Here is a 57,671-nt window from a genome sequence, read left to right on the forward strand (position 1 = left end):
AAAAAAGCTCGGCGTCCAGCATGTCGTCGACGCGTCGAAGGAAAGATTGCGCGAAGTCATGCCGGCGCTCGGCATGACCGAGGGTTTTGATGTCGGCCTGGAAATGTCGGGTGCGGCACCTGCCTTCCGCGACATGATCGACACCATGAACAATGGCGGCAAGATCGCCATCCTCGGCATTGCGCCGACCGGTTTCGAGATCGACTGGAACAAGGTCATCTTCAAGATGCTGCATCTGAAGGGCATCTACGGCCGCGAGATGTTCGAGACCTGGTACAAGATGATCGCCCTGGTGCAGGGTCCGCTCGACGTCTCGGGGCTGATCACCCACCGGATCGGGATCGACGACTATATTTCGGGATTCGAGGCGATGAAGAGCGGCAATTCCGGCAAGGTGGTGATGGATTGGTAGGGGCCGATAAGAGGCGTTGCGATCCTTCGCGCCCCCCTCTGTCCTGCCGGACATCTCCCCCTCAAGGGGGGAGATTGGATGTGACCTCGGCTTTCGCCAATCACCAATGTTGAAAGAAGGCGTAGCCGGCGAAGCTGCCAATCTCCCCCCTTGAGGGGGAGATGGCCGGCAGGCCAGAGGGGGGCGCTGTCCCGCCAACATGCCGGTATTTTCGTTCTGCAGACCTACTTTCCGCCCAGCGCCGCTTCCAGCGCGGCCGCTCCGTTGACAATCGCCGCGCGCTCGCCGGTGCTCAGCCTCGCCAATAATTCCCGTTCGAAAGCCTTCGCCAGCGGCACCATCTCGACATAGGCGGCAAGGCCGGCTCGGGTCAGTGTCAAATGCTCGACCCGCCGATCCTTTTCATCCGGGGTTCGGATGAGCCAGCGCCGCCGTTCGAGCTCCGCCACGGCGCGCGAAACCTTGGTCTTGTGCATGGCCGACTGTTCGCCAAGTTCCGTCGCGGTCATCGTGCCGTGCTGGCCGAGCCCGGCCAGCGTGCGCCATTCCGGGCGCGTGAGGCCGTGACGGTCCTTGTAGACCCTCGAGAATTCGCGGCTGACCGCATCGGCGAGACGGTAGAGCCGGTAGGGCAGGAAGCTTTCCAGTTCCAGGACGTCCATGGCTTCATATCCCGGCAGACGCAGTGGTTGATAGTTACATTTTCGATGGTTACAAATGAAACCAATTTTGGTCAATCCCAGCGCGCCGCGCGTCCTCTTTGACGCGCAAAGGACGCTCTGGCGGCGTTAATCGAGGAGGATACGATGGCCTTTTCCTATATGCCGGGCTTCGGCAACGACTTCGAAACCGAGACGCTGCCGGGCTCGCTGCCGCAGGGGCGGAACTCGCCGCAGCGGCCGGCCTATGGCCTCTACGCCGAGCAACTCTCAGGCTCGCCCTTCACCGCGCCGCGCGGCACCAATGAACGCTCCTGGCTTTACCGTATCCGGCCGAGCGTCAAGCATACAGGCCGCTTCAAGGCGGCGAGCTATCCGCTGTGGAAGACCGCCCCAAATGTCGGCGACCATGAACTGGCGCTCGGCCAGTATCGCTGGAACCCGGTGCCGATGCCGAGCGAGCCGATCGATTTCATCGCCGGCATGCGCTCGATCACAACTGCCGGCGACGTGCTCGGGCAGATCGGCATGGCGGCTCATGTCTATGTCGCAAACACATCGATGACCGACGACCATTTCTTCAACGCTGACGGTGAGTTGCTGGTCGTGCCGCAGGTTGGTGCCTTGCGCTTCGTCACCGAAATGGGCGTCATCGAACTCAGGCCAGGCGAGATCGCGGTCTTGCCGCGCGGCCTCGTCTTCAAGGTCGAGCTGGTCGACAACGAGGTGCGCGGCTATGTCTGCGAGAATTACGGCGCCAAGCTGACGCTACCGGACCGCGGCCCGATCGGCGCCAATTGCCTGGCCAATCCGCGCGATTTCAAGACGCCCTGCGCCTGGTTCGAGGACAAGGAAACGCCGTGCCGGCTGATCGTCAAATGGTGCGGCAATTTCCATGTCACCGAGATCGGCCATTCGCCGCTCGACGTGGTCGCGTGGCACGGCAACTACGCGCCCTACAAATATGATCTTGCGACGTTTTCCCCGGTCGGCGCGCTCCTGTTCGACCACCCCGACCCGTCGATCTTCACCGTGCTGACGGCGCCGAGCGGCGAGGAGGGTACCGCCAATATCGACTTCGTCATCTTTCCGCCGCGCTGGCTGGTGGCCGAAAACACGTTCCGGCCGCCCTGGTACCATCGCAACATCATGAGCGAGTTCATGGGCCTGATCCACGGCCAGTACGACGCCAAGGAAGAGGGTTTTGTCCCCGGCGGCATCAGCCTGCACAATCTGATGCTGGCCCACGGGCCTGACGCGCCTGGCTTCGAAAAGGCCTCGCGCGCTGAGCTGAAACCGGTCAAGCTCGACAACACCATGGCTTTCATGTTCGAGACCCGATTCCCGCAGATGCTGACCCGCTACGGCGCCGAACTCGAAACCAGGCAGGACAATTACATCGACTGCTGGGCCGATCTGAAGAAGCGCTTTAACGGCACGCCCGAGGGCGATTGGTCTTGAGCGTTGATCGGGTGCGCGACCGTCTGGTGCTTCTCGGTTCCAAGGGCGGACCGGCGCTCCGGCCGGGTGGGCCATGGCCGAGCTCGTCGCTGCTTGAGCTCGGTGGGCGAACCATTGTCGTCGATTGCGGACTGGGCGTGACGCGCGGGCTAGTCGATGCGGGTATCAACCTGAAGACGCTCGACCTGATCTTCATCACGCATCTGCATTCCGATCATGTGCTGGAACTCGGGCCGCTGATCCACACCGCCTGGACGGCGGGCCTGGCGAACCAGGTCAGTGTATACGGGCCATCTGGCACCGCCGACTACTGGCGACATTTCTGCCAGGCGATGGAATTCGACATCGACATCCGCATCGTCGATGAAGGCCGCCCGGACATTCGTGAGCTGGTGTCGGTGGCCGAATTCGGCGAGGGCGCGGTGCTTGAAGAGAGCGGCCTTAAGGTTACGGCGCTGCGTGTCGACCATCCGCCGGTGACCGATTGCTTTGCGCTGCGCTTCGAGCATGACGGGAAAAGCGTTGTGTTCTCATCCGACACGGCATTCTTCCCGCCACTGGCCGATTTCGCCAGGGGGGCCGACATCCTCGTCCATGAAGCCATGCTGGAACAAGGCATTGAGCGGCTGGTGGTGAGGACCGCCAACGGCGCGCGGCTGAGGGAACATCTGCTTGCCAGTCACTCGTTCGCCGAGGAGGCCGGACGTATCGCCAGCGATGCGGGTGTCAAAAGACTGGTGCTCAATCACCTCATTCCGGCCGACGATCCCGAGATCGGCGAAGCCGATTGGATCGCCGCTGTCAGGAAAACATGGTCCGGTGACTTGACGATTGCCCGCGACGGCCTTGTTGTGGGGCTGGAGCATGATCCCGAAAAGTGGGAACCGGTTTTCGGAAAAGATCATGCGTGAAACAAAGACGGCGCCAAAGCCGCAGTAGGAGAGGAAACCGCATGAAGCTTGCCACATTGAAGGACGGGACGCGCGACGGGAAACTTGTCGTCGTCTCGCGCGACCTGACGCGCTTTACCGATGCCTCGTTTCTGGTGCGCACGCTGCAGGCCGCGCTCGACGACTGGGGCCGCATCGCGCCGCACCTCGCTGCCATGGCGGAATCGCTGGAGAACAATGCGGTGCCGTCGGCTCGCTTCCACGAGCATGATGCCCATTCGCCGCTGCCGCGCGCCTATCAATGGGCCGACGGCTCCGCCTATGTGAACCATGTCGAGCTGGTGCGGAAGGCGCGCGGCGCCGAGATGCCGGCAAGCTTCTGGACCGACCCGCTGATCTATCAGGGCGGCTCGGACGCATTCGTTCCGCCGCGCGACCCGATCCGCATGACCGACGAGGAGTTTGGCATCGACATGGAGGCGGAGGTCGCCGTCGTCGTCGACGACGTGCCGATGGGGGCAAGCCTGGATGAGGCGAGGGACGCGATCCGGCTCATCATGCTGGTCAACGACGTCACGTTGCGTGGCCTCACCGGGCCGGAACTCGCCAAGGGTTTTGGCTTCTTCCAGTCGAAACCGTCCTCGGCCTTCTCTCCTGTCGCGGTGACGCCGGACGAGTTGGGTGACGCCTGGGATGGCGGCAAGGTCAGCCTGCCACTGCTCGCCGATCTCAACGGCAAGCCGTTTGGCCGGGCGAACGCCGGCATCGACATGACCTTCGATTTTCCGGCACTGATTGTGCATGCCGCCAAGACACGGCCGCTGGCTGCAGGCACAATCATTGGCTCGGGCACCGTTTCCAACAAGCTTGACGGCGGGCCGGGCAAGCCTGTCTCGGCCGGTGGCGCCGGCTATTCCTGCATCGCCGAGCTGCGTATGATCGAGACCATCGAGGCCGGTGAACCAAAAACGCCGTTCCTGCGCTTTGGCGACACGGTGCGCATCGAGATGAAGGGCAGGACCGGACATTCGATCTTCGGCGCCATCGAGCAGAAGGTCGAGAAATACGAGGGGTAGGAGATGACAGGCACGTCTTTCTACATGCTGTGCGGTGTCTGGGCCCTTGTCATGCTGGCGATCTTCATCCAGGCGATCCGGCTGAGCTACCGCATCGAGGCGCGTTCGCCCGGCCTGACCAACCGCAGCGGCTTTCCGCGCAATGCGATGATGTTCCACACCGTCACCAACACCAACGTCGCCCGCGATGAGGAAACGCAAGCCATGCGGCGGCGCATGAACCGGCTGCTGCTGATCGTTCTGGCCGGGTTCGTGGTCATGTGGGCAGGCTTGTATCTGGTGCGGTCAGGAGGAGCGTGACTGACAGATGCCCTACACTGCTCAATACCTTTGGTTTTCAGGACTTTGCAGCGTCGCAACCGGCTGGCTTCTGACTTCCGCAATCCGGCTCTGCCGGCAGGTCGAGGATCGATCTGAAAGACTGCGCAACTTCAGTAGCGTGGCGCGTCGGGCGAGGCTTGTTCATGTCGCTTTGAACCGAGACGTCGCAAGCGACGCTAAAACGAAAGCGCTGCGGCGCGGCATGAACGTTCGTCTTCTGGGTATAGCTGCCTTAGCCGTCATTGTGAATTTGGTTGTCTGGGCTGGTTGGGTAGGCGCATAGCATGGATATTCTCACCCACTTCAGCCGCATGGCTGGCAACAATCTCTGGTCGAACGACCGGCTCTATCGCGCCGTGCTTTCGCTCCGACCCGGTGAATTCGAGGCCGAACGCACCAGCTTCTTCCCCTCGATCAAGGCGACGCTCAACCACATACTGGCGGTCGATCATCTCTATCTCGATTTTATCGAGGAGGGTGGCGTCGGCGCTGCCGCCCATGACGATTTCGTGCCCTTCGACCAACCGCAGGCGCTGTTTGCCGCCCAGACCGTATCGGACCGACGGCTGATCGCCTTTTGCGATCATTTGTCGGCCGACGATCTCGACCGCCGCGTCATCACCGACCGGCGCGAGGACGGCATGATCCCCGAGCGCATCGGCGATATCCTCGCCCACGTCTTCCTGCACGACATCCATCATCGCGGGCAGGTGCACGCAATGCTGTCCGGCACCTCGGTCGCGCCGCCGCAACTCGACGAGTTCCTGCTCGACTACGATTTGAAGCTGCGGCAGGCGGAGGTCGAGCGGCTGGACCTGGAATGATCAGACCAACGCAACGTCATAGGCTGAAAAATGCCCATCCGCGGTGACCAACGTCAGGCCTTCAATTTGAGCCTGTGCAATGAGCAGACGGTCGAAAGGATCGCGGTGATGAAGCGGCAAATGCTCAAGCCTCGCCGCGTGTAGTTCATTTACACTGAGGATTGGAATCCCGTTCGATCGCAAGATGTCCACGATGTTGCCGGCGAACGTGATTTTGCCGAGCGATTTCTTGATGGCGATCTCTGCTACGGAGATGGCGCTGACAATCACATCTTCACCCGCAACAAAGATGTCGCGATGGTGATCTGAAAGACGTGAATCCGCGCTGAGGACCCAAAGCAGAATATGGGTATCGACCAGATATTTGCGGCTCATTTAATATATTCGTCCCATTCGGGACCGAGTTCATCAAAATCGTCCGATATCTGAATTTGGCCTTTCATGGCCCCAAACAGTCCTTTGCTCCCGCCAACCCGTGCGGGAGCGCTCAAGGTTGCGACGACCTCTCCATGCCGTGTCAGATGGATTTCTTCGCCAGCCTGTGCACGTTTCACCAACTCGGAAAGCTGGGCCTTCGCTTTTGCCATCGGAATATTCATCGTCAACCTCTTATGACCAGAATTTAGGTCATAATTGATCGAGCCGCAAGTCGACTGTGTCTGCCTACTCCGCCGCCTGCACCTTCAGCACGCCACGCTTGATCTGGTCCTGCTCGATCGATTCGAACAAAGCGCGGAAATTGCCTTCGCCAAAGCCTTCGTCGCCCTTCCTCTGGATGAATTCGAAGAAGATCGGCCCGATCACGGTTTTCGAAAAAATCTGCAGCAGGATCTTGGTCGTGCCGCCGTCGACGACGCCTTCGCCGTCGATCAGGATGCCATGCTTCTTCATCCGCTCGACCGGCTCGTCATGGCCGTTCACCCTGTCATGGGACATGTCGTAATAGGTCTCGGGCGGGCCTGGCATGAACTTCAGCCCGTTGGCGGCGAGCCTGTCGGTGGCGGCGTAGATCTGGTCGGTGCCGACGGCGATGTGCTGGATGCCTTCGCCATTGTACTTCTTCAGATATTCGGCGATCTGGCTGGTCTCGTCCTTGGATTCGTTGAGCGGGATGCGGATCTTGCCGCAGGGCGAGGTGATCGCCCGGCTGACCAGCCCGGTGATCTTGCCGTCGATATCGAAGAAATGGATCTGCTTGAAACCGAACAGGTTGCGGTAGAAATCCCACCATTTGTCCATCTGACCGCGATAGACATTGTGGGTGAGGTGGTCGAGATAGTAGAAGCCGACGCCTTCAGGTTTCGGATCGCGTGCGCCCAGCCACTCAAATTCGGCATCATAGGCCGAGCCCTTCTCGCCATAGACCTCGATGAAATAGAGCAGCGAGCCACCGATACCGACGATCGCCGGCACGTCGAGCGCCTTGTCGGTGCCCTCATGGGGGGTGGCGCCCTTGGCGACGGCGTGGTCGAAGGCATGCTTGGCATCGACCACGCGCCACGCCATCGAGGCAGCGCAGGGCCCATGCTTGTCGACGAACTTCATCGCATGCGAGCCCGGCTCGGCATTGACGACATAGTTGATGTCGCCCTGCCGCCAGACGGTAATATTCTTTGTGCGGTGCTTCGCCACCGCGATATAACCCATGCGGGTGAACAGCTCGGCGAGCTTCTCCGGCTGGGGATGTGCGAACTCGACGAATTCGAAGCCGTCGGTGCCGGCGGGGTTGGCCTTGCTGATCTTTGCGGGCGGCGCGTCGTGTGGGAAGGGACCCATGGCATTCCTCCAAAAGCTGACGTGGCCGCGAAGGGCCATCTCGACGCAATGATAGCGCGGGGCGGGTGCATGGTGCTTGCATTCAAACGCTTGAAATGATCAATCTATGCGTGAGTTGTGCATGCACGGAGAAGAATCCATGGATGAGACGCGCATTGATCAGTTTGACCGCAAGATAATGTCGCTTTTGCAAGGCGATGCGCGGCTCACCAACAACGATCTGTCGGAGCGGGTGAACCTGTCGGCGTCGCAATGCTCGCGCCGCCGCCAGCGGCTCGAGGAGGACGGCTATATCAAGGGCTATCGCGCGGTGCTCGACCGCGACAAACTCGGCTTCTCGCTGGTCAACGTCATCTCGGTGACCTTGGCCACCCATAACCGCGACAATGCGCGGCGCTTCGGCGAGCTGGTGGCGCGGCTGCCCGAGGTTCAGGAGGCGCACGCGCTGACCGGCGAGATGGATTACATCCTGAAGGTGGTGACGCCCGATCTCAGATCACTCTCGAAGTTCGTCAACGGCGTGCTCTTGCCGCATGAGTCCGTGCAGCATGTAAAGACAGCGATCGTGCTGGAGACGCTCAAGGAGACCGGCGCGCTGCCGATTTGAGAGTTCGACAGGCTGACAATTTCGTGGCAATGTTCGCCAAATGTTCCGCAAAAGGTGATTCGCCATGTGGATTGGAAGCGAGCTATTTCAGAACGGTGATCTGAGCACGACCCTGCATCACCAGCTTCGAGGACTTAGACAGCGGGTAGAAGCGCAGTTTCGACCCGGTCTGGGTATTTCGGACGAGCAACTAGCTTCTGAAATTGCAGCTCAGGCGCGATTCCAACCGCTTATGGTCGACTTTGACAGTCTCAAGAAAGATGTGGCCTCGGAGCGACTTACGATCCGCGACTACGGACGTGAGATCGAAGTTGATGGAGTGCGTGTTCTCCGGCGATCCAGCCCTCTTTTATCTGAAGCCAAATCGCTACTGGTCGATGGTGCCCTACGCCGTGATTGAACGTGGGACAATCGCTATTGGGGTAACAGGCGCAAACGATCCTGCACGGATCAAGCAAGAACTTGAGAACCAGGTTGATTTGTTAAAAAAGTATCTCGGCGCTCAAAATGAGCAAATAGAGCAGCACAATCAGCAACTCGCTGCTCAAGTTATTCCGTTGATAGCAGCCTGCCGTCAATCTGCCGAAAAGTTGGACGCTCTTCGAAAGGCGCTATAGGTACACCCTTCAGCCCTTGGACTGCTGGATCAGCCCATACAGATTGGTGCAGCGCGCGCCGGAGCGGCAATAGGCGAAGACCGGGCCATCGAGCTCGTCGAGCGCCACGGCCTGATCCTCGACATTCTCGGCCGTGATCTGGCCGCTGATCACCGGGATGAAGCGGAAGGCGAGCCCGGCGGCTTCGACCGCCGCCTTGACGCTGTCGGCCGAAGGCTGGCCGGGCTGCTCCTCATCAGGCCGATTGCAGATGACGCTCTTGAAGCCGGCTTCCTTGATGGCGGCGACGTCGTCGGGCTGGATCTGGCCCGAGACCGAATAGTCCTCGCTGATCTCGCGGTATTCCATGGCTGTGTCCTCGCAATCTGGTTTAGCGGCAGTCTTGCCACTCCCCGGCATGGGCGGCAATCCGCATCGGGGGAATTCTCTGCCAAATAGGCATTGCGAGCCGGAAAATCCAACCGGGACGATGATGCCCCGGTTGGATGGATGCGCTCGACTCAACTGCCGAGGATCGCGCCTTTGATCTGGGCAATGTTGTTGTGCATCATGTCGATATAGGTCGAGGCCGGGCCGTCGGGCTGCGAAAGCGCATCGGAATAGAGCGTGCCGCCTACCTTGATGCCGGTCTCGCTGGCGATCTGCTCGATCAGGCGCGGATTGGTGATGTTCTCGACGAAGATCGCCGCTGCCTTGTCCTGCTTTACCTGCTTGACCAGCTTGGCGACTTCGGCTGCCGAAGGCTCGGAGTCGGTCGACACGCCTTGCGGGGCAAGGAAGGTCAGGCCGTATGCGTGCTCGAAATAGCCAAAGGCGTCATGCGAGGTGATGACCACGCGCTTCTCCTGCGGGATTGACTGGATCGCCGCCTTCACTTCGCCTTCGACCGCGTCGAGCTTCCCGGTATAGGCGGCGGCATTGGCCTTATAGCTGTCGCAGCCTTGGGCATCGGCGGCGCAGAAAGCATCGGCGATGTTCTTCACATAGATCTTGGCGTTGGCGATCGACTGGAAAGCATGCGGATCGGTGACCGTCTTGCCGCTGCCGGTATCGGCGCCTTCGGCGGCATCGGCATCGGCGAATTCGGGTTTGAAATCGATCGGCGTCACGTCCTTGGTCAGCACGGCGATCGTCGCCTTGGTGGCGCTGGCGTCGACCAGGCGCTGCAGAAAGCCTTCGAAATGCAGGCCGTTGACCAGAACCACATCGGCGCCGGCCATCGCAACGGCATCGGCCGGGCTCGGCTCATAGACATGCGCATCGCCATCCGGCCCGACGATGGTGGTGATGTTGACCCGGTCGCCGCCGACATTTTGGCGAAATTGGCGATGACGGTGAAGCTGGCGACCACTTTCAGCGGCTCGGCAAAGGCCGACGATGCGCCAAAGGCGCTTAATGTTATAACGCTCATCGCCAGGGCGGCTCGGATCGATTTCAGCATTGGGCAGGTCTCCTTCAGGGGTTGGGGATCAGGCGGTTCTATGCCGGTGATGGATGATGCGGGCGCGCAGGATGCCGCGCGTGCCGAACAGGATCGAGGCAAAATAGACGACGCCGGCGGACAGGATGATGGCCGGGCCGGACGGCAGCGACGCATGATAGGACAAAAGCAGCCCGGCGATGCAGGAGGCAAAGCCGATCAGCACGGCCAGCACGCACATCGGCTCGACGCGCGCTGTCCAGAAGCGGGCTGCGGCCGCAGGCAGCATCATCAGCCCGACGGAAAGCAGCGTGCCGAGCGCCTGGAAGCCGCCGACGAGGTTGAGCACGACGAGGCCAAGGAAGATGAAATGCACCGGGCTGCCCAGCCGGCTGACCGAACGCAGGAACAGCGGATCGAGACATTCGGCGACCAGCGCCCGCCAGAAGATGGCAAGGCTGACCAGCGTGACGACGACAATGCCGCCGATCAGCGTCAGCGCCTCATTGTTGAGCGCCAGCACGGTACCGAACAGCACATGCATGAGATCGACGCTGGAGCCGCGGATCGAGACCATCAGCACGCCGATGGCGAGCGAGATCAGATAGAAGGCCGCCATCGAGGCGTCCTCGCGCTGGATGGTGAAGCGCGAAACGGCACCCGCGCCGAGCGCCACGATGATGCCGGCGATCAGGCCGCCAATGGTCATCGGCAGGATTTCCAGCCCATAGAGCAGGAAGCCGGCGGCGGCGCCCGGCAGGATGGCATGGGCCATCGCGTCGCCCGACAGGCTCATCCGCCTCAGCATCAGGAAGACGCCGACCGGGCAGGCGCCGAGCGACAACATCAACGAGCCTATCAACGCCCTCTGCATGAAGCCGAAATCGGCGAAGGGAGCAATGAAGAGGCCGTAGAGCATGTCCATCACGCCGCCCTCGGTCCAGCACCGTGATGGTGATCGTGGCCATGCACGTGATCATGATCATGATGGTCGTGGTCATGGCTGTCGGGCTCGCACCATGGCGCGTTCTCCTCCCAGGCTTCATGGAAGCGCCGGGCGCGCAGCAGGTTTTCAGGCTTCAGCGTTTCCCTGGTCTCCCCCCAGGCGACAGGCTGACGGGCAAGCAGCAACGTTTCGGGGAAATTCCGCCGCACCAGGTCGAGATCGTGGACGACGACCATGACGGTGCGTTCCTCGCCATGCCAGCGCTTGATCAAGGCAATGAGGTCGCCAACCGTCTTTGAATCGACCGCGTTGAATGGCTCGTCGAGCAGGATGAGGTCGGCGTCCTGCAAAAGCACGCGGGCAAACAGCGTACGCTGCAACTGGCCGCCGGACAGCGTGTCGATCGGGCGCTTCTCGAAGCCGCCGAGACCGACGGCCATCAGCGCCTGGCTGACCGAATCGCGATCTTCCCTGGTATGGCGGCCGAGCAGCCCGCGCCGTGGCCACAGGCCGAGCGAGACCGGATCGACGACCCGGGCCGGAAAGGAGCGGTCGAGCTCCGACTGCTGCGGCAGATAGGCGGCGCGCACGCCGGGCGCCCGGATGACGGCGCCGGCCATCGGCTTGAGAACGCCGACGATCCCCTTCATCAACGTCGACTTGCCCGAGCCATTGGCACCGACGACAGCGGTCAGCGAACCCTTGCGGATCGTGCCGTTAAGATGATGGATTGCCGGATGGCTGTTATAGCCCAGCGTCAGGTCGCGGAAGGTCAGGCAGGCATTTGTCATCAGACGATCCGTGGGCGGAAATCGGCGAAACTAAAGAGGTCGAGTCGATATGTGATGTTATTACATAAATCAACAAGCCAATCCGGCGGAATTGCGACGCAGCGGTCAACTCGTTGTGTACGCGCCTGGTTCGGGGCGGAGGGCTGTTGGCTCAAAAGCTTTCACCCCGGGCTACCTTGCCCCAAGCCGGCGGCGACTCTAAAGAGGCGCGACCGACAAAAGGAAGGAAACGCCCAATGAGCATTCGTCGCATCGATGTTGGCCCGCGCATGAGCCAGATCGTCATCCACGGCAACATTGTCTACCTGGCCGGCCAGGTCGGCGAGCCCAGCGGCAATGTTGCCTCGCAGACTCGCGACATTCTGGCGGCCATCGATGAATTTCTGGCCAAGGCCGGCACAGACAAGACCAAGATCCTGCAGGCGATCATCTGGCTGGCCGACATGAGCACATTCTCCGAGATGAACGCGGAATGGGACAAGTGGGTGCCGCAGGGCCACACCCCGGCCCGCGCCACCGGCGAGGCCAAGCTTGCCGGGCCGGAGTATCTGGTGGAGATCATCGTCACCGCGGCGATCTGAGGCGAGGGTGAAGCTGCCAATCTCCCCCACGAGGGGGGAGATCGGACGGCACGCCGGCTTTCGCCAATCTCAAACCCCTGCAACTCACCCCTGAGAGGGCGTGAACCGCGCGACCAGCATATGGCTCCCGGCCGCATAGGTGAAACGGACATGGGTGACCGGGTGCTCGGCGCTCCATGTCCGCCGCTCGACCACCAGGCACGGGGCCCCGGCTGCGATGTCGAGTGCCGCCGCAATGTGTTTGTCGGCGGCGACAGCGCGGATGCGGTGTTCGGCGGCACTCCACGGCACGCGGCCGATCAGCCACGGGCCGGGCGCGATGCCGAGAAATTCCTCGTCGGCCGCTTCGGTCACGGCGGCCAGGTTGATCAGCCGCTGTTCGTGGGCGAACGGTCGCTTGCCGGCGAAATGCCGGCATTCCAACACCAGCACCGGCCCGGCGGCGTTGAGTTCCAGCAATGTGCGATCCTCGACGTTGCTGCGGCGCTTGTGCCGAGCCACGCGCTCGTAGCGATAAAGCAGGCCGAGCGCCTCGACCTCGATCCTGATGTCATGGATCTCCAGCACCGCGGCTTGCGACTGCGGCCGGCGGACAAAGCTGCCCGAACGGCGGCGGCGCTCGATCAGCCCGGCCTTGGCGAGCTGCGACAGCGCCTTGTTCACCGTCATCCGCGAGCAATTGTATTCGGCCGTCAATTCATGCTCGAACGGAATGCGATGGCCGGGAGCCCAGGCGCCGGACAGGATTTTTTCGCTGATGTCGGACAGGATGCGCCGGTGCAGCGAGACAGCCTCGCTGCCTTCCACATCCCCACCATTCGCATCCAATGTCTCGATCATGCTCATGCCGAGAGCGCCGTCATCACTTTGCGGAAGCGCTGGGCAATGGCATCGCGCCTTGCGTGCCTGCCGCCGCTGACCAGTTTTGCGCCATGCACCCAGACGCAGTCGACCTTGGTGCCGTTGGCGAATATCCAGGCATCGAGGATAGCGTCGCCGCTCTTGCCGGCCAGCGAGGGATGATCTGCATCGAGCGAGATGAAATCGGCAGGCGCACCGGCGGCTATCCGCGACGGGCCGGCGCCAAGAGCGGCGCTGCCGCCGTCGAGTGCCGCATCGAACAGCGCGCGGCCGGTCGAGCCGCCCGCCACAGCGAGCACGTTGCGGGCACGGTGGGCGAGGCGCTGCGAATATTCGAGCTGCCGCAATTCGTCCGGCAGGCCGATCAGTACGTTGGAATCGGAGCCGACGCCGAAACGGCCGCCATGTTCTCTGAACAAAGGCGCGGCGAAGGTGCCGTCGCCGAGATTGGCCTCGGTGATCGGGCAGAGACCGGCGACAGCGCCGCTCTGGGCCATCGCAATTGTCTCGGCTTCCGTCATGTGGGTGGCGTGGATCAGGCACCAGCGCTTGTCGATCCCGGCATTGGCGAGCAACCATTCCACCGGACGCGCGCCCGACCAGGCAAGGCAGTCCTCGACCTCTTTCACTTGCTCGGCGACGTGAATGTGGATCGGTCCGTCGGGTGCCATGGCGGCAACCCCGGCAAGTTCATCCGGCGTCGCGGCGCGCAGACTGTGCGGCGCAACGCCGACGACGGGCTGATTCAACGCGCGAACACATTCCCGGCTTTTCTCAAGCAGCAGCGAGAACCGGTTCACATCATTGATGAATCGCCGCTGGCCTTCATTGGGAGCAGCACCGCCGAAGGAGGAGTGCGCATAAAACACCGGCAGAAGCGTCAAACCGATACCGGTGTCGGCGGCCGCGGCAGCGATGCGCTCGGCCATCTCGGCGATGTTGGCGTAAGGTTTTCCGTCGCGGTCGTGGTGGAGATAGTGGAATTCGCCGACGCGTGAAAAACCGGCCTCCAGCATCTCGACATAAAGCTGCGCTGCGACCGCCTCGACCTGGTCCGGCGTCATCGACAGCGCGAAACGGTACATCACCTCGCGCCAGCTCCAGAAACTGTCGGCCGATGGGCCGCGCAATTCCGCAAGGCCGGCCATGCCGCGCTGGAAGGCATGGCTGTGCAGGTTCGGCATTCCCGGCAACAGAATGGCGTGATGCTCGTCGCCGGGGCTGGGCGATGCGCCCGGCTCGACCGTCGCGATGCGGCCGTCGGCAGCAACGATCCGCACCTTGTCATGCCAGCCGTCGGCCAGAAGCGCCTGTTCCGCAAAGATCGCCGTCACGTCTTTCTCCGAATCTCTGATCGCTCGCGATGATAGCGCTTGCACCGCGCCTCAATATGTATATACATAATCGTCATCAATTGAAACGGAAAAAGATGATGGCGGCAGCGAACAAAAGCCGGGCAGGGGGTCTTCGTCTTTGGCGGAATGCGCGCCTGGCGACCATGGCCGAGAATGCGGCTGGATTGGGCATCGTCGAGAAGGGCGCGATCGTCGCGCGCGAGGGCCTGATCGCCTATGCAGGCCCGGAAACCGAGATGCCGTCGTCTCTCGCTCAAGGCGCAGAGCCCATCGATTGCGAAGGCCGCTGGATCACGCCCGGCCTGATCGACTGCCACACCCATCTCGTCCATGCCGGCAACCGCGCCAACGAATTCGAGATGCGGCTGGCAGGAGCCACCTATGAAGAGGTCGCCAGGGCCGGCGGCGGCATCGTTTCCTCGGTAAAGGCATTGCGCGCCGCCAGCGAGGACGACCTGGTAACCCAGTCATTGCCGCGTCTCGATGCGCTGATTGCCGAAGGCGTCACCACTGTCGAGATCAAGTCGGGTTACGGCCTCGACCTCGACAACGAGAAGAAGTCTCTGCGCGCCGCCAGGCGGTTAAGCGAAGAGCGGCCGGTGACGGTCAGGACGAGTTTCCTCGGTGCCCATGCGCTACCGCCGGAAGCCAAAGGCGACAAGGACGCCTTTGTCGATCTGGTCGCAAACGAAATTCTTCCGGCGGTCGCCGCCGAGGGTTTGGCCGATGCCGTCGATGGGTTCTGCGAGGGCATCGCCTTTTCGCCGGAACAGATTTCGCGGGTCTTCGATGCGGCCAAGGCGGCTGGACTGCCGGTAAAGCTCCACGCCGACCAATTGTCCAATCTGCACGGGGCCGAGCTTGCCGCGCGCTATGGTGCACTGTCGGCCGACCATCTCGAATACACCGACGAGGCCGGCGCCGCGGCAATGGCTAAGGCTGGCACCGTGGCGACGATCCTGCCCGGCGCCTATTATTTCATTCGCGAGACCAAGAAGCCGCCGATCGGCCTGTTCCGGCAGCATGGCGTCAGGATGGCTGTCGCCACCGACAACAATCCCGGCACCTCGCCGCTGACCTCGCTGCTGCTGACCATGAACATGGCGGCGACCTTGTTTGGGCTGACCGTCGACGAATGCCTGGCCGGTGTCACCCGCGAGGCTGCCCGCGCGCTCGGCCTGCTCGGACAGACCGGCACGCTTGAGGCTGGCAAATCGGCCGACCTCGCGATCTGGGACATCGAGCGCCCAGCCGAACTCGTCTACCGCATGGGCTTCAACCCGCTGCACGCCCGCATCTGGAGGGGACAATGACCGAACTCGACCTGAAGCCGGGCAACGCGACCTTGGCCGACTGGCGCGCCATTTATCGCGGCGCCGTGCCGAAACTCGACAATTCGTGCTGGCCCAAGATCAAGGCGAGCGCCGAGGCCGTGGCGCGCATCGTCGCCAAGGGCGAACCGGTCTATGGCATCAACACCGGCTTCGGCAAGCTGGCCAGCGTCCGCATCCCAGCCGCCGATCTCGAAACGCTCCAGCGCAACATCGTGCTGTCGCATGCTGCCGGCGTCGGCGAGCCGATGCCGGTCGCGGTGGTCCGGCTGATGATGGCGCTGAAGCTCGCCAGCCTGGCGCAGGGCGCCTCCGGCATTCGGCTTGAAACCGTCGAACTCCTGGAAGCGATGCTGGCCAACGATGTCATTCCGGTAGTGCCCGCACAAGGCTCGGTCGGCGCCTCAGGCGACCTCGCGCCGCTGTCGCATATGACGGCGGTGATGATCGGCGTCGGCGAGTGTTTTACGCCGCATGGCCGCTTCCCGGCCAAGGTCGCTTTCGTCTCGCATGGGTTGGAGCCGGTGACGCTCGGTGCCAAGGAAGGCCTGGCGCTGCTCAACGGTACGCAGTTTTCGACCGCTTATGCGCTGGCTGCTTTGTTCGAGGCCGAAGTTCTCTATCAGTCGGCGCTGGTTGCCGGTGCGCTGTCGACCGACGCGGCGAAAGGCTCCGACGCACCCTTCGATCCGCGCATCCATCTCCTAAGAAAGCATCGCGGCCAGATCGAGACGGCGGACGCGCTGCGCCAACTGATGGCCGGCAGCGCCATCCGTGAATCGCACCGGGTCGGTGACGAGCGCGTGCAGGACCCTTATTGCCTGCGCTGCCAGCCGCAGGTGATGGGTGCCGCCCTCGACGTATTGCGCAAGGCCGCCGATACGCTGGGCACCGAGGCCAACGGCGTCACCGACAATCCGCTGATCTTCGCCGAGGACGACACCGCACTGTCCGGTGGCAATTTCCACGCCGAGCCGGTCGCCTTCGCCGCCGACATGATCGCGCTTGCCGTCTGCGAGATCGGTTCGCTGTCGGAGCGGCGCATCGCCATGCTGGTCGACCCGGCGCTGTCGGGCATGCCGGCCTTCCTGACGCCGAAGCCCGGCCTGAATTCCGGCTTCATGATCCCGCAGGTGACGGCGGCGGCACTCGTTTCCGAAAACAAGCAGAAGGCCTATCCGGCCAGCGTCGATTCCATCCCGACCTCGGCCAACCAGGAGGATCACGTCTCGATGGCAGCGCATGGCGCGCGCCGGCTGATCGGCATGGTCGAGAACGCGACGGCTGTCATCGGCATCGAATTGCTGGCCGCGACCCAAGGCTGCGATTTCCATGCGCCGCTGGCCTCGAGCGATGCATTGGAGGCGGTGCGCAAGCTGGTGAGAGCCGAAGTGCCTCACCTCGACAATGACCGGCATTTCCATCCCGACATGGAAAAGGCCATCGCCATGGTTCGCAGCGGCGCGGCGGTGAAGGCTGCTGGTGCGATAGCATTGCCGGGGATTGCGTCATGAGACGGTACGCCATGACAGGCAGCGTTCCTTCGCGCCCCCCTCTGTCCTGCCGGACATCTCCCCCACGAGGGGGGAGATTGGCCGTCATCTCTGCTTTCGCCAATCTCCAACGTGGCAGGACGGAGCGAGGCGCCAAAGCTACTGATCTCCCCCCTCGTGGGGGAGATGTCCGGCAGGACAGAGGGGGGCGCCGTAGAGCCCCAACGCGGGGAGATCTTTCATGACCACCCCTTCCTGGCTCACCGTCACACCCGGCACTGCACCCCTGCTGGTCTCGATCCCGCATACCGGCATCGATCTCGCCGGCCTCGACGATCGGCTGGTTTCGCCCTGGCTCGGTCGCCGCGATTGCGACTGGTGGATCGACAAGCTCTATGACTTTGCCGAAGGCCTTGGCGCGACTTTCGTCCACACCGCGATCTCGCGCACCGTCATCGACGTCAACCGCGACCCGTCCGGCGCTTCGCTCTATCCTGGCCAGACGACCACCGGTCTTTGCCCGACAGAGACCTTCGACGGCGATCCGCTCTATCGCGAGGGCGAAGAGCCCGGACCTTCGGAAGTCGACGAACGCCGCGAAAAATACTTTATGCCTTATCATGCGGCCTTGCAGGCTGAGATCGACAGGCTGCGCGCCCTGCACGGCCAGATCGTGCTCTACGACTGCCACTCGATCCGCTCGGTGCTGCCGCGCCTGTTCGAAGGCACACTGCCGGTGTTCAACCTCGGCACCAATGACGGCAAGAGCGCCGACCCGGCCTTGCAGGCCATGGTCGGCGGGATCCTCGCCGGGGCCGGCGAGAGCTTTGTCGTCAACGGCCGCTTCAAGGGCGGCTGGATCACCCGCCATTTCGGCCAGCCGCAAGATGGTGTCCACGCACTGCAGATGGAACTCTCCAACCGCGGCTATATGCGCGAGCCCGAAGGCAAGGGCGCACCGGACAATTGGCCCGTGCCCTACGATGCCGCCTTCGCAGCGCCCATCCGCGCCACGCTGGAGAACATCCTCAAGACCGCGATTGTCTGGGCGCAAAGCTGACACGCGCCGCCTACCTCATTCGAAAGGGAACGCCATGAACGATCCTCGCCACAATATCCGCGAAGTCCGCAGCCCACGCGGCACCGAGCTCAATGCCCGGACATGGCTGACGGAAGCGCCATTGCGCATGCTGATGAACAATCTCGATCCCGATGTCGCCGAAAACCCCAATGAGCTGGTCGTCTATGGCGGCATCGGCCGGGCGGCGCGCACCTGGAACGATTTCGACCGCATCGTCGCATCGCTGAAGACGCTTGGCGACGACGAGACGCTGCTGGTGCAGTCGGGCAAGCCGGTCGGCGTTTTCCGCACCCATGCCGACGCGCCGCGCGTGCTGATCGCCAATTCGAACCTGGTGCCGCACTGGGCGACCTGGGAAAAATTCAACGAGCTCGATAAGAAGGGCCTGATGATGTACGGCCAGATGACGGCCGGTTCGTGGATCTATATCGGCACGCAAGGCATCGTGCAGGGCACCTACGAGACCTTCGTCGAAGCCGGCCGCCAGCATTACGGCGGCAATCTCCGGGGCAAATGGATCCTGACAGGCGGCCTCGGCGGCATGGGCGGCGCCCAGCCGCTCGCCGCGGTGATGGCCGGCGCCTGCTGCCTGGCCATCGAATGCGATCCCGACCGCATCGATTTCAGGCTGCGCACCCGTTATGTCGATGAGCGCGCCGACACGCTGGACGAGGCGCTGGAAAAGATCGAGCGCTGGACCAAGGCCGGCGAGGCGAAGTCGGTCGGTCTGGTCGGCAACACCGCCGACATCGTGCCGGAGCTGGTGCGGCGTGGTGTGCGCCCCGACATGGTCACCGACCAGACGTCGGCGCATGATCCGTTGAACGGCTATCTGCCCAAGGGCTGGTCGCTGGCCGAATGGCGCGAGAAGCGGACGTCTGACCCGAAGGCGGTCGAGAAGGCCGCGCGCGCGTCGATGCGCGAACATGTCGAGGCGATGGTGGCGTTCTGGAACGCCGGCGTGCCGACGCTCGACTACGGCAACAACATCCGCCAGGTGGCGAAGGAAGAGGGGTTCGAGAACGCCTTTGCCTTCCCCGGCTTCGTGCCAGCCTATATCCGCCCGCTGTTTTGCCGCGGCATCGGCCCGTTCCGCTGGGCAGCGCTCTCCGGCGACCCGGAAGACATCTACAAGACCGACGCCAAGGTGCGCGAACTGACGCCCGGCAACACCCATCTGCACAACTGGCTGGACATGGCGCGTGAGCGCATCGCCTTCCAGGGTTTGCCGGCGCGTATCTGCTGGGTCGGCCTCGGCGATCGGCATAGGCTCGGCCTCGCCTTTAACGAGATGGTGGCCAAGGGCGAGCTCAAGGCGCCGGTGGTCATCGGCCGCGACCATCTTGATTCCGGCTCGGTCGCCTCACCGAACCGCGAGACGGAATCGATGAAGGACGGCTCGGATGCGGTGTCCGACTGGCCGCTGCTCAACGCGCTGCTCAACACCGCGTCTGGTGCCACCTGGGTGTCGCTGCACCATGGCGGCGGCGTCGGCATGGGCTTTTCGCAGCATGCCGGCATGGTCATCGTCGCCGACGGCACGCCAGCGGCGGCCAAACGGCTGGAACGCGTGCTGTGGAACGACCCGGCGACCGGCGTCATGCGCCACGCCGACGCCGGCTATGACATCGCGGTTGATTGCGCCAAAGAGCACCAGCTCAACCTGCCCGGCATTCTCGGCTGACCCGAACCGTGCGCATCCTCAGGGCCGCCGAATACCGTGTCATGCCGTGGAAGAACGGCGGCGGCACCACGACGGAGATCGCCGTCTCGCCTGACGGCGCCGGGCTCGACGATTTCGACTGGCGCGTTTCGATGGCGCGCGTCGAAAGCGGCGGTCCATTCTCGGGCTTCGTCGGCGTCGACCGCACGCTGGCCGTTCTGGACGGCGATGGCGTCGTGCTCGACATCGCCGGCCGAGCCCCGATCGAGCTGACCCAGGCGTCGGCGCCATTTTCGTTTCCGGCCGACGTGCCGACGCAGGCAGCCCTGATCGCCGGCCCCATCACCGATCTCAACGTCATGACCCGCCGCGGGCAGATGACGCACAAGGTCGAACGCCTGGTCATTTCAGCTCCGTTGGACATCCACATGGAGGCCGCAACGACGCTCGTTCTGTGCCTCGACGGCATCGTCACGGCCGGCCACGCGGGGGTCGCTAAGCTGGAACCTCGCGATACGCTGATGATCGGACCGGATGCCCGGGAAATGCGCCTGGAGCCTGCCCGAACGGCGACGCTGTTCGTGATCCGCATCGACCGCATCCCAGCGAACGATTAACGCCTGTCTCCAAACATGATCGCGGCCCGGGCCGAATTTGACGTAAGCTGCTGCCCGCATCACGAAAAAGCCTGAATCCTTTCTTCGATCAAATCGGATGGAGAGAGGGGCGCTCGTCCGGAAGTTGTCGAAGACGACGCCCTGTCGTGGTGCGGACATAACTTTCGGCCAATTGTCGTGATGCAACCAATTGCATTTGAACCGGTTTTAGGGACATTGCCGTGGCGGTGACGCCGCATCGCGCCCCCCCATGCGGAATTTTCAATGAATATCCAGACAAATCCCACCCAGATGGAAAAGACGAGCGCGAGCTTCCCGGCCATCACCGAAGAGCCGATACGCTCCCATTTCCTGCCGGAAGATCGCCTGCGCACGCTGGGCGCAAGCCTCGCCAAGGGCGACCTCAAGGATTTGTTCGGTCTGACCCCGTTCGACTTTCAGGCGCGCATCCGCGACAGCGCCAAGAAGATCCTCGAGGTCTACCGCTCGACCAATGCCGCGCAGGCGAGGGGCGAAACCATCACGCCGGCCGCGCAGTGGCTGCTCGACAACAACTATCTGGTCGAAGAGACCATCTTCCAGGTCAAGCGCGACCTGCCGCGCCGTTTCTACCGGCAGTTGCCGACCCTGAAGCTGTCCGAAAGCGCTGTCGTGCCTCGTGCGCTGGCGCTGGCCTGGACCTATGTCGCGCATTCCGACAGTTCCGTCTCGGCGAGCATGTTCAAGGCGATCGTCGAAGGCTTCCAGTCGGTCGAACCGCTGAAGATCGGCGAGCTCTGGGCATTGCCGTCGCTGCTGCGCTTCGTGCTGATCGAAAATCTTCGCCGGATCGCGGTCAGGGTCAATCGCACAAGGCAGATGCGCCAGATCGCCAACGAAGTCGCCGACCGCGTGCTGGCGACCGACGACAGCGCCGACCGCCAGGCCATCCTGTCGAACTACGGCGCCCATGCCCAGGACACCACCTTTGCCACCCAGTTGCTCTACCGTCTGCGCGACGGATCGCAGAACGCCGGCAGGGCGCTGGAATGGCTGGAAGGCGAGCTTGAAAAGACCGGCTCCGACGCCGAGGAAATCATCATCGGCGAGCATCGCACGCTGTCCGGCGGCAATGTGACCACCGGCAACATCATCCGCGGCCTCAGACTAATCAACGATATCGACTGGACGGTGTGGTTCGAAGGCGTCAGCCGCATCGACACGCTTCTGCGCGAGCGTACCGATTTCGCCGCGCTCGATTTCTTCTCGCGCGACCAGTACCGGACAGCCATCGAGGCGCTGGCGCGCCGCTCCGATCTTTCCGAATTTCGCGTCGCCGAAAAGGCGATCGAACTCGCCGGTCATGCCTCCGTCACCGATGCCCCGGTTTCGGATGCCTCTGCCGCCGAAACCGGTCCGATCGCTCACACCGACGTCGGCTTCTTTCTCGTCGGCCCGCGCCGGCTGGAACTGGAAAAGGCGATCGGCTATCGGCCGACCGTAAGCGTCGCGGTCAAACGGGCGTTCCGCAAGACCGGATGGCTGGGCATCGTCGTGCCGGTGTTCGCGCTGACGGTCCTGCTTCTGGTCCTCTCAGGCAATGCGCTTGCCAATCTCGGACTGTCCGTGCCTTCCATCGTTTTGATGCTGGCGCTGTTTGCCGTGCCGGCCAGCGAAGGCGCGCTCGCCTTTTTCAACACCGTCGTATCGTTGTTCCTGAAGCCGACGCGTCTCATCGGCTACGACTACAGGCATGGTCTGCCGCCCGAGGCGCGCACGCTGGTGGTGGTGCCGTCGCTGATCGGCTCGCGCGACGACGTCGAGGAAAACATCCGCAACATCGAAGTGCATCATCTCGCCAACACCGAGGACGAAATCCATTTCGCGCTGCTTTCGGACTGGCCGGACTCGAAGACCGAAATCGATGCGGCCGATATCGAGATCCTCCAATATGCGCGTGACGAGATCGCGCGGCTGAACGCCCGCTATCCCAGCGAGGGCGGGCCCCGCTTTTATGTCCTGCACCGCCGGCGGCTCTACAACGAATCCCAGGGTGTCTGGATGGGCTGGGAGCGCAAGCGCGGCAAGCTGCACGAGCTGGACCTTCTGCTGCGCGGCGACAGCGACACCACCTTCCTGCCGCTGGATGTGCCATTGCCTGAAAACGTGGTCCATGTGATGACGCTGGACGCCGACACGCGTACCACCCGCGATGCCGTCGCCACTTTGGTCGGCAAGCTTTGCCACCCGCTCAACCGCCCGCATTTCGATGCGGCAAAGCGCGTCGTCACATCGGGCTATACCATCCTGCAGCCGCGCATCACCGCCTCGCTGACCAGCGGCGACGACGCCTCCTTCTTCCAGCGGATCTTTTCGGCCAATCGCGGCCTCGATCCTTACGTTTTCGCCGTGTCGGATCTCTATCAGGACGTTTTCGGCGACGGCTCCTTCACCGGCAAGGGCCTCTATCATGTCGACGCCTTCGAGGCGGCGCTGAAGGGTCGCATCGAGGAAAACACCATCCTCAGCCACGACCTGCTCGAAGGCGCACTGGCGCGCTCGGCGCTGATCACCGACGTCGAACTGGTCGAGGACTATCCGACCCGCTATTCGGTCGACGCCTCGCGCCACCATCGCTGGGCTCGCGGCGACTGGCAGTTGCTGGGCTTCATCCTCGACCCGCGCTCGGGCGTGCCTGCGCTGTCGCGCTGGAAGATGGTCGACAATCTGCGCCGCTCGCTGACACCGATCTTCTGGGTAATGGCCGCGATCGCCGGCTGGACGCTGCTGCCTTTCACGCAGGCCGCGCAGTGGCAGGCGCTGCTGATCCTCACGCTGTTCATGGCGCCGACCTTCGATATCGTCAATTCGATCCTGCCGAAAAGCGGCGACCAGACGCCACGCGGCCATTTCTCGGCGCTGGCGCACGATGTGGTCTTCGGCACCGCGCTGGTAGCGCTGAAGATCGTGCTGATGGCGCACAATGCCTGGATGATGGGCGACGCCATCATCCGCACTCTCTACCGCCTGTTCGTCAGCCGGCAGAACCTGCTCGAATGGCGCACCGCCTCGCAGGCGCACAAGAATGGCGACAATGATCTTAGCTCCTACTATGGCATGATGTATGGCGCCGTGATCATCGGCGTCGTCGGCCTCGCCATACCGGTGCTCGCCGATTCCACCGGCGCCTTCGTCGCCTTCTTTTTCGCGCTGTTCTGGATCGGCTCGCCGGCCGTCGCCTGCTGGATCAGCCGCTCGGCTGAAACCGAGGATCGGCTGCGCATATCGGCGTCCGACATCCATGCGCTGCGTACCGTCGCGCGGCGCACCTGGCACTATTTCGAGACCTTCGTCACGGCCGAGCACCACAATCTGCCGCCCGACAATTTCCAGGAGAGCCCGGCGCCCGTCGTCGCGCCGCGTACCTCGCCGACCAATATCGGCGTCTATCTTCTGTCCGTGGTTTCGGCGCGCGACTTCGGCTGGATCAGCCTGTCCGACGCCATCACCCGTATCGACGCCACCATGACGACCATCGAGAGCATGCCGCGCGACCGCGGCCATCTCTTCAACTGGTACGACACGACGACGCTGAAGCCGCTCTATCCGCTCTATATTTCCGCCGTCGACAGCGGCAATCTCGCCGGCCATCTGGTGGCGGTGGCCGCCGCCTGCGCCGAATGGGCGGAAGCGCCTTCCGTCCATCTCCAGGGAGACTTCGAGGGCATCCTCGACACGGTGACGATCCTCGACGAAAGCCTCGAGGAATTGCCTGACGACCGCCGCCAGTTGCGGCCGTTGCGCCAGCGTCTCGCCGACCGCCTCGATGGCATGCGGCGGGCGGTCCTGTCGATCAAGGCGCAGCCCGAGATGGCGTCGATCCGCACCATCAACCTGGCTGTTCTGGCCGGCGAGATCCGCAAGCTCGCCGTGGCCATCCACACCGAGGCCGTGTCGACGCGCAGCGACGTCATCGCCGACTGGGCGGCCAGGCTGGAGGCCACCTGCGAGGCGCATGTCCATGACGCCCACAGTGACGACAATGCCGTCGAGGCCTTGCGTGCCAAGCTGCTGGCGCTGCGCGAGCGCACCCGCCGCTTCGCCTTCGAGATGGATTTCTCCTTCCTGATGCGGCAGGAACGCAAGCTGCTCTCGATCGGCTATCGGGTCGAGGAGCATCAGCTCGACGAAAGCTGCTACGACCTTCTCGCTTCCGAGGCGCGGCTGACCAGCCTGTTCGCCATCGCCAAGGGCGACCTGCCGACCGAACACTGGTTCCGGCTCGGCCGGCCGATCGTCGAGATTGGTTTCCAGGGCGCGCTGATGTCCTGGTCCGGCTCGATGTTCGAATACCTGATGCCGCCGCTGGTGATGAAGGAGCCGCAAGGCTCGATCCTCAATCAGACCAGCAAGCTGATCATCAAGCGCCAGATCCAGTATGCCCGCTCGAAGAATGTGCCCTGGGGCATTTCGGAAGCGGCCTACAACGCCCGCGACCGCGAACTGACCTACCAATACACCAATTTCGGAGTGCCCGGGCTCGGCCTGAAGCGCGGCCTTGGTCAGAACACCGTGATCGCGCCTTACGCGACAATTCTTGCCGCACAATTCACCCCGCGCGAATCCGTGCAGAACCTGGCCAGGCTGAAGGCCATCGGCGCGCTTGGCCGGCACGGTTATTATGATGCGGTGGATTTCACGCCGCAGCGCGTGCCCGAAGGCACCGATCATGCCGTCGTGCTGAACTACATGGCCCACCACTCCGGCATGTCGATCGCCGCCGTTGCCGACGCCATCTTCGAAGGGCGCCTGCGCGACCGCTTCCACTCGGATCCGGTGATCGAGTCGGCCGAGTTGCTGCTGCAGGAAAGGGCGCCGCGCGACATCCCGACCGCGACCGTCAGGACCGAGGCCGACGAGCGCTCGAAGGATGAAACCGAAGTCGAGAGCCCGGACACGCGCATCGTGCTTGATCCGCTCAAGGCACTGCGTTCGACCAGCGTCATGTCCAATGGCCGCTACTCGGTGATGGTCACCGCCACCGGCTCGGGCTACAGTCGCTGGGGCGAGCTTGCCGTTACCCGCTGGCAGCCGGATCCGACCGAGGATCGGCTTGGCTCCTATATCTTCCTGCGCGACGCCGGCACCGGCGACTGGTGGTCGGCTACAGCAGAGCCGAAGCGCGCGACGGACGAACGCGTGCAGACGCTGTTCTCCGACGACAAGGCGAGCTTCGTCAAATCCGTGGGATCGCTGCGCTCGGAGGTCGAATGCATCGTCATTTCCGAAGGCAACGGCGAAGGCCGGCGGGTGACGCTCTACAATGATGGCGCCACCGACCGGCACATCGAAGTGACCTCGTTTGCCGAACTGGTGCTGGGATCCGAGGCCTCGGACTACGCGCATCCGGCATTTTCGAAGATGTTCGTGGAAACCGAAATCGCCGCCAACAAGGGTGCGATCTTCGCGACACGGCGCAAACGCGAAACCGACGAACCTGATGTCACGATGGTGCACTTCGTCACCGATCCGTCTGGACCGGCGCGCGACGCCGAGGCCGAAACCGACCGGCGCGCCTTCATCGGCCGCGGCCGCACCATCACTGAGGCCGCCGCCTTCGATCCAGGCGCCAAGCTTGGCGGCCATTCTGGCTTCACGCTGGACCCGGTCGCATCGCTGCGCCGGCAGGTGCGCGTCCCTGCCAACAAGAAGATATCGCTGACCTTCTGGACCGTCGTCGGCGCCGAGCGCGCCGAACTCGACGAAGCCATTGCGCGCCTTGACCATCCGGAAAGCTTCGCCCGCCAGGCGATGCTCGCCTGGACTCGCAGCCAGGTGCAGACCCGTCACCTCGGCCTCAGCCTGACCGACGCCGCCAATGTGCAGAAGCTGGCGCGCTATCTGATCTATCCCGATCCATTCCTGCGCCTTCCCGCGGAATCCATCGCCTCCGGGCTCGGCAAGCAATCCAACCTGTGGCCGACCAGCATATCTGGCGATTTTCCGATCTTCCTGGTCAGGATCGGCGATGTCGCCGACCTGGAAATTGTCGCCCAGGCGCTCCGCTTCCAGGAATATATGCGCGCCCGCGGCATGATGATCGATTTCGTCGTCGTCAACGAACAGGCCTCGTCCTACGTGCAGGACCTGCAGCGGGCGGTCGAGACATTGTGCGAAAACAGCCGCTTGCGTGGTAAGGAGCTCGGACCGCGCCAGCACATCTTCGCGGTGCGCCGCGACCTGATGGACGAGGCGACCTACAAGACGCTGCTCGCTGCCGCGCGCATCGTGCTGCACACGCGCAACGGCACCATCTTCGACCAGATCGAGCGCGCCGAGGCCGCCGCGCTTCAGGCGCGGGATGCTCTGCAGCCGGCCGGCGCCACGGCGCTTCGTGAGCCGTCCTTGCCGGCGCCGACAATGGCGCGGGCCTTGGCGGCCCAGGCCTTGATCGAAAGCCGCGCCGACGGCAGCGGGCTGAGCCTCTGGAACGGTTTTGGCGGTTTTGACGGCGACGGACGCCACTATGTCACTCGCCTTGCCGGCCGGCGCGCGACGCCGCAGCCCTGGATCAACGTCGTCTCCAACGCGTCGTTCGGCTTCCATGTTTCGGCTGAGGGCGCCGCCTTCACCTGGAGCCGCAACAGCCGCGACTACCAGCTGACGCCATGGTCGAACGACCCGGTCTCCAACCGGCCGGGCGAGGGCATCTATGTCTACGATCATGCCAGCGGCAAGGCGTTCTCGCCGCTGGCCGCCGTCGTGCGCGATCCCGCCATGACCTACGAAACATGGCACGGGCAGGGTTTTTCGACCTTCCGTTCCAAGCGTGGACCGCTGTCGATGGACCTTACCCATGTGGTGGACCCAGTCGATCCGGTGAGGATCTCGAGGCTGCGCATCCAGAATTCGGGTTCCGTGCCGGCGCGGCTGCGCGTCTATGCCTATGCGGAATGGGTTCTTGGCAGCCATCGGTCGCGCACGGCAGCGACCATCGTTCCGTCCAGGGACGCCGCGACCGGCGCGTTGCTGGCGCAAAACCCCTACGGGCTCGACTTCAGTGAGCGGGTCGCCTTCCTGGCCGCCGACGGTGCGGCACAGTCGGTGACGGCCGACCGCACGGAGTTTCTGGGCAGGCACGGCAGCAGCGAGTTTCCGCATGCGGTGTTGACTGGCGCCGCCCTGTCGGGCCGCGTCGAGGCCGGCGACGATCCTTGTGCCGCAATCGCGCGCGACGTCGATATCCCTGCCGGCGGCGACGTGACGCTCATCTGGCTGCTCGGCGACGCTGCCTCCGTGGAGGAAGCCAGCGCCCTGGTGCTGCAGCACCGCAGCAAGGATTTCGACGAGCGGCTGGCCGGCAACGAGCGCGTTTGGCGAGGCTTTCTCGACACCATACAGGTCGAGACGCCGGACAAGGCGCTCGACGCCATGGTCAACCACTGGCTGCCCTATCAGAGCCTTGCCTGTCGCATCCGCGCCCGCTCGGCCTTCTACCAGGCGAGCGGCGCCTTTGGCTTTCGCGATCAGTTGCAGGACACGCTGGCCCTGCTTGCCCATGATCCCGGGCTGGCGCGCGACCAGATCCTCAATGCGGCGCGGCGGCAATTCCCCGAAGGCGATGTGCAGCACTGGTGGCTGCCGCGCACCGAGGCAGGCGTGCGCACCATGATCTCCGACGATGTGGTCTGGCTCGCCCATGCCACGGCACGTTATCTGCTGGTGACTGGCGACACCGCGATCCTCGGGGAGCAACTGCCCTTCATCGACGGACAGGCGCTGGGCGAGGGCGAGCACGATGCCTTCTTCACCCCGGAGATTTCGAAGAAGACCGCTTCGCTCTACGACCATTGCGCGCGAGCGCTCGATCTTGCCGTCAAGCGCAGCAGCCCGGCCGGGCTGCCGCTGATCCTCGGCGGCGACTGGAACGACGGCATGAACCGCGTCGGCGAGCACGGCAAGGGCGAGAGCGTCTGGCTGGGCTGGTTCCTGCTGAAGACGCTGGGCGACTTTGCCCCCGTCGCCAAGGCCCAAGGCGACACCAAGCGTGCGCAGGCCTGGACAAAGCACGCGGATGGGCTGAAGCGGGCGCTGGAAAGCACGGCCTGGGACGGGCAATGGTATCGTCGCGGCAGCTTCGACGACGGCACGCCGCTCGGCTCTCGCAATTCCGAGGAGTGCAAGATCGACTCGATCGCGCAGTCATGGAGCGTGCTGTCGGGCGAGGGCGATCCGGCGCGGTCGACGACCGCGATGCAGCAGGCAATGAAGATGCTCGTCGACGACGAGCTCAAGATCGTCAAGCTGTTCACCCCGCCCTTTTCCCGGACAGAGAAGGACCCGGGCTACATCAAGAGCTACCCGCCGGGAGTCCGCGAGAACGGTGGCCAGTACACTCACGCGGCCACATGGTTTGTCATCGCGCTCGCTGAAATGGGGCGCACCGATGATGCCTACCGCTGCTTTTCCATGCTCAATCCGGTCAACCACGCGCTCGACGAGGCCTCTGCGGAGCATTATCGCGTCGAGCCCTATGTTGTGGCGGCCGACGTCTATGCCGGACCAGGCAAGGGCGGTCGCGGCGGCTGGACCTGGTATACCGGCTCGGCCGGCTGGCTTTATCGTGCCGCGGTCGAGGGCATCCTCGGCATAGAGCGCCGAGGACAGCGTATCGAGTTCAAGCCGAAACTCCCTAGCCATTGGGATGGTTACTCGGCAACGCTCAAGATGTTGGGGGCCGAACTGAAGGTTCGCGTTATCCGCGACAAGAAGGTGAAAGCCATATTGCTTGAAGTGAATGGTACAAAGACAAAAGCTTCGTCTTTCGAACCCAAGGCTGGCGACAAAGTCGAGGTGGTCGTTCGGATACCTGCTTAATTTCAACGATTTAGAATGTCTCTGCGCGTGTCTGACGACGCGCATGGCTCCACCGCCTTTGCTTGCGCATAGTCCCTTCCAAAAAGCTGACCGCGGCCTTTTGGGGCGACGCGTAATCACTCGGTGATTAAAATTGTGGCAGCGCCCGTCCGCTGCCATGATTTCGCCGCAAGGCTGACATTTCACCTTTTATCTCAAACCGTTAGGTGATCACGGCAGATTTCGTACCGTCGCTATGTTTTGTTCGCGAAATGGGAACTGACGCGGTACAGGAGCATTGTTTTGCGACGCATCAACCGGTACGACTCTGGAAATGATGCAGTGCACAATAAATAGTTTGGCGGAGTAAGCTGAAGTGTCCCTTCTGCAAATCTACTGGAGAGCGCTGGGTTATCTCGCTGCCGACAGGAAACGCGTTGCGTTTATCTGCGGTGCCAATGTTGCTCTCGCCATCATCGCGATCCTCGAGCCGATCATGTTCGGACGGGTGATCGATGCCATCTCGGAACGCGGCTCCGTCTTTTCGACGCTCGGGCTGTGGGCCGGTCTCGGCGCCTTCAACATCGTCGCCTTCGTTCTGGTGGCACGCGGCGCCGACCGCTTTGCCCATAAGCGGCGCAGCGAGGTTCTTTGCGAGTCGTTCGAACGCGTGATCACCATGCCGCTTGCCTGGCATCATCAGCGCGGCACCTCCAACTCCCTGCATACGCTTCTGCGCGCTGTCGAGACTTTGTTCAGCCTGTGGCTCGAATTCATGCGGCAGCATTTGTCCACCGCCGTTGCGCTGGTTCTGCTGGTCCCCACAGCGATCAGCATGGACCTGCGCATGTCGATGGTCCTGCTCGCGCTCGGCGTTCTGTATGTCGGCATTGGGCGGCTGGTGATGCGGCGCACCAAGGAAGGCCAGGCGGCCGTGGAGCGACACTACCACAGGGTGTTCGCGCATGTGACCGACTCCGTGAACAACGTCGCCGTGCTGCAGAGCTACAACCGCATCGGCCACGAAACCAACGCGTTGAAGCGCTATGTCAAGAACCTGCTCGATGCCCAGAACCCGGTGCTCGACTGGTGGGCGATGGCCAACGCGCTGCACCGCCTGTCGTCGACCATCTCGATGATGGTTGTGCTCTTGATCGGCGCCTATCTGGTGACGCACGGTCAGTTGCGCATAGGCGACGTTATCGCCTTTACCGGCTTTGCCACGTTGCTGATCGCTCGCCTCGACCAGATGTCGGCTTTCGCCAATCAGATTTCCGAGGCGAGAGCGAAGCTGGAAGAGTTCTATCGGCTGGAAGATTCCGCCGCCGATGCGGCGGAACCGGAAGGCTTGCGCGAACTGGGCAGTGTCACCGGCCATGTGCGTTTCGAGAATGTCGGTTTCGAATTCGCCAATTCCGGACAGGGCGTCGACGACGTGTCGTTCGAGGTCCAGGCCGGCCAGACCGTCGCCATCGTCGGTCCGACAGGCGCGGGCAAGACCACGCTGATCAACCTTCTGCAGCGCGTGTTCACACCGGCCAGCGGCCGTATCCTGATCGACGGCATCGACATCCGCACCGTGACCCGCAGGTCGCTGCGCCACTCGATCGCCACGGTGTTCCAGGATGCCGGTCTGCTCAACCGTTCGATCGAGGACAATATCCGCGTTGGCAGGGCCGAGGCGACTTATGACGAGGTCCACGCCGCCGCCTATGCCGCCGCGGCTCAGGATTTCATCCTGTCGAAGAGCGAAGGCTACGACACGCTTGTCGGCGAACGTGGCGGCCAGCTTTCTGGCGGCGAGCGCCAGCGCATCGCCATTGCCCGCGCCGTGCTGAAGGACGCGCCTATCCTGGTTCTCGACGAAGCAACCAGTGCTCTCGATGTCGAGACGGAAGACCGCGTCAAGGAGGCGATCGACGAACTCCGGCGCGACCGCACCACCTTCATCATCGCCCATCGCCTGACCACTGTGCGCGACGCCGATCTGGTCGTGTTCATGGACAAGGGCAAGGTGGTCGAAATGGGTGGCTTCGCCGAACTGTCGATGCGCAATGGCCGCTTTGCCAGCCTGCTGCGCGCCGGTGGCCTGCTCAACGACGAGGAGGTTCGCCGCCTCAGCCGCACCGTGCAGCAGCAGGGCGAGGCCGCCTGAGCGTGCGCGGCTTTCCCTTCTCCCACAAGGGGAGAAGGCAAGAGCTGCTTGCGACACCACCACTCGATTGCCGCAAGCGTCCCGCCGGTTTATGTAGAGCCGCATGAGCGACACGACTTCACGCCTGACCGGCTGGATGGATCTTGCCAACCCGACGCGCTTCGTCGGGCTGGCCGACAAGGTCGTGCCGTGGCTGGCGATCGTCGCCGCGCTCATCCTTGCCGTCGGGCTTTATATGAGTTTCACGGCGCCGGAGGATTTCCAGCAGGGCATCACCGTGCGCATCATGTATATCCATGTGCCTTTCGCCTGGCTGGCCATGATGTGCTACACGCTGATGGCGGTCTCAGCACTTGGCACCCTGGTCTGGCGCCATCCGCTGGCCGATGTCGCGCTTAAGTCGGCCGCACCGATCGGCGCCGTCTTTACGGCCCTTGCGCTGATCACCGGTTCGATCTGGGGCAAGCCGATGTGGGGCACCTGGTGGGTGTGGGACGCGCGGCTGACCTCGGTCTTCGTGCTGTTCCTGATGTATCTCGGCATCATCGCGCTGACCCGCGCGCTCGACGACGCAAGCCGCGCTGCCTGGGCCGCCGCCATCATCACCCTGGTTGGCTTCATCAACATCCCTATCATCAAATTCTCGGTCGACTGGTGGAACACGCTGCATCAGCCGGCTTCGGTGTTCCGCATGGGCGGCGCGACCATCGACCCCTCCATGCTGAGGCCGCTGCTGGTAATGGCGCTCGGCTTCACCGTGCTGTTTTTCGCGCTGCATCTGACCGCGATGCGCACCGAAATCCGCCGCCGCCGCGTCATTTCCATGCGACGCGTTGCGGCGAGGCAGGCCGATAAGCACCACTAGTCTTAGTCTAGAGGGACGCGCCTGAGTTGGCCGTCATTTCACTCTGGTTCGCCTGACAACCACGTATCCTGCATCAACACTATCTGTGACCGCCGAAGCAGGCATGTTGCAATGCTGCAACAGCGATCTCCATAACTTCGATCCTGCCCTCGTTTTCACTGTTGACAGCTAAGCCGTGCACCGGAAGTGATGCATTATATTTGCCTGTTAATTGCCGTGGGGGATTTTGTCGATGAAAGTGCGTCTGCTTGCTGGTGTCTCCGCAATGGCCTTGACGCTTGGCTGGAACTCAGCCAATGCCGCCGACGCGGCGGTCGAAGTTCCGGCGGCTCAGGACCTATGGTACGTCACGCTATTTGGTGGCGCCAGCTTCCCAAATCGCGTGAAAACGCATGAGGACTACTACTACAACAACGACTTTTCGATGGACTTCGACACCGGCTTCGTGATCGGCGGCGTCGTTGGTAAGCGGCTCAACGATGTGTTCCGCGTCGAAGGCGAACTGTCCTATGCGCGCTACAAGGCGAGTTCGTATCTGGAGGGTGGGCATCCCTGGTTTCCGGCTGACGGCGATTTGTCCGCTACCTATCTGCTCGCCAACGTCTGGGCCGACGTTGCCCATTTTGGCGATGCCAAGCTCTATGTCGGTGGCGGCATCGGCGCCGCCTACGTGACCGCCGACACAACTTGGGGTGGTCACGCCTATGGATACGGGTCTGGTGGGTGGGGTTTCGCCGGCCAGGCGGGAGCCGGCGTCACCTACGCGCTGGCGCAGAATATCGACCTCGATTTCGGCTACAGGTTCAAGGCCGTCTCCAGCGTCGACTTCGATTCCTCTCGCGAAGGCAATGCTGTATTCTCGGACGGCAAGTTGAATTCCCACAATCTGCAGCTTGGCGTCACATTCAAATTCTGATTGGTTCACGCTGATTGCCGTGATATCCGGCGATTGGGGGTGAAGGATGCCGCTCTTGCCACGCCGGCAGCCTGTCGGTCTTCCGGCCATGGTCCAGGACTTTCTCCCGGCCGCTGGCGAGTCGGCGCCGGAGACGTTGCAGCGCGGCGTCGACCTGCAGCGCCGCAAGCGCTTTCGCGAAGCCGAGTTCTGCTACCAGACCGTGCTTCGCCGGCAGCCCAAAAATGCCATGGCGCTCAATCTGATGGGCACGCTGGCAATCGAGGCCCAACAAATTGAGACGGCCATCGACTTTATGAAGAGCGCGGTCAAGCTCGAACCGGGCAACGCCATTTTCCGCAACAATCTCGGTAACGCCTACAACCTGACCGGCAACATCGAGTTGGCGCGCAAGCATCTGAAAAAAGCGATCGAGCTCGACGACCGGCTTGTCGAGGCCTTGTGCAATCTCGGCAAATCCTACCGGAGCCAACTCGATGGCGATATCGCCGAGGGTTTCTATCGCCGCGCGCTGGCGGTCGACAGCCAATCGCTGACGGCGCTGGTCGGTATGGGCGACCTGCTCACCGACATGGGCCGGCAAGCCGAGGCGGTCGAATGCTTTGGCCGCGCCATCGCCGTCGACAAGGCGAATGTCGAGGCGCTGTCCGGGCTGGCGCTCGCGCGTCAGGCCGTCAAGGGCGATCCAGCCCTGGCCTTGGTGCTGGCCCGCCTCGAACTGCCGATGACCACCGATCGTGAGCGGGTCGTCCTGCACCACGCCGCCGGAAAAATCCTCAACGACCAGCACGAGTATCGCCTGGCCATCCATCATTTCGCCAGGGCCAAGGCAATTTCCGGCAATGATTTCGACATTGCCCTGCACACGCGGCTCTATGACAGCTTCATCGAAACGTTCGACGCCGGCTTTTTCGAAGCGCGGCCAAAGTTCGGCAATCCATCCGAACGGCCGGTGTTCATCGTCGGTATGCCACGTTCGGGAACAACGCTGACCGAGCAGATATGCGCCAGCCATCACGATATCCATGGCGCCGGCGAGCTGCCGACCATCCGTTCATTGGCCGGCGAACTTGGATTTGACCAGCTTGACCCGGCGGTTTTCGCCAAGGCCATGGCGGCGCTTACACCGGCGAAGGCGAAGGAACTTGGCTCGAAATATCTCGGCTATCTCAACAAGCGCAACGGCAAGGCGGCGCGTGTCGTCGACAAGATGCCGCATAATTTCGAGCTGCTGGCCTTCATCAGCCTCATTTTACCAAATGCCCGCATCGTCCACTGCCGGCGTGACCCGATGGACAATTGCACGTCCTGTTTCATGCATAATTTCTCCGATGCCCACGGCTACAATGCCGATCTGACCAAGCTTGGGCAGTACTACCGGCAATATGATCGCCTGATGCGCCATTGGACCAGGGTCGTTCCGCTGGCCATCCACGACATGCCCTACGAGGAAACCGTGGCCGATCTCGACCCCCGCGCTCGGGGATTGATCGGATTCCTAGAGGTCGAATGGGACGATGCGTGTCTGCGTTTCCACGAAACCGAGCGCACGGTGCGCACGCCAAGCCGCTGGCAGGTGCGCCAGCCGATCTATTCGTCCTCGGTCGAGCGCTGGAAGCTGTATGGCGATGCCCTCGATCCACTGAGGGCTGCACTGGGTCCGCTTGTCCAACCCTGATCCAAACGGGCGTTCGGTCCGAACGACGCCAAGCTCACCCCATCCGACCGCGCGCTGCCACCGGCAGCGTTTCAAGCACCTTGTCGCCGTCGACCAGATGCACCTCGTCGAACAGATTGGTAACCACGCAGCAATGATCGGGCACGACGCGCACGCGCTCGCCGATGCGAAGTTTTGTCTCGCCCGAAAGCGTGACATTGCCATGCTCTTCGCTGAGGCCGGTCACCCTCGCGCCAGGAATACCCAGCAGTTCGCCGAAATCGGCAAGCCCCAGTGTGTCGCTGGAGAGCGCCTTGCTGCCGGCATCGAGGATGGCGCGCGTCGGTGTCGGGTGGCTGACCACCGTCGACAGCACCGTCAGCGCGCAATCGTCGAGCCCACCGACGCCTTTGGCGACCTGGTAGCGGTCGAGATAGATGTACGTGCCGGGCCGGTATTCGGTGACGACGCTGTCCTCGCCCGAGCGCCACATATCCGGTGTGCCGCCGCTGGAGATGCGCTGGCATTCAAGGCCGGATGCGGCGAGTGCGTCACGTGCGCCGGCAAGCCAGGCTTCGGCCTCTGTGGCGCGGCCGGCGGCCGGATAGGTCATCAGCCCGCCGAAGGCGAGCCCCCTGGCCTTGGCGATCTCCCTGGCCAGCGCCACCGCCTCACCGGGGCTCTGCACGCCGCAGCGGCCCATGCCGGTGTCGCATTCGACCAGCACCGGCAAAGGGCGGCCGGCATCGGTGAACGTCGTCGCGAGCCCTTCCAGCGTCTCCACGCTGTCCGCCGTTACAGACAGTGTGACGCGGCCATGCAGCGCCTTGAGGCGCTCCAGCTTGGCGCGGCCAAGAATATTGTAGGGCAGAAAAATATCGGAGAGCCCGGCATCGGCCATCACCTCGGCTTCGCCGATCTTCTGGCAAGTGATGCCGACGGCACCCGCCGCGACCTGCTTCTTCGCCCAGTATGGCAGTTTGTGCGTCTTGATGTGCGGCCTGAGCTTCAGCCCATGGCGGTCGGCATGGGCCTGGGCGCGAGCGATGTTGGCTTCGGCGCGGGCGGCGTCGATCAGGATCGCCGGCGTATCGAGGTCGTCTATGCTGCGCATGGATTGTTACCTTGGGGATTTGCCTGGACTTATGGCCCTGATCGGCCCGGATGTCATGAGGCCAGCATGTGGTTTACGTCGACACCGGATCGGTGTTCGGCTATGCGCTGTAGGCGCCGCCTGAAGAAGGGATCACGATCATGAAACGCTCCACCGTCAACGACATCATCCGCGATGCCGACACTTTCATTCGCTCGTTCGGCTACATCATGCCGCCCTTCGCCTATTGGAGCCCGGAAGAGATGAAGGCGCGCCGGCAGGATTCGTCGGCCATCTTCTCCTCCCGGCTTGGCTGGGACATCACCGATTTCGGCCAGGGCAAGTTTGGCGAACTCGGCCTCTTCCTGTTCACCGTTCGCAACGGTCGCTACGAGGACATGAAGAAGGGCATGGGCATGCTCTATGCCGAGAAGATCATGATCTCGCGCAAGGACCAGCTGTCGCCAATGCACCGCCACAACATCAAGGCCGAGGACATCATCAACCGTGGCGGCGGCAGACTGGTGCTGGAACTGTTCATGCACGATCGCGATGGCGGCATCGATCCGAAGGCCGAGGTATCGGTGCCTGTCGACGGAACCATCCACAGGCTGCCGGCGGGCGGGCTGCTGAAGCTCGACCCGGGCCAGAGCGTCACGCTTCTGCCGGGCGTCTGGCACGCCTTCTGGGCCGAGGGCAAGGATGTGCTGATCGGCGAGGTTTCGACCGTTAACGACGATCTCACAGACAATGTCTTCCGCGAACCGATCGGCCGCTTCGCGGACATCGACGAGGATGTCGCGCCGCTGCACCTGCTCGTGTCCGACTACGAGAAGTGGGTGGGGTAAGCAGGGACGGGCGGTCTTGGCGGTTGGCAAAATTTGCGCCATCTTTGGTCAATGAACCCTCCGCTTAATAAAACGTAGGAACGGCCTGTTCCTTATCCTGATCATCGCCGTGGTGGCCATTCAGTTGGCGCTTGGCACCGCAACCGCCCTGTTTGGAGGAGGGACGGTGGGTGCTGTGGTGGACGCATTGGTGACGAGCGTAACGTCGATGGTGATGTCGATCGCGACGGCGGTCAGCTATGTCGAACTGCGTCAGGTCAAGGAAGGCATCAGCGTCGAAGAACTGGCGGAAATCTTCTCATAGCGGGAGGGTCCCCGGCTACCACATCACGCCCGCCTACCACATCATGAACGAGGCGACGTCCGCATCGGAGACCTTGCCGGCGCTGACATCGGCGATCGCTTGGTCGATGATAGCGATGCCTTCGGCCACTTCGTCCTCGGTCAGCGTGAGCGGCGGCATGAATTCGAGCACATTGGCCTTCAGCCCGACATAGGTGAAGGCCGCACCCAGCTCATAGCCGCGATAGATGATCTTGGCCGTCGTCGTCGCCGCCACCGGCTCACGCGTCGAGCGGTCCTTGACCAGGTCGACGCCGACGGCAAGGCCACGGCCGCGCACGTCGCCGATGATCTCGTGTTTTGCACCGAGCGCCCTGAGCGCGTCGGAGAATAGCGCCCCGATACGCGCCGAGCGTTCGACCAGGCCATCTGTCTCGATCGCCTTCAGCACCGCATTGCCGGCGGAGGTCGCCACCGGGTTGCCGGCGGTCGTCTGCAGCGCGAAGGCCGGCGCGTGATCCATGATCTCCTTTGGTCCGATAACGGCCGATAGCGGCAGGCCGCCGCCGATGCCCTTGCCGAAGACCACGAGATCGGGCGTCAGACCCTCATGCTGGAAACAGTGCATCATGCCGGTGCGCGCCAGCCCGACCTTGACCTCGTCGACGACTATTCTGATGCCGTGCCTGCGGCAACGCTCCTGCAACGCCTTGAGGAAACCCGGCGGCGGCACGATCAGCCCGCCATCCGACATCAGCGGCTCGATGAACACGGCCGCCACCTGATGCGGCGGGCAGGTGGTCTCGAACTGGTAGTCGAGCAGGGCAAGAACGGCCTCGGCGCTGAACTGCGGCCGGTAGGGATCGGGGTAGGGGAGCAACAGCACGCCTGGCCTCGGCAGCGTGTGGGTCATGGCGGTATGGCCGCTGATGCCCATCGATCCGGAAAGATTGCCATGATAGGAGCCGATGAAGGAGATGAAGCGCGAGCGGCCGGTGGCGGCCTGCAGGACGCGCACGGCGCAGTCATTGGCGTCCGAGCCGGAATGGCCGAACCAGACCCGGCGCTCGTCATTGCCGGGCGTGATCGCCAGCAGCCGCTCGGCCAGCGAGACGGCCGGCTCGTTCGGGTAGAGCAAGAGGCTGGCGCCCGCCATGTCGCGGATCGAGGCTTCGACCGCCTCGACGACGGCCGGATGGCCGTAGCCGAGAATGGCCGGGCCGGCCGATCCCGACAGGTCGAGCAGCGAACGTCCGCCTTCCTCGATCAGCCGGTTGCCCTGGCCGCCGATGAGGCTGAGCGGCGAGAAACGCAGCTTGCCGATCTGGGCGATGGTTGCCGCGTCGCGCTCGCGCAGGCTGAGATTGCTCATGAAGCCTTCTCCTTTTGCTGCGCGGGCAAGGCGGCGGCCACGCGGTCCGCCCATGCCTCGATGCCCGAGCGGCTCGCCAACAGGTCTTGCCGGATCTCGATGAGCACGGCGGGAATGCCGCGATCGTCGCCATGGATCGGCACGGCGTAGTCGGCGTCGCGGGTGATCACGTAGGGCACGTTGGCCGCGGCGTTGAGCTTGCCGTCGCGGCGCAGTCCGGCAAGGATTGCTTCGCCGAAATCGCCGGCGCGGTCGTAAAGCACGCCGGCATGCCAGGGCCGGGCAATCCCGAGGAAAACCGGCGTGAAGGAGTGGATCGTCGCGATCCGGGTCGCTCTGCCGTCCTTCGCGCGACGGTCGAGTTGCGCGGCCACCCGGTCATGAAACGGGGTGAACATGATTGCGGCGCGCCGTTCGCGCTCGGCCTCGTCAAGCCCGACATTGCCGGGAATATCGGTGTCTTCGGACAACACCGGGATGCTGCCGCTGGTCCCGAGCGGCCGGTTGAGGTCGATCAGCAGCCTAGAATAACCGCTGAGGAACGCCGGCGCTTCGAGCCGCGCCGACAGCAGGCGCGTCACTTCGGCGGCGCCGATATCCCAGGCGATGTGGCGTTGCAGATGGCTGGCATCGAGACCGAGTTGGCGATATTCGGCCGGCATGTGGTTCGACGCGTGCTCGCACAGGAGCACGATGTCGGAGGCCCCGCCTTCGTTGAGGACCTCGACGGCCGCCGGCCAATCTTTTTCAGGCTGGATGCCTTTTCCGAGCTGCATAACCATCAATAGAGCGTCCGGTAGAGATCGCAGACAGCCACGGGATCGAGGCCTGCAAGGCGCTCGCTCTCATGCCGCTTGAGGCCGACGAAGGTCTCGACGAAGACAGGCGCGAACCATCCGGTGACGGTGCTGTCGGCGGTGAGCGCATCGAGCGCCGCCGGCAGCGTTTCCGGCAATCGCACGAGGCCGAGCTTGGCGCGCTCCGCCTCGCTCATCAGTGTCGGGTCGCCGGTCACCAGCGGTGGCGCCGGCAGCTTGGCCTTCAGCCCCTCCAGTCCCGCCCGCACGATGGCAGCCAGCGACAGATAGGGGTTGCCGGTGGCGTCAGCCGCCCGGTACTCGATATTGTACTGCCTAGCCGGATCGCGGCCGCCGATCGTCACCGTCGGGCAGATGCGCAAGGACGCCTCGCGGTCGCGATCGGCCAACCAGGTATAGGACGAACTCCAGCTATGCGGTTTCAGCCGGTAGTAGGACGACACGCTCGATGCCGTCATTGCGGTGATCCCAGGCAAATGCCGTAGCACGCCGGCACAGAAGGCGCCGGCCCGGCTGGACAGGCCACCTGGACCCTTCGGATCGTAGGTCGCCGGCTTGCCGGCCTCGTCGACGAAGCTGAAATGGATATGGACGCCGTTGCCGACCGCATCGGGGGCTGCCTTGGGCGTGAAGCTGGCGCGCCAGCCGGCGGTGCGCGCCACTTCGCGCGTGATCTCGCGGATGGCGACCGCACGGTCGGCGGCGGTGAGCGCGTCCGCGGGCTCGTGCGTCACCTCGAACTGCTCATTGCCGAATTCGGCGATCACCACTTCGGGAGCGACGCCCGCTTCCTCCAGCGACGCCATCAGATTGGGCGCGAACGGGTCGGCGCGGCGCAGCGCGGCGAACGACATTGAGTGGCCCGGCGCGAAGCCGGCGTCGGCAATGTGGAATTCATGCTCGAAGGCGGCGATGACCGAAAGCCCGGTCGCGGCCTTCAGTTCGGCCAAGGCGTCTTTCAGCATGGTGCGCGTGCAGCCGACCCACGGGCTGCCGTCGAGCTCGACGATGTTGCCGGCGACCATGTCGAAGGGCGTCGCCGATCCCGTCAGCGTCGTGCGAAAGCGCGCGTTGAGATCGGGCATCAGCCGCACGTCGCCGGACGAACCCCAGGGATTGGGATCGACGATGGAATTGAACGCTGTCAGCGACAGATTGGCCTGCAGCCAGCCGACGCCGGTGGCGGCGATCTTCTGCAGCTTGCTTTCGACCACCGAGCGGCCGCGCGTGATGGCGGAAAGATCGGTGGTGACGACGGCAACGAGAGGTTCGACAGTCGATGTCATGCAGCTTTTCCCAAGGCTTTGAAGCGGGCGACGACCGTGTCGGTGTCGGTGACCCAGCAGTATCCGCCGAACGCCTTGAGTGCGATGTCGTGGCGTTCCTGCGTCGCCGCGGCGCAAGCATCCGACACGCAGGTGACGAGGTAGCCGCGGTCGGCGCCGTCGCGCACCGTCATGTCGACGCACTGGTCGGTCATGATGCCGACAACCACGAGGTAGCGCACGCCGAGGTTCTTCAGGACGTAGTCGACATTGGTCGAATTGAAGATGCCGGACGACGTCTTCGGCAGCATGATCTCGTCGCCGACCGGCGCCAGCGATGGCACTGGCAGGCCTTCCGGCAGGCTGGGAGCGATATGGATCGGCGTCAGCTTGTGGTCGAGCGAGCGGTCGCGGCCGTCTTCCGTCAGGCTCTGGATGATGGTGTGGAGGACCTCGACGCCGTTGGCGCGAGCTGCCGCCAAAAGGCGTTCCTGGTTGGGGATCGTCTGCGACGCCGTCTGCCTGTAGAAATAATGATCAGGGCCACGTTCGGGGTGCCCCGGGTCGGCGCCAGGCTCCAGCCAGACGCGCTGCATGTCGACCACAAGCAGCGCGGTTTCGCCGACGCGGAAGGGCTCGTTTCGTTTGGGCAGCGATTGCGTCATGCTTTCTGGTCCTGTCTTGCTCTGGCTGATTTTGGTCCGGGCGTCCGGCGTTTCTCTTGCGGGTTCTCGCTGTCGAGCGTCACGGCATTGGCATGCCGCACCTCTTCCAGCCGTTCAATGCGCTCGCGGGCGTCATCGCCCAGCGTCGAAAGGATATGGGCGACCAGCGCCTCCATCTGCGCGATCGCAGGCGCCAGCGTGTCGTAGGGAGAGGCGACTTCCAGCGGGCTGACGATGGTGACTTCGGCAAGATCGGCGATCGGCGACAGCCATTGATCGGTGAACAGCACGATGCGCACATCGCGCGCCGCGGCCTGCCTGGTGTATTCGATGACGTCGAACTGATAGCGACGATAGTCGAAGACCACGAGCACGTCACGGCGGCCGAGATCGGCCAGCGTGTCGAAGGCCTGTGCCGACAGCGTGCCGATGTCGCGCACGCCGGGCCTGAACTGCAGCATGTAGCCGGCGAGCATGCCGGCAACATGACGGCTGAAACGGCCGCCGAGCATAACCACATCGCCCCTGGCCTCCATCAGCAGGCGGGCCGCGCGGTCGTAGCTCTGCAGCGGCGTGATGCCGGCTGATTTTTCGATCGCAGCACCGACCGAGCCGAGATAGGCGAGGATCGCGCTATCTTCCGCGCCGGACGGCCGCTTGGCTTCCATCATCAGCAAGGGCGAGTGCAGCCTGGCCTCGACCTCCGCCAGAAGTTTCGCCTGGAAATCCGGGAAACCCTCATAGCCGAGCTTCACCACCAGCCTGACCACGGTCGGGTCGCTGACGCCGGCGCGCCGCGCCAGCGCCGAGGCGGTGCCGAGGCCGGATGTCGGATAGTCGGTCAGCAGCAGCCGGACGATTTTTTCCTCCGACGGCGTCAGCGCCAGGTCCTGTCGCATCAGAACATCGCGTATCGCCATTGGCCTCCCCGAAATCCGTGTTGGGCTCTCTGCCTCGTTGTGTCGAGTTTATTACAGGGATTTTGATTTCGGTCAACAATGAAGAGATATTGACATAGTCGAACGACTGGTCTTAGCTTGTCCGAAAGTAGCCAAGAGACTGTGGGGAACAGCCATGCGGAACGGAAGCGACGTCATCGTCGTTGGCGCGGGTATAGTGGGATCGAGCGCCGCCTATCATCTTGCCGCGGCCGGTGTGGCGGTGACGCTTGTCGAACAGACCCATCCCGCAGGCGGGCCGTCCGGCAAGTCCTCGGCACTGCTGCACGCTTTCTACCTGATGCCGGAACTGTCGCGGCTCGCCATCCGTGGTCGCGAGATCCTGGTGTCGCTGGAGGAGATCGCCGGCGAGGGTTCCTTCGTCACGGAAGTCGGCATGATGTGGGTCTGCGGCAACGACAATGAGGCGAGCTGGAAGGCTGCCGCCGAACGCATTCGCGGCGAGGGTGCGCTGATCGAGACGCTGTCGCCGCAAGCCTTCGCCGACGCGGCACCCGGCTTTGCGCTGGACAATGTCGCGCTGGCGCTGTGGGAGCCCGAATATGGCTATGCCGATGCCTTCGGCGCCACCAATGCGATTGCCCGCGCCGCCAAGGTACGCGGCGCGAAGATCATGCAGAACACGCTTGTCGACCGGCTTGTGAAGGAGGGCGACCACATCACCGGCGTGGTGCTCGCCGATGGCACTGTGCTGAAGGCCGATGCCGTGGTGCTCGCCGCCGGACCGTGGACGCGCCGCCTGCTGGCGACGGTCGGCCTCGATCTGCCGCTGCATGTCGAGCGCCATCCGATGGCGGTGCTCGACGCCGCCGGCAAGGCGCGAAAGATCATGCCCTTCGCCTGGTGCGACGACATCTCCTGCAACTATGCACGGCCCGACAATGATGGCGTCATTCTGGCCGGCACCTGGGCCGGCGGCGGCACCGGCTTGCGCCATGAGCATGCGGGCCGTCCGCGTTTCGTCGACAACCCCGACGACTACATGGAAGGCGTCGAGGAAGCGGAATCGGTCGAGATCCTCGAGACTTTTGCGACGCGGGTGCCGGCAATGGCCAAGCTCGGCATTCGCCCCGGCTATGCCGGGCTCTACGACATGAGCCCCGACGACCTGCCTGTCATCGGCGCCATGCCCGGCGTCGACGGGCTGTTCGTTTCCGCCGGCTCCTCCGGCCATGGCTTCAAGACCGGGCCGGCGGTCGGCGAGGCGATTGCAAGACTGGTCGGCGAAGGCGCCCAGCCGATCCTGGCGCCGTTCTCGCCCAGCCGCTTCAAGGCTGCGTGATGGCGCAGGTAGCGATGAGCGAAAGCCCCGGCCGGTCCTTCATGCCGGCCGCGTTCCGCAACGCCGGCGCCGATGCGCTCTGCATGGTGGTGGCACTGCTGCTGGCTGCGCTCATCATCTTCCTGTTCGGCGGTGCCGCCATGCAGCGGGTCGTCACCTATGCCGCGATCATGCTGACGGCGGTGCTCGGCCTGCAGATATTCTCCGGCAACAGCGGCATCGTCTCCTTCGGCCACGCCGCCTTTGTCGGGTTGGGCGCCTATGCCACCGGCATCCTGACCATGCCGGCCGCACTGCAGCGCACGGCGTTGCGCGATCTGCCGCAATTCCTCGCTGGTTATGAACTCTCTTTCTTCGCCGCACTCGCCGTGGTGCTGGTCCTTGCGATCGTCATCGGGTTTTTAACCGGCACGCCTTTGCTGAGACTGTCCGGGTCGAGCGCGTCGATCGCAACGCTCGCCATGCTGATCATCGTCTATACGCTGCTGGTCGCCGGCCGAGAGATCACCCGCGGCAGCCAGCCTTTCTACGGCGTGCCGCGCGAGGTCGGATTGTGGACCGCTGTCGGCATCGCTTCGGTGGCGCTGGTGGCGGCGAGGCTGTTCCGGGAAACCGCCTTCGGGCTCGCCACCCGCGCCGCCGCCAATGACGAGCGGGGTGCTGCCGCCGTCGGCGTCGACCAGCGCACCTCGCGGCTGGCCGCCTGGGTGGTGGGCACGGTTGCCGCCATGGCCGCCGGTGCCATGATGGCGCAGTTCCTTGGCGCCTTTTCGCCGCGCGATTTCTATTTCGATCTCGGCTTCACCTTGCTCGCCATGCTGATCGTCGGCGGCATGAACTCCTCGCTTGGCGCCTTCACCGGCGTTGTCGTCACCATTACCGTGATTGAAATCGTGCGCCGCTTCGAAGGCGGTGGCGAAGTGTTCGGCCTCCATCTGCCGGTGCTGTTCGGCCTGACCCAGGGCGTGCTTGCGATCGCCATGATTCTTATCATCTGGCGCCGGCCGACCGGCCTGTTTGGCGAGCGCGAACTGAATCTTTTGCGCCGGCCCGGCGGCCGGGCTGTAACGTCCACGGCCGCGCCGCTGCTGCATGTCGAGCGCGACCGGTTGGCGGCCGACCATCTGTCACGGCGCTATGCCGGCGTCGTCGCCGTCGACGACGTGACGCTCGCCTTTGACACCGACAGCATCACCGGCATCATCGGTCCGAACGGCGCCGGCAAGACGACGCTGCTCAACATGCTGGCCGGCGATGTCGAACCAAGCGCCGGCACCGTGTCGATCGGTGGCGCGGTGAGAGCGGCGTCCGCCTTCCGCTTCGCCCGCTCGGGCGTTGCCCGCACTTTCCAGAACATCCGCGTCTTCCCCGCTATGACTGTGCTGGAAAACGTCGTCGTCGCGGCCCGTCAGGTCGAGCCTGACCTTGGCCAGGCCGAGGCAGCGGCGATGCGCGAGCTTTCCCGCATGGGGCTGGCGAAGTCAGCCGATCACCCAGCGGCCAGGCTTGCCTACGGCCAGCGTCGCCGGCTGGAGGTGGCGCGGGCGCTGGCGCTAAAGCCGCGCTTCCTGCTGCTCGACGAGCCCGCCGCCGGCATGAACGCCGTCGAGACCGCCGAGCTGGTGTCGATCCTGTCGGCGGTTCGCACCGAGCGCCGCATTGGCGTCGTGCTGATCGAGCACGACATGCGGCTGGTGATGAATCTCTGCGAACGCATCGTCGTCATCGACCACGGCCGCGTCATTGCCGACGGCACCCCGGCCGAGGTGCAAAACAACCCTGCCGTCATCGCCGCCTATCTCGGCAGCCGCACCGCCCGCGCCAAGACCCCCAGTGAAACCACCGCAAACGAAACCGCATGAGTCACAACAACAACCAACGATAATAAATCCAGCCAACGATAATAAATCCAGAAGGAGAACCGACATGCCAACGCTTTATCGCCTTCACCGCGCTGCTCTCTATGCGGCGGTATTCGGCATCGCCGCCGTTTCGACCGCCAGCGCCGCGGAGATCGTCATCGGCGCCGCCACCGCGCAAACCGGCGGCCTTGCCCCCTATGACCAGCCCGCACTTGCCGGCCTGCGCATGGCACTTGATGAGCTCAACGCCAAGGGCGGGTTGGGCGGCAAATACACCGTCAAGCTGGTGATCAAGGACACGCGCTCCGACACCGCGCAGACCGCCACGGTCGCCCAGGAACTGATCGACGCCGGCGCCAAGATCATGATCACGCCTTGCGATGCCGATCCTTCGATCTCGGTCGGCCAACTCACCCAGCCGCTCGGCATCCCGACACTGACGCTGTGCGGCTCCGCCCCGGTGCTGACAGGCGCGGTCGGCGACGTCATGTTCGGCACCTATCCGGCCGACAATGTGCAGGCGACCGCGGTCGCCGAATTCGCCATCGCCGAAGGCAAGAAGAAGGTCTTCCTGCTGACCTCGCCGGATTCCACCTACACCGCCAATTTGCCCGAATATTTCGGCAAGGTGTTCGAGAAGAAAGGCGGCGCCATTGCCGGCCGCGGCACCTACACCATGGGCCAGCCGGATTTTTCCGCCGAGATCACCAACATCAAGGGCCTCGCCGACCAGCCCGACCTGATCATGACGGCCGCCTACGAGCCTGATTTTCCGGCCTTCATCCAGCAATTGCGTGGTGCCGGCGTCACCATTCCGGTCTATGGCGCCGATGCCATCGGCACGCCGACCATCAAGGCTCTGGGCAAGCTGGTCGACGGCGTCGTCTATACGGCGGCCGGCTATGCCGAGCCGGGCAGCAAGCTGGAAGCCTTCAACGCCGCCTTCACCAAATATGCCGGGCATGCGCCGGAATCGACCTATGAGGTGAATGGCTACGAGATCGGGCTGATCCTGGACCAGGCGGTCAAGACGGCCGGCTCGGACGATCCCAAGGCTATCCGCGACGCCATTGCCGGCCTCAAGGATTTCGAAGGCATTACCGGCAAGATCACCTATGCCGGCACCGACCGCATGCCGCTGCGGCCCGTGGCGCTGATGCGCTATGAGGGCGGTGAGGGCAAGCACATCCAGACCGTGATCCCCGACGCCGCCGACGTGCCGGCGCCGTGACATCATGCTGAGCGTCGAAGCCCTGAAGATACGCTACGGCGAGGTCGAGGCGGTGCGCCGCGTCGATCTTGCCGTCGACAGCGGCGAGATCATCGCACTGGTCGGTGCCAATGGCGCCGGCAAGAGTTCGACGCTCAGTGCCATCGCCGGGCTGGTGCCGGCTGCGTCCGGCAAGGTGGTCTTCGACGGCGTCGACATCACCGGACTGGCGCCCGAGGCGATCGCCCGCAAGGGCGTCGCGTTGGTTCCGGAAGGCCGCCGCGTCTTCGCCAGCCTGACCGTGGCCGACAATCTGCGGCTCGGCGGCGCCGTGCATCTGGCGGCTCCGGAGGCGAGGGCGCGCGAGGAGGAGATGCTGGAACTGTTTCCGATTCTGCGCCGCTATCACCGCGCCAAGGGTGGCAATCTGTCGGGCGGCGAGCAGCAGATGCTGGCCATCGCGCGGGCCCTGATGAGCAAGCCGCGCATGGTGCTGCTCGACGAGCCTTCGCTCGGCCTTGCCCCGCAACTGATCGACACCGTCTTCGACCTGATCGCCGAATTGCGTCGCACCGGCCTGACCATCCTGCTGGTCGAGCAGAATGTGGCGCTGGCGCTGGAGATCGCCGACCGCGCCGTGGTCCTTGCCAATGGCGAGGTGGTGCTGTCGGGCACGGCGAAAGAACTCGCCAGTTCGGACCTCGTCCGCCAAGCCTATCTCGGAGCCTGACCATGATCGCGCAGCAGATCATCAATGCGGTGAGCCTTGGCGGCGTCTATGCGCTCCTGGCGCTCGGCCTGGCGATCGTCTTTTCCATTGTCGGCCTGATCAACTTCGCCCATGGCGAGTTGATGACGCTGTCGGGCTATGCGCTGCTTGCCTCTCTGGTCCTCGGCCTGCCGTTCCCGGTGGCGGTGCTGGCCGCCGTCTCCTGCGGTGCGCTGGCGGCGCTGGCCATGGAGCGCGTCGCCTTTCGGCCAATGCGCGGCGCCAGCGTCACCAGCCTTTTGTTGACCAGCTTCGCCGTTTCGAGCCTGCTGAAGGTCGTCTTCCAGAACGGCATCTCGGCCCGGCCGCAGGCTGTCGCCATGCCCGGCTGGATGACCGGCGCCTTCTCTTTCGGCGATTTCACCATCGGCGTCGGGCCTAGCATCTCGATCGTCGTTTCGGCGCTGGCGCTGATTGCGCTGGAGATCTTCCTGCGCCGCACCGTGACCGGCACGGCGATGCGCGCCGCGGCGGAAGACTTCGACGTCGTGCGCCTGATGGGCATCCCGGCCAGTCGCATCATCGCCACCGCCTTCCTGCTCTCCGGCCTGCTGGCCGGGCTGGCGGCGATGCTGTGGGTAGCGCAGCGCGCCTCCGTCGATCCGCTGATGGGCTTCACCCCGGTGCTGAAGGCCTTCATCGCCGCCGTCGTCGGCGGGCTGGGCAGCCTGCCAGGTGCTGTCGCCGGCGGTTTCCTGCTCGGCATCATCGAGGTGCTGCTGCAGGCGACGCTGCCGGCGACGATCGCACCCTATCGTGACGCCATCGTGCTGTCGGGCGTCATCGCCGTGCTGCTGGTGCGGCCGCAAGGCCTGATCCCGGCGGTTCGAGTGCAGCGTAGCTGATCCCGTGTACAGTAAACCCGAATTCGCGCCGCTGTCGCAGGACGACGTCTTCGGCCTGATCAAGGCGGCGGCCTTCGCAACGGTGGTCACATCGGGGCCGCAGGGGTTGGTCGCCTCGCATCTGCCGTTCGTGCTCGACCGGGAGCGGGGCCCAAACGGCACGCTGGTGTCGCACCTTGCCAGGCAGAACCCGCACAGCGCGCTGGTATCAGAGGGCAGGGAGACGATCGCCGTCTTCCAGGGGCCGCATGGCTACATCTCCTCGTCCTGGTATCCGCGCGATCCGGTGCGCGACAGCGCGCCGACCTGGAATTTCGCCGTCGTGCATTGCCATGGCCGGCCGGCGCCGCTCGACGATCACGCCACCGCCCGGCATCTGCTGCAACTGGTCGACGTGCTGGAGAAGGATCGCGAGGACCGCTGGCGCATGCGCGAGCTCGGTCCCGGCGGCATGGAGCGGCGTATGCCGCATATCCTTGGTTTCGACCTGCCGATCGAGCGGCTCGAGGCCAAGTTCAAGATGGGGCAGGACGAACGCCTCTACGACACCAGTGCCGCGATTGATGCGCTGGAGGCGCGCGATCCGGCACTTGCCGCTATGATGACGGCGCGCAACGCGCACCGCAAAGACTGATTGCGGGAGGAAGTCAGACCCATGATCGCCAATCTCAACATCGTGCCCTTCGTCGGCGTCGACCACATGATGAAGCTGGTGCTGAAGATCGGTGCCGAGCGTTTCCTCACCGAACTTGCCGGCTACATCGAGGACGATTTCCGCCGCTGGCAGGCCTTCGACAAGACGCCGCGTGTCGCCTCGCACAGCGCCGAGGGCGTCATCGAATTGATGCCGACCAGCGACGGCGAGGTCTATGGCTTCAAATATGTCAACGGCCACCCGAAGAACATGCGCGAAGGCCGCCAGACCGTGACCGCCTTTGGCATGTTGGCCGATGTCCACAATGGCTATCCGGTGCTGCTGTCGGAAATGACCATCCTGACCGCGCTGCGCACTGCCGCGATGTCGGCGCTGGCGGCGAAACACCTCGCTCCACCCGGCGCCGACTGCATGGCGCTGATCGGCAACGGCGCCCAGGCCGAGTTCCAGGCGCTGGCCTTCAAGGCTTTGCTGGGCGTGCGCAAGCTGCGCTTCTACGACATCGACCGCACGGCGACGGAAAAGTGCATCCGCAACCTCGCCGGGCTGGGTTTCGACATGGTGGCTTGCGCCACCACGGGGGAGGCGGTCGAGGGTGCCGGGATCATCACCACCGTCACCGCCGACAAGCAGTACGCCACCATCCTCACCGACAACATGGTCGGGTCCGGCGTCCACGTCAACGCGGTTGGCGGCGACTGCCCCGGCAAAACCGAATTGCATCGCGACATCCTGCTGCGCTCGGATATCTTCGTCGAATATCCCCCACAGACCCGCATCGAGGGCGAGATCCAGCAGCTTGCACCGGACCATGAGGTGACCGAGCTGTGGCAGGTCATCACCGGCGCGGCGAAAGGGCGGCGCGATGCCGGCCAGATTACGCTGTTCGATTCCGTCGGCTTCGCCATCGAGGATTTTTCGGCGCTGCGCTATGTCCGCGACCAGTTGCGCTCGACCGGGCTATACCAGGAGCTGGACATGCTGGCCGATCCCGACGAACCGCGCGACCTGTTCGGCATGCTGCTGAGGGCGGCGAAGACAGGGCAGGCGGCGTCGTAGCGCCAGCGGCGAAGTTGCCGATCCCCCCGCAAGGGAGGAGATCGGATGTCGCCTCGGCTTTCGCCAATCATCAACGCTGGAACGCAGGTGGCTGAGGGCCGCGCAAAGCTGAAACGATTGCCCTGAGGGCCCTTGCGACAGGCGTGACAGACCGAGTTAAATAGCGTATATTGACATAAAGATGTCTTTATGTGACTTGGCGTGACTGTCGCCTTGAGGATGAAAAATGTCGCAAAACCCTTCACCGCTGGACGATTTGTTCGGCCCCGTCGCGGCAAAGCCGGACGGTTCGGAAGTGCTTGCGGCGCTGACGGCGGCGGCGCGCGAACGCATCCTTGTCCTCGACGGCGCCATGGGCACGCAGATCCAGGGCCTGGGCTTCGACGAGAACCACTTCCGTGGCGACAAATTCGCCGACTGCGCCTGCCATCAGCAGGGCAACAACGACCTGCTGATCCTGACGCAGCCCAAGGCGATCGAGGAGATTCACTATCAATACGCCATCGCCGGGGCGGACATCCTTGAAACCAACACCTTCTCCTCGACCGCCATCGCCCAGGCCGATTACGGCATGGAGGATGCGGTCTACGCGCTGAACCGCGACGGTGCACGGCTGGTGCGCAGGGCAGCGCTGCGGGCTGAGCAGGAGGACGGCAAGCGCCGTTTCGTCGCCGGTGCGCTGGGGCCGACCAACCGCACCGCCTCGATGTCGCCGGATGTCAACAATCCCGGCTACCGCGCCGTGACGTTCGACGAATTGCGCCTTGCTTATGGCGAGCAGCTACGCGGCCTCATCGACGGCGGCGCCGACATCATCCTGATCGAGACCATCTTCGATACGCTGAACGCCAAGGCGGCGATCTTCGCCTGCAACGAGATCTTCATCGAGAAGGACGTGCATCTGCCGGTCATGATCTCCGGCACGATCACCGACCTGTCCGGCCGCACGCTCTCCGGCCAGACGCCGACGGCTTTCTGGCATTCGGTGCGCCATGCCAGCCCGTTCACGATCGGCCTCAACTGCGCGCTGGGCGCCAACGCCATGCGGGCGCATCTGGACGAGATTTCCGGCGTCGCCAACACCTTTACCTGTGCCTATCCGAATGCCGGCCTGCCCAATGAATTCGGCGGTTACGACGAGAGCCCGGAATTCATGGCGGCGCAGATCGAGGATTTCGCGCGCGAGGGATTGGTCAACGTCGTCGGCGGCTGCTGCGGCTCGACGCCGGACCACATCCGCGCCATCGCGGCGGCGGTGAAGAAATATCCGCCGCGCGCTGTTCCCGATATCGAACCCAGGATGCGCCTGTCGGGGCTCGAGCCGTTCACGCTGACCGACGAGATTCCGTTCGTGAATGTCGGTGAGCGGACCAATGTCACGGGCTCGGCCAGGTTCAGGAAGCTGATCACGGCGGGCGACTATGCCGCCGCCCTCGATGTAGCGCGCGACCAGGTCGCCAACGGCGCCCAGATCATCGACATCAACATGGATGAAGGCCTGATCGATTCGAAGAAGGCGATGGTCGAATATCTCAACCTGATCGCGGCTGAGCCTGATATCGCCCGCGTTCCCGTGATGATCGACAGTTCCAAATGGGAGATCATCGAGGCCGGCCTGAAATGCGTGCAGGGCAAGCCGCTGGTGAACTCGATTTCCATGAAGGAAGGCGAAGCGGCCTTTCTGCACCATGCGAAGCTCGTCCGCGCGTATGGCGCGGCGGTGGTCGTCATGGCCTTCGACGAGGACGGCCAGGCCGACACGCAGACGCGCAAGGTCGAAATCTGCACCCGCGCCTACAAGCTTCTGACCGAGCAGGCCGGATTCCCGCCCGAGGACATTGTTTTCGATCCCAACGTCTTTGCCATCGCCACCGGCATCGAGGAGCACAACAATTACGGCGTCGACTTCATCGAAGCTGCCAGGCAGATCACGGCGACGCTTCCCCATGTCCACATATCGGGCGGCGTGTCGAACCTCTCCTTCTCGTTCCGCGGCAACGAGCCGGTGCGCGAGGCCATGCATGCCGTGTTCCTCTACCACGCCATCCAGGCGGGCATGGACATGGGCATCGTCAATGCCGGGCAGCTTGCCGTCTACGACACCATCGATCCGGACCTGCGCGAAGCCTGCGAGGATGTCGTCAACAACCGCGAGCCGAAGGGCGGCGGCACGGCGACCGAACGCATGCTGGAACTCGCCGAACGCTTCAAGGGCACGGCCGGCAAGGAGGCGCGGGAACGCGATCTCGCCTGGCGCGACTGGCCGGTCGAGCAGCGCATTTCGCACGCCCTGGTCAACGGCATCACCGAATTCATCGACGCGGACACGGACGAAGCACGACTTGCCAGCGAACGGCCGCTGCACGTCATCGAAGGCCCGCTGATGGCTGGCATGAACGTCGTCGGCGACCTGTTCGGCGCCGGCAAGATGTTCCTGCCGCAAGTGGTGAAGTCCGCACGGGTGATGAAACAGGCCGTCGCAGGACTATTGCCGTACATGGAGGCGGAGAAGCTGGCCAACGCCGCCAATGGCGTCGACAATGGCGAGCGCCAGACCGCCGGCAAGATCCTGATGGCGACGGTGAAGGGCGATGTCCACGACATCGGCAAGAACATCGTCGGCGTGGTTCTGGCCTGCAACAATTACGAGATCATCGACCTCGGCGTCATGGTGCCGGCGGCGAAGATCCTGCAGACGGCGCGCGAGCGGCAGGTCGACATTATCGGCCTGTCCGGCCTGATCACGCCTTCGCTCGACGAGATGGCGCATATGGCCGCCGAGATGGAGCGCGAAGGCTTCGACATTCCACTGTTGATCGGCGGCGCGACGACCAGCCGCGTGCATACGGCGGTGAAGATCCATCCACGCTACACCAGTGGCCAGACGGTCTATGTCGCCGATGCCAGCCGCGCGGTCGGCGTGGTGTCGGCGCTGCTGTCGAACGAAGCCAAGGGCGGTTATGTCGACAACGTTCGCGCCGAATACAAGAAGGTCGCCGACGCACATGCGCGCAGCGAAGCCGACAAGCAGCGCCTGCCGCTGGCCAGGGCGCGGGCCAACGCCCACAGGATCGACTGGGCGGGCTACGAGCCGCCAAAACCGTCCTTCCTCGGCCCGAAGGTCTTCGAAGACTGGGATCTGGCCGAACTCGCCCGCTATATCGACTGGACGCCGTTCTTCCAGACCTGGGAGTTGAAGGGCCGTTATCCCAAGATCCTCGAGGACGAAGCGCAAGGGCCGGCGGCGCGCCAGCTTTTCGAGGATGCGCAGGCGATGCTGAAGAAGGTCATTGCCGAAAAATGGTTCGCGCCAAAGGGCGTGATCGGTTTCTGGCGGGCCAACGCCGTCGGCGACGATATCCGGCTGTTCGCGGACGATAAGCGATCCGACGAACTGGCGACCTTCTTCACGCTGCGCCAGCAGCTGACCAAGCGCGACGGCAAGGCGAATGTCGCGCTGTCGGACTTCGTCGCGCCTGCCGACAGCGCCAAGGCCGACTATCTGGGCGGCTTCATCGTCACCGCCGGCATCGAGGAAGTTGCAATCGCCGAGCGCTTCGAGCGGGCGAACGACGACTACTCGTCGATCATGGTCAAGGCGCTGGCCGACCGTTTCGCCGAGGCCTTCGCCGAGCGCCTGCACGAGAAGGTGCGCAAGGAGTTTTGGGGTTACGCACCCGATGAGAACCTGGCCCCGGACGACCTGATCGGCGAACCCTATCGCGGTATCCGCCCGGCGCCCGGCTATCCCGCGCAGCCCGATCACACCGAGAAAGCGACGCTGTTTCGCCTGCTCGACGGCGAGCGCAATGCGGGCGTGAGCCTGACCGAAAGCTTTGCGATGTGGCCGGGCTCCTCCGTCTCCGGCATCTACCTGTCGCATCCCGAAAGCTATTATTTCGGCGTGGCCAAGGTCGAACGCGACCAGGTCGAGGACTATGCGCGGCGCAAACGCATGCCGCTTGCCGAGGTCGAGCGCTGGCTCGGCCCGATCCTCAACTATGTGCCGGCACAGGGGCTCGACGCAGCCGCGTGAGGCCCTGATGCCGCGGTGGGAAGAGCCCGATCCTTCGCAGAATGGTTGTTGCAGAAACGCGTCAATTTTGACACAATAGGGTTGGATGATTGGACCTCTGAAGAAGCTGCAGGCGCGATTTTATGCGACCGGGACAGGTCGGAAGCCCGTCAGGGAGTGGCTGCTGGATATCTCGGAGGACGATAGGCGCCTTGTTGGGAAGGACATCCAGAAGGTCGAGTTCGGATGGCCGATCGGCATGCCCTATTGCCGCTCGCTGGGACATGGGCTTTGGGAAGTCCGCAGCGATCTGACGGATGGCAAGATCGGGCGAGTGATTTTTAGTATCCTGGCGGGTGAGATGGTGCTGCTGCACGGCTTTGTGAAAAAGACACAGAAGACACCGGCGCAGGAAATTGAACTCGCGCTTAAACGGAAACGGGAGTTGGAATGATGGCACAGGATAGAAGTAAAGGGCATATCGCTCGCGATGAGACCTTGGATGAGTTTCTCGCGAAGGAAGGCATGCTTGCCGAAACGGAGGAGCTTGCCCTCAAGGAGATCATTGCCGACCAGATCAGGCAAGCCATGAAAGCAAGTGGAATCACCAAGACCGCAATGGCGGCCCGCATGAAAACCGACCGCCGCCAGCTTGACCGCTTGCTCGATCCGAACAATCCATCTGTGACGTTGTCAACGTTGCGGCGAGCAGCAAGCGCGGTTGGCCGATCGTTGCGGGTGGAACTGATGTGAGACGGCCTCGACGGCATCTCAATGACAGCAGCCCGGTTGCGCGCTCGTCCTGCATAGGCAGGACGAGATGATCGGCACGTCCGCCTTGGCCAGCGCGGCGGTGAGCCCGGCCTGCACTGCGGGCAACTCCTCCGTCTCGCCGCGCAGTTTCAGGCATTCCACAAGCCCATGCAGCGCCCAGACATTGTTCGGGTGCTGGGCGCAGCGTTGCACCTTGCCGCTTAGGCCCAGATCATCGCGATAGACCTGCTCGGCCTCTTCGCTATGGCCCTGGTCCAGCAGCAGTGCCGCCAGCGCATGGCGCGGTGGGTGCATCCACGCCCAAGGCTCGGTGTAGGACAGATTGTCGTCAAGCTCGACCGCTTGCCGCAGATGCGCGTAGGCCTCGTCATGATGGCCCTTGTGATAGGCGAGTTCGCCATCGAGCAAGGCAGCACCCACGGCCAGCGAGGCCCGCGTCGGGTTGCTGAGGAAACGCCGCTCGGGCGGGATGCCCGCCAAATGCCGGTGAAACCGCTCGCGTTCCTGCTCCGCTTTGGCGAAATCCCTGAGCGTCGCATGCGCGACGCCCTTGGCGTAGTGCTGCATCGCCGTGGTCAGGACGTAAAGCTCGGGCTCGTCATTCATCGGCTCGTCGATGATCTCCTGCCAGCGGCCGAAGCGCACCAGCACATGCGATTTCATGGCATGGTAGCCTTCCACCGTCTGGGTGAGCTTTGGCCGGTCCGGGATGCTGACGACGTCGCGCTTCACCAGGCTGCGCACCTTGTCGGCGGCCCACAGCGCAGGCTTGTACTGGCCGAGAAACATGCAAGTGAACATCATCAGATGGAGATCGTGGCAGCAGCCAAGCAGATAGTAGGTGGGCTGATCCGCATAGGCGAGATAGAGGTCGTTGGCGCGAACCGCCTTTTCGCTGGCAAGCCTGGCCTTCTCGTACTCGCCGCACAGCACGTAGATGTGCCCCGGCATGTGGTTCATGTGCCCGGCATCGGGACACATCGTGCCGAGCAGGTCCGCCGAGCGCATGCCGCGTTCCGGCATGGTGGACATTTCCAGAAGGTGGATGTGCAAATGGACGATCGCCGGATGCTGCGCTGCGCCGGCCTCGTCGGCGAGCCGGATCGACCGCTCGCAAACCTCGAGCGCCTCCAGCACATCCGAATTCGGCGCGGGCTTGCCGGTCTTGAGGTTCCACAGCCGCCGCACGGTGCGCATCATCAGCGCTTCGACAAACAACGCCATCACATCGTGATCGTCGGGAAAGCTTGCGTAGACGCCACGCATCTCGGCGGCGTAGCCATCGTCCCATTGCTCGAATTTGGGCGGTATCGCGACATGCGGTTCGGAGAAACGGCAGGCCAGCGCCTCGATCAGGCGCCTTTCCACCGCGCTGGCGCGATCGGCATTGGCGCGCGCGAGCTGGACATGTTCGAAGCAACGCCTGGCCGCTCGGTTGGCCTCGGCCTCGCCATGCTCCTTCCAGGTCAGGTTGTAGAAAGGCCCGGCGGCATAGGCGATGCCCCAATGCGCAAAAGGACAGTCGGGGTCCGTTTCCAACGCCTTCTCAAAGCACTTGATACCTTCCTCATGGTTGAAGCCATAGCACCAGTTGAGGCCGACATCGAACCAGCGCTGGGTTTCCACAGAGCGAGTGGAGATGGGGCGGCGGTAGGCGCCGAGGTCGAAGCGGTCCATGGATTCTCATGCAATATTGACGGCCGGTGAGCCCGTGCCGGATCCATTTGTGACCAGTTTGTGCCGAACGTGTACAGATGGCAAATGTGTTTCGAATTTCGTCGGGGGCGCCCGCGAGCCGCCGCACGCGTCGCCTATGTCGGGTGGGCAAGAGCTATTGCATGTCGCCCAAAAGTGGACCCGGTTTTGGGATAACGACATGCATGAAATCAAAAATCTAAAGCGCGTCGCCTGAATTCATTCAGGCGACGCGCTTTAGCCGGTCTGCTTGGTGAAATCGTGGCGACGCGCGCGAACATGTGCCAGCAAATTCGTTTCGTTGGCGACCCCGGATTGAAAAAGGGTCAGCACGGTCGAGGCCAGAATATGACCATCTATTGAGGTACTGTACCATTTGGCGTCGGCGGTTACCTGGTCGACTACCCGTTGGCAGATCGCCCGATCTTCAGGTCCAAGGAATTGGCTTTGCGGTGCTCGCAGCATCTGGACGCCTTTAACGCGGGAGAGTTAGCTGTTTCTGCCAGGCGATGCCATGCGTGGTCGCCGACACTGAACCGTAGACGCGTTCAGACAGAAAATTCTCATTCATTTGATCGGCGCCGTGAAAAATGGCCGGCGCGAGTCGTTGCCCACGCGCCCGAGGCCTCAATGGGCGGCCTTGCGACGCGTGTTGATGCACCGGCCCCGCCTCGGATTGACGCGCGATCCTTTAGCTGCAAAGTATATTAACGTTCTGTTTACCAAACGTTGGTCTCGGCAGGGACTTGGGGGCAATTTGGAACCGTTTCTGGGTGCGAACCGCCTTAATTGGGACGATCGGGCCGAGCTGCATTCGACCGACACGACGGGCAGCTACCACATCGAAAATGTATTGGCGGGCGGATCCAACCTCTATGAGCTGGAAACGCGCGAGGTCGGTGATATCATCGGCAAGGATATCGTCCATTTGCAATGTCATATCGGGCTCGACACGATCAGCTTGAAGAATCTGGGCGCGGGCAGCGTGACCGG

49 protein-coding genes and 1 pseudogene (1 of these 50 running past the window's edge) are annotated in these 57,671 nt (G+C 63.5%); 32 read left to right on the forward strand and 18 right to left on the reverse strand.

Annotated features, from left to right (window positions below; genetic code table 11):
• The coding region (locus MESS4_RS15235) for a zinc-binding dehydrogenase (protein ID WP_036241385.1) at positions 1-412 on the forward strand (412 nt) is incomplete at its 5' end.
• A gap of 224 nt (positions 413-636) precedes the next feature.
• Here MESS4_RS15235 and MESS4_RS15240 read toward each other — a convergent pair.
• A complete protein-coding gene (locus tag MESS4_RS15240) occupies positions 637-1,074 on the reverse strand; it encodes a MarR family transcriptional regulator (protein WP_006332360.1) in 438 nt (145 codons plus the stop codon).
• A gap of 144 nt (positions 1,075-1,218) precedes the next feature.
• Here MESS4_RS15240 and hmgA point away from each other — a divergent pair, with 144 nt between their 5' ends.
• From hmgA to MESS4_RS15265, 5 genes are all read left to right on the forward strand, one after another.
• A complete protein-coding gene (hmgA, locus tag MESS4_RS15245) occupies positions 1,219-2,532 on the forward strand; it encodes a homogentisate 1,2-dioxygenase (protein WP_006332361.1) in 1,314 nt (437 codons plus the stop codon).
• The gene (locus MESS4_RS15250) at positions 2,529-3,443 is read left to right on the forward strand and encodes an MBL fold metallo-hydrolase (RefSeq protein WP_006332362.1); all 915 of its coding nucleotides are present in this window, start codon (positions 2,529-2,531) and stop codon (positions 3,441-3,443) included. The genes hmgA and MESS4_RS15250 overlap by 4 nt, the downstream gene beginning before the upstream one ends.
• 41 nt (positions 3,444-3,484) lie before the next feature.
• Positions 3,485-4,498 carry a fumarylacetoacetate hydrolase family protein gene (locus tag MESS4_RS15255; protein ID WP_006332363.1) on the forward strand — a complete coding sequence of 338 codons (1,014 nt, stop codon included), beginning with the start codon at positions 3,485-3,487 and terminating at the stop codon, positions 4,496-4,498.
• Between the two features lie 3 nt (positions 4,499-4,501).
• Positions 4,502-4,798 (forward strand): hypothetical protein, encoded by a 297-nt coding sequence (locus tag MESS4_RS15260; RefSeq protein ID WP_006332364.1) that lies wholly within the window; start codon positions 4,502-4,504, stop codon positions 4,796-4,798.
• A gap of 305 nt (positions 4,799-5,103) precedes the next feature.
• On the forward strand, positions 5,104-5,643 hold the full coding sequence (locus MESS4_RS15265) for a DinB family protein (RefSeq protein WP_006332368.1): 540 nt from the start codon (positions 5,104-5,106) through the stop codon (positions 5,641-5,643).
• Here the strand turns inward: MESS4_RS15265 and MESS4_RS15270 are convergent, their stop codons facing one another.
• The 3 genes from MESS4_RS15270 to hppD all read right to left on the reverse strand — a co-directional run bounded on the left by MESS4_RS15270 (position 5,644) and on the right by hppD (position 7,419).
• The gene (locus MESS4_RS15270) at positions 5,644-6,018 is read right to left on the reverse strand and encodes a type II toxin-antitoxin system VapC family toxin (protein WP_006332370.1); all 375 of its coding nucleotides are present in this window, start codon (positions 6,016-6,018) and stop codon (positions 5,644-5,646) included.
• A complete protein-coding gene (locus MESS4_RS15275) occupies positions 6,015-6,242 on the reverse strand; it encodes a type II toxin-antitoxin system prevent-host-death family antitoxin (RefSeq protein ID WP_006332371.1) in 228 nt (75 codons plus the stop codon). The genes MESS4_RS15270 and MESS4_RS15275 overlap by 4 nt, the downstream gene beginning before the upstream one ends.
• Positions 6,243-6,306: 64 nt before the next feature.
• Complete coding sequence (gene hppD, locus MESS4_RS15280; RefSeq protein ID WP_006332372.1) at positions 6,307-7,419, reverse strand: 4-hydroxyphenylpyruvate dioxygenase; 1,113 nt, start codon at positions 7,417-7,419, stop codon at positions 6,307-6,309.
• 139 nt (positions 7,420-7,558) lie between these two features.
• Here hppD and MESS4_RS15285 point away from each other — a divergent pair, with 139 nt between their 5' ends.
• Positions 7,559-8,026, forward strand: coding sequence for an Lrp/AsnC family transcriptional regulator (locus MESS4_RS15285; RefSeq protein WP_006332375.1), 468 nt, complete (start codon positions 7,559-7,561; stop codon positions 8,024-8,026).
• Positions 8,027-8,337: 311 nt separating this feature from the next.
• Positions 8,338-8,643: a hypothetical protein gene (locus tag MESS4_RS15290; RefSeq protein WP_198292759.1), complete on the forward strand. Its 306-nt coding sequence runs from the start codon at positions 8,338-8,340 to the stop codon at positions 8,641-8,643.
• 9 nt (positions 8,644-8,652) lie between these two features.
• Here the strand turns inward: MESS4_RS15290 and MESS4_RS15295 are convergent, their stop codons facing one another.
• From MESS4_RS15295 to aztA, 4 genes and pseudogenes are all read right to left on the reverse strand, one after another.
• The gene (locus MESS4_RS15295) at positions 8,653-8,991 is read right to left on the reverse strand and encodes a TIGR01244 family sulfur transferase (RefSeq protein ID WP_006332381.1); all 339 of its coding nucleotides are present in this window, start codon (positions 8,989-8,991) and stop codon (positions 8,653-8,655) included.
• A 152-nt stretch (positions 8,992-9,143) separates the two neighbouring features.
• A pseudogene (gene aztC / locus MESS4_RS15300) lies at positions 9,144-10,084 on the reverse strand (zinc ABC transporter substrate-binding protein AztC).
• Positions 10,085-10,112: 28 nt separating this feature from the next.
• Complete coding sequence (gene aztB, locus MESS4_RS15305; protein ID WP_006332385.1) at positions 10,113-10,988, reverse strand: zinc ABC transporter permease AztB; 876 nt, start codon at positions 10,986-10,988, stop codon at positions 10,113-10,115.
• A complete protein-coding gene (gene aztA / locus MESS4_RS15310; protein ID WP_006332386.1) occupies positions 10,988-11,800 on the reverse strand; it encodes a zinc ABC transporter ATP-binding protein AztA in 813 nt (270 codons plus the stop codon). Before aztA ends, aztB begins: the two co-directional genes overlap by 1 nt.
• A 236-nt stretch (positions 11,801-12,036) precedes the next feature.
• On the opposite strand from aztA, the gene MESS4_RS15315 reads away from it, so the two are divergent.
• On the forward strand, positions 12,037-12,381 hold the full coding sequence (locus tag MESS4_RS15315) for a RidA family protein (protein WP_006332387.1): 345 nt from the start codon (positions 12,037-12,039) through the stop codon (positions 12,379-12,381).
• Between the two features lie 84 nt (positions 12,382-12,465).
• Here the strand turns inward: MESS4_RS15315 and hutC are convergent, their stop codons facing one another.
• Together hutC and MESS4_RS15325 are read right to left on the reverse strand one after the other, a co-directional pair.
• Positions 12,466-13,227, reverse strand: a complete 762-nt coding sequence (gene hutC, locus MESS4_RS15320; protein WP_006332388.1) for a histidine utilization repressor — start codon at positions 13,225-13,227, stop codon at positions 12,466-12,468.
• Positions 13,224-14,576 carry a formimidoylglutamate deiminase gene (locus MESS4_RS15325; RefSeq protein WP_006332389.1) on the reverse strand — a complete coding sequence of 451 codons (1,353 nt, stop codon included), beginning with the start codon at positions 14,574-14,576 and terminating at the stop codon, positions 13,224-13,226. The genes hutC and MESS4_RS15325 overlap by 4 nt, the downstream gene beginning before the upstream one ends.
• Positions 14,577-14,674: 98 nt before the next feature.
• Between MESS4_RS15325 and hutI the strand changes: the two genes are divergently transcribed.
• From hutI to MESS4_RS15375, 10 genes are all read left to right on the forward strand, one after another.
• A complete protein-coding gene (gene hutI, locus MESS4_RS15330) occupies positions 14,675-15,910 on the forward strand; it encodes an imidazolonepropionase (protein WP_006332390.1) in 1,236 nt (411 codons plus the stop codon).
• Positions 15,907-17,442, forward strand: coding sequence for a histidine ammonia-lyase (hutH, locus tag MESS4_RS15335; RefSeq protein ID WP_006332391.1), 1,536 nt, complete (start codon positions 15,907-15,909; stop codon positions 17,440-17,442). The genes hutI and hutH overlap by 4 nt, the downstream gene beginning before the upstream one ends.
• Positions 17,443-17,662: 220 nt before the next feature.
• Entirely contained in the window at positions 17,663-18,481 is an 819-nt protein-coding gene (hutG, locus tag MESS4_RS15340; RefSeq protein WP_006332392.1) for an N-formylglutamate deformylase, read from the forward strand.
• Between the two features lie 34 nt (positions 18,482-18,515).
• Positions 18,516-20,186, forward strand: coding sequence for a urocanate hydratase (gene hutU / locus MESS4_RS15345; protein WP_006332393.1), 1,671 nt, complete (start codon positions 18,516-18,518; stop codon positions 20,184-20,186).
• Positions 20,187-20,194: 8 nt separating this feature from the next.
• On the forward strand, positions 20,195-20,782 hold the full coding sequence (locus tag MESS4_RS15350) for a HutD family protein (protein ID WP_006332394.1): 588 nt from the start codon (positions 20,195-20,197) through the stop codon (positions 20,780-20,782).
• Between the two features lie 264 nt (positions 20,783-21,046).
• The gene (locus MESS4_RS15355) at positions 21,047-29,638 is read left to right on the forward strand and encodes a glucoamylase family protein (RefSeq protein WP_006332395.1); all 8,592 of its coding nucleotides are present in this window, start codon (positions 21,047-21,049) and stop codon (positions 29,636-29,638) included.
• A gap of 355 nt (positions 29,639-29,993) precedes the next feature.
• Positions 29,994-31,772, forward strand: coding sequence for a glucan ABC transporter ATP-binding protein/ permease (locus tag MESS4_RS15360; RefSeq protein WP_006332396.1), 1,779 nt, complete (start codon positions 29,994-29,996; stop codon positions 31,770-31,772).
• A gap of 103 nt (positions 31,773-31,875) precedes the next feature.
• On the forward strand, positions 31,876-32,637 hold the full coding sequence (locus MESS4_RS15365; RefSeq protein WP_006332397.1) for a heme ABC transporter permease: 762 nt from the start codon (positions 31,876-31,878) through the stop codon (positions 32,635-32,637).
• Between the two features lie 232 nt (positions 32,638-32,869).
• Positions 32,870-33,553, forward strand: coding sequence for an outer membrane beta-barrel protein (locus tag MESS4_RS15370; RefSeq protein ID WP_006332398.1), 684 nt, complete (start codon positions 32,870-32,872; stop codon positions 33,551-33,553).
• A 46-nt stretch (positions 33,554-33,599) separates the two neighbouring features.
• Positions 33,600-35,231, forward strand: a complete 1,632-nt coding sequence (locus MESS4_RS15375) for a sulfotransferase (protein WP_006332399.1) — start codon at positions 33,600-33,602, stop codon at positions 35,229-35,231.
• Between the two features lie 34 nt (positions 35,232-35,265).
• Here the strand turns inward: MESS4_RS15375 and MESS4_RS15380 are convergent, their stop codons facing one another.
• Positions 35,266-36,324, reverse strand: a complete 1,059-nt coding sequence (locus MESS4_RS15380) for a D-TA family PLP-dependent enzyme (RefSeq protein WP_006332400.1) — start codon at positions 36,322-36,324, stop codon at positions 35,266-35,268.
• Positions 36,325-36,464: 140 nt separating this feature from the next.
• Here MESS4_RS15380 and MESS4_RS15385 point away from each other — a divergent pair, with 140 nt between their 5' ends.
• Together MESS4_RS15385 and MESS4_RS33560 are read left to right on the forward strand one after the other, a co-directional pair.
• Complete coding sequence (locus MESS4_RS15385) at positions 36,465-37,151, forward strand: D-lyxose/D-mannose family sugar isomerase (RefSeq protein ID WP_006332401.1); 687 nt, start codon at positions 36,465-36,467, stop codon at positions 37,149-37,151.
• Between the two features lie 166 nt (positions 37,152-37,317).
• Positions 37,318-37,455 carry a hypothetical protein gene (locus tag MESS4_RS33560; RefSeq protein ID WP_006332402.1) on the forward strand — a complete coding sequence of 46 codons (138 nt, stop codon included), beginning with the start codon at positions 37,318-37,320 and terminating at the stop codon, positions 37,453-37,455.
• A gap of 33 nt (positions 37,456-37,488) precedes the next feature.
• On the opposite strand, the gene MESS4_RS15390 is transcribed toward MESS4_RS33560, so the two are convergent.
• From MESS4_RS15390 to MESS4_RS15410, 5 genes are read right to left on the reverse strand one after another with little or no spacing between them, the layout of a single operon-like run.
• The gene (locus MESS4_RS15390) at positions 37,489-38,805 is read right to left on the reverse strand and encodes an aspartate aminotransferase family protein (protein WP_006332403.1); all 1,317 of its coding nucleotides are present in this window, start codon (positions 38,803-38,805) and stop codon (positions 37,489-37,491) included.
• Entirely contained in the window at positions 38,802-39,587 is a 786-nt protein-coding gene (locus MESS4_RS15395; RefSeq protein ID WP_006332404.1) for an N-formylglutamate amidohydrolase, read from the reverse strand. The genes MESS4_RS15390 and MESS4_RS15395 overlap by 4 nt, the downstream gene beginning before the upstream one ends.
• On the reverse strand, positions 39,587-40,909 hold the full coding sequence (locus tag MESS4_RS15400) for a glutamine synthetase catalytic region (RefSeq protein WP_006332405.1): 1,323 nt from the start codon (positions 40,907-40,909) through the stop codon (positions 39,587-39,589). The genes MESS4_RS15395 and MESS4_RS15400 overlap by 1 nt, the downstream gene beginning before the upstream one ends.
• Positions 40,906-41,553: an isochorismatase family cysteine hydrolase gene (locus tag MESS4_RS15405; RefSeq protein ID WP_006332406.1), complete on the reverse strand. Its 648-nt coding sequence runs from the start codon at positions 41,551-41,553 to the stop codon at positions 40,906-40,908. Before MESS4_RS15405 ends, MESS4_RS15400 begins: the two co-directional genes overlap by 4 nt.
• The gene (locus MESS4_RS15410; RefSeq protein ID WP_006332407.1) at positions 41,550-42,473 is read right to left on the reverse strand and encodes a MurR/RpiR family transcriptional regulator; all 924 of its coding nucleotides are present in this window, start codon (positions 42,471-42,473) and stop codon (positions 41,550-41,552) included. Before MESS4_RS15410 ends, MESS4_RS15405 begins: the two co-directional genes overlap by 4 nt.
• Before the next feature lie 154 nt (positions 42,474-42,627).
• On the opposite strand from MESS4_RS15410, the gene MESS4_RS15415 reads away from it, so the two are divergent.
• The 10 genes from MESS4_RS15415 (at position 42,628) to MESS4_RS15460 (ending at position 54,962) form a co-directional block, all read left to right on the forward strand.
• On the forward strand, positions 42,628-43,794 hold the full coding sequence (locus tag MESS4_RS15415) for an FAD-binding oxidoreductase (RefSeq protein ID WP_006332408.1): 1,167 nt from the start codon (positions 42,628-42,630) through the stop codon (positions 43,792-43,794).
• On the forward strand, positions 43,794-45,656 hold the full coding sequence (locus MESS4_RS15420; RefSeq protein WP_006332409.1) for a branched-chain amino acid ABC transporter ATP-binding protein/permease: 1,863 nt from the start codon (positions 43,794-43,796) through the stop codon (positions 45,654-45,656). Before MESS4_RS15415 ends, MESS4_RS15420 begins: the two co-directional genes overlap by 1 nt.
• A gap of 64 nt (positions 45,657-45,720) precedes the next feature.
• The gene (locus MESS4_RS15425; RefSeq protein ID WP_006332410.1) at positions 45,721-46,887 is read left to right on the forward strand and encodes an ABC transporter substrate-binding protein; all 1,167 of its coding nucleotides are present in this window, start codon (positions 45,721-45,723) and stop codon (positions 46,885-46,887) included.
• Between the two features lie 4 nt (positions 46,888-46,891).
• The gene (locus MESS4_RS15430) at positions 46,892-47,596 is read left to right on the forward strand and encodes an ABC transporter ATP-binding protein (protein WP_006332411.1); all 705 of its coding nucleotides are present in this window, start codon (positions 46,892-46,894) and stop codon (positions 47,594-47,596) included.
• A 2-nt stretch (positions 47,597-47,598) separates the two neighbouring features.
• Positions 47,599-48,480 (forward strand): branched-chain amino acid ABC transporter permease, encoded by an 882-nt coding sequence (locus tag MESS4_RS15435; RefSeq protein ID WP_006332412.1) that lies wholly within the window; start codon positions 47,599-47,601, stop codon positions 48,478-48,480.
• A 4-nt stretch (positions 48,481-48,484) separates the two neighbouring features.
• Positions 48,485-49,114 carry an FMN-binding negative transcriptional regulator gene (locus MESS4_RS15440; RefSeq protein WP_006332413.1) on the forward strand — a complete coding sequence of 210 codons (630 nt, stop codon included), beginning with the start codon at positions 48,485-48,487 and terminating at the stop codon, positions 49,112-49,114.
• A 21-nt stretch (positions 49,115-49,135) separates the two neighbouring features.
• Positions 49,136-50,194, forward strand: a complete 1,059-nt coding sequence (locus MESS4_RS15445) for an ornithine cyclodeaminase (RefSeq protein WP_006332414.1) — start codon at positions 49,136-49,138, stop codon at positions 50,192-50,194.
• A gap of 226 nt (positions 50,195-50,420) precedes the next feature.
• A complete protein-coding gene (metH, locus tag MESS4_RS15450; RefSeq protein ID WP_006332415.1) occupies positions 50,421-54,230 on the forward strand; it encodes a methionine synthase in 3,810 nt (1,269 codons plus the stop codon).
• Between the two features lie 85 nt (positions 54,231-54,315).
• Positions 54,316-54,663 (forward strand): type II toxin-antitoxin system RelE/ParE family toxin, encoded by a 348-nt coding sequence (locus tag MESS4_RS15455; protein ID WP_006332417.1) that lies wholly within the window; start codon positions 54,316-54,318, stop codon positions 54,661-54,663.
• Complete coding sequence (locus MESS4_RS15460; RefSeq protein ID WP_348259938.1) at positions 54,660-54,962, forward strand: Fis family transcriptional regulator; 303 nt, start codon at positions 54,660-54,662, stop codon at positions 54,960-54,962. The genes MESS4_RS15455 and MESS4_RS15460 overlap by 4 nt, the downstream gene beginning before the upstream one ends.
• A gap of 18 nt (positions 54,963-54,980) precedes the next feature.
• Here the strand turns inward: MESS4_RS15460 and MESS4_RS15465 are convergent, their stop codons facing one another.
• Positions 54,981-56,660: a hypothetical protein gene (locus tag MESS4_RS15465; protein WP_006332419.1), complete on the reverse strand. Its 1,680-nt coding sequence runs from the start codon at positions 56,658-56,660 to the stop codon at positions 54,981-54,983.
• A 255-nt stretch (positions 56,661-56,915) separates the two neighbouring features.
• A complete protein-coding gene (locus MESS4_RS15470) occupies positions 56,916-57,143 on the reverse strand; it encodes a hypothetical protein (protein WP_006332420.1) in 228 nt (75 codons plus the stop codon).
• 106 nt (positions 57,144-57,249) lie between these two features.
• Here MESS4_RS15470 and MESS4_RS15475 point away from each other — a divergent pair, with 106 nt between their 5' ends.
• Positions 57,250-57,671, forward strand: the 5' end (the start) of a protein-coding gene (locus tag MESS4_RS15475; RefSeq protein WP_244441141.1) for a class I SAM-dependent methyltransferase. The gene runs 631 nt beyond the window's last position; the window shows 422 of its 1,053 coding nt (coding positions 1-422); the start codon lies at positions 57,250-57,252; its stop codon lies off the right edge, out of view.

Origin of the sequence: Mesorhizobium sp. STM 4661, assembly GCF_000359125.1 — a bacterium.
In the GTDB taxonomy this organism is placed as follows: domain Bacteria; phylum Pseudomonadota; class Alphaproteobacteria; order Rhizobiales; family Rhizobiaceae; genus Mesorhizobium.

Bases quoted from the DNA above. Each gene is read 5' to 3' on its own strand.
- MESS4_RS15240 (WP_006332360.1), bottom strand. From the start codon at position 1,074: ATGGACGTCCTGGAACTGGAAAGCTTCCTGCCCTACCGGCTCTACCGT.
- hmgA (WP_006332361.1), top strand. From the start codon at position 1,219: ATGGCCTTTTCCTATATGCCGGGCTTCGGCAACGACTTCGAAACCGAG.
- MESS4_RS15255 (WP_006332363.1), top strand. From the start codon at position 3,485: ATGAAGCTTGCCACATTGAAGGACGGGACGCGCGACGGGAAACTTGTC.
- MESS4_RS15260 (WP_006332364.1), top strand. From the start codon at position 4,502: ATGACAGGCACGTCTTTCTACATGCTGTGCGGTGTCTGGGCCCTTGTC.
- MESS4_RS15265 (WP_006332368.1), top strand. From the start codon at position 5,104: ATGGATATTCTCACCCACTTCAGCCGCATGGCTGGCAACAATCTCTGG.
- MESS4_RS15270 (WP_006332370.1), bottom strand. From the start codon at position 6,018: ATGAGCCGCAAATATCTGGTCGATACCCATATTCTGCTTTGGGTCCTC.
- MESS4_RS15275 (WP_006332371.1), bottom strand. From the start codon at position 6,242: ATGAATATTCCGATGGCAAAAGCGAAGGCCCAGCTTTCCGAGTTGGTG.
- hppD (WP_006332372.1), bottom strand. From the start codon at position 7,419: ATGGGTCCCTTCCCACACGACGCGCCGCCCGCAAAGATCAGCAAGGCC.
- MESS4_RS15285 (WP_006332375.1), top strand. From the start codon at position 7,559: ATGGATGAGACGCGCATTGATCAGTTTGACCGCAAGATAATGTCGCTT.
- MESS4_RS15295 (WP_006332381.1), bottom strand. From the start codon at position 8,991: ATGGAATACCGCGAGATCAGCGAGGACTATTCGGTCTCGGGCCAGATC.
- aztB (WP_006332385.1), bottom strand. From the start codon at position 10,988: ATGGACATGCTCTACGGCCTCTTCATTGCTCCCTTCGCCGATTTCGGC.
- aztA (WP_006332386.1), bottom strand. From the start codon at position 11,800: ATGACAAATGCCTGCCTGACCTTCCGCGACCTGACGCTGGGCTATAAC.
- MESS4_RS15315 (WP_006332387.1), top strand. From the start codon at position 12,037: ATGAGCATTCGTCGCATCGATGTTGGCCCGCGCATGAGCCAGATCGTC.
- hutC (WP_006332388.1), bottom strand. From the start codon at position 13,227: ATGAGCATGATCGAGACATTGGATGCGAATGGTGGGGATGTGGAAGGC.
- hutI (WP_006332390.1), top strand. From the start codon at position 14,675: ATGGCGGCAGCGAACAAAAGCCGGGCAGGGGGTCTTCGTCTTTGGCGG.
- hutH (WP_006332391.1), top strand. From the start codon at position 15,907: ATGACCGAACTCGACCTGAAGCCGGGCAACGCGACCTTGGCCGACTGG.
- hutG (WP_006332392.1), top strand. From the start codon at position 17,663: ATGACCACCCCTTCCTGGCTCACCGTCACACCCGGCACTGCACCCCTG.
- hutU (WP_006332393.1), top strand. From the start codon at position 18,516: ATGAACGATCCTCGCCACAATATCCGCGAAGTCCGCAGCCCACGCGGC.
- MESS4_RS15355 (WP_006332395.1), top strand. From the start codon at position 21,047: ATGAATATCCAGACAAATCCCACCCAGATGGAAAAGACGAGCGCGAGC.
- MESS4_RS15365 (WP_006332397.1), top strand. From the start codon at position 31,876: ATGAGCGACACGACTTCACGCCTGACCGGCTGGATGGATCTTGCCAAC.
- MESS4_RS15370 (WP_006332398.1), top strand. From the start codon at position 32,870: ATGAAAGTGCGTCTGCTTGCTGGTGTCTCCGCAATGGCCTTGACGCTT.
- MESS4_RS15375 (WP_006332399.1), top strand. From the start codon at position 33,600: ATGCCGCTCTTGCCACGCCGGCAGCCTGTCGGTCTTCCGGCCATGGTC.
- MESS4_RS15380 (WP_006332400.1), bottom strand. From the start codon at position 36,324: ATGCGCAGCATAGACGACCTCGATACGCCGGCGATCCTGATCGACGCC.
- MESS4_RS15385 (WP_006332401.1), top strand. From the start codon at position 36,465: ATGAAACGCTCCACCGTCAACGACATCATCCGCGATGCCGACACTTTC.
- MESS4_RS15390 (WP_006332403.1), bottom strand. From the start codon at position 38,805: ATGAGCAATCTCAGCCTGCGCGAGCGCGACGCGGCAACCATCGCCCAG.
- MESS4_RS15395 (WP_006332404.1), bottom strand. From the start codon at position 39,587: ATGGTTATGCAGCTCGGAAAAGGCATCCAGCCTGAAAAAGATTGGCCG.
- MESS4_RS15400 (WP_006332405.1), bottom strand. From the start codon at position 40,909: ATGACATCGACTGTCGAACCTCTCGTTGCCGTCGTCACCACCGATCTT.
- MESS4_RS15405 (WP_006332406.1), bottom strand. From the start codon at position 41,553: ATGACGCAATCGCTGCCCAAACGAAACGAGCCCTTCCGCGTCGGCGAA.
- MESS4_RS15410 (WP_006332407.1), bottom strand. From the start codon at position 42,473: ATGGCGATACGCGATGTTCTGATGCGACAGGACCTGGCGCTGACGCCG.
- MESS4_RS15415 (WP_006332408.1), top strand. From the start codon at position 42,628: ATGCGGAACGGAAGCGACGTCATCGTCGTTGGCGCGGGTATAGTGGGA.
- MESS4_RS15420 (WP_006332409.1), top strand. From the start codon at position 43,794: ATGGCGCAGGTAGCGATGAGCGAAAGCCCCGGCCGGTCCTTCATGCCG.
- MESS4_RS15425 (WP_006332410.1), top strand. From the start codon at position 45,721: ATGCCAACGCTTTATCGCCTTCACCGCGCTGCTCTCTATGCGGCGGTA.
- MESS4_RS15430 (WP_006332411.1), top strand. From the start codon at position 46,892: ATGCTGAGCGTCGAAGCCCTGAAGATACGCTACGGCGAGGTCGAGGCG.
- MESS4_RS15435 (WP_006332412.1), top strand. From the start codon at position 47,599: ATGATCGCGCAGCAGATCATCAATGCGGTGAGCCTTGGCGGCGTCTAT.
- MESS4_RS15445 (WP_006332414.1), top strand. From the start codon at position 49,136: ATGATCGCCAATCTCAACATCGTGCCCTTCGTCGGCGTCGACCACATG.
- metH (WP_006332415.1), top strand. From the start codon at position 50,421: ATGTCGCAAAACCCTTCACCGCTGGACGATTTGTTCGGCCCCGTCGCG.
- MESS4_RS15455 (WP_006332417.1), top strand. From the start codon at position 54,316: ATGATTGGACCTCTGAAGAAGCTGCAGGCGCGATTTTATGCGACCGGG.
- MESS4_RS15460 (WP_348259938.1), top strand. From the start codon at position 54,660: ATGATGGCACAGGATAGAAGTAAAGGGCATATCGCTCGCGATGAGACC.
- MESS4_RS15465 (WP_006332419.1), bottom strand. From the start codon at position 56,660: ATGGACCGCTTCGACCTCGGCGCCTACCGCCGCCCCATCTCCACTCGC.
- MESS4_RS15470 (WP_006332420.1), bottom strand. From the start codon at position 57,143: ATGCTGCGAGCACCGCAAAGCCAATTCCTTGGACCTGAAGATCGGGCG.